Below are 55,634 nucleotides of genomic sequence, written 5' to 3' on the forward strand. Positions count from 1 at the left end.
ACTTCGACGACCCGTTCGCCCTGTTCGCTGAGGAAGGCGGCGAGTCCGGCACCGTAGCTGCTGGTTCCTTCGACGGCCCAGCACCGCTGGCCGGGGCGGCTAACCTGGATTAGGGAGGGCGGCCGTTGCCGGCTTAAAAGGTGGCGACCGGCTTCAGGCCGACGGCCGCGAACGCGATCCCCGAGACGGTCTCGCCGTTGGCGTTCTTGAACGAGTAGGGCGACATGCGCGGCGCGATCAGCTCGACCACCATGCCCTCCTCGAACTCGTCGCCCGGGTCCGCGTCCAGCGTGAAGCGAACCTCTTCGCCCTTCTCGCCCTTCGTCTTCAGGAACAGCGAGGCCACGTAGCGCCGCACGCCCTCACGGTCCGTGACAGCCACCTCGCGGCCGTTCTCGTCCTTGCGGGTCTTCGGCTCGGGTGCCTCAGCGACGCGGGCGGTGTAGTTGCTCAGGTCGCACGGGATGTTCCGCATGTCTGCCTCCGGGAGGTCGGTGAGCTGGTATCGTGTTCTATACCTAGTATGCAACTACAGACCAGGTATGGCAAGACATACCAACTATGTCACTCTAATGGAGTAAGGACGACCATCGATGACGAGCAACGAGCGAGGTCAGGGCAAGCCTGTCCCTCAGTACATGCAGATAGCGGAAGAGCTTCGGCACCAAATCCGGGAAGGAGTCCTCAAGGTCAACGGCCCCGTACCCAGCGCGGCGACGCTTTGCCGGCAGTACGACGTCAGCATGATCACCAGCAAGAAGGCACTCCAGGTCCTCCAGAGCGAAGGGCTGGTCTACAGCGTCCCGGGCAAGGGAACGTACGTGGCGGACATGGCCGTCATGATCCGAACCATGCCGTATCGGCACTTTGAGCAGGACGAGCGAACCTACGTGCGAGAGGCGGGTCGGGCAGGCCGAACCCCCACAGCGAAGCACGACACGACAGTCGAGGCCGCGTCGGACTGGGTTGCTCGACGGCTGGAGATCCCGCCGGGCTCCGACGTCACGACCACCAATTACAAGGTGTCGGCCGACGGGCAGCCGATGAGCATGTCGACGTCGTGGGAACCGCGCTCGATCACCGGGGGGACGATCATCGAGCACCCTCACGAAGGGCCGCACGGTACGCACGGACTCAACGCCCGCTTTCGCGCGATCGGCTGGACTCTGAGCCAGATCGAAGAACGGCTCCTCGTCCGTCAGCCAACGACTATCGAGGCGAGTGAGTTGGCCGTTCCGCCGGGTGTCCCCGTGATGGAGATCAGGCAGACTGTTCGAGGAACCCACGAGGGTTCCGACGACCTCGTCCCGATCGAAGCGGCGGACATCATCTTCCCGACCGATCGATACGAGTTCGTCTACCTGATGGACCGGCCGAAGTAAGGCGAGGCTCGATGGGAACGCACCACCCCGAGGAGGACGACGCACCGCGGGCGGCCGGCCCCGATGGAGCGGTTGACCACGACCGGCCGTACGGCGAGGAAACGCGCACCCTTCTCATCGACTTTGGCGAGGTCGAGCCTGCACGGCTCCACGGGTGTCCCAACTGCGGCAATCGGGATGTCTCCTACTCTGCATCCAAGTGCTATCGCTGCCAAGCCGAGTTCGCCCCTGCCTATCAACTGCCGCCTGTCACAGTCGACCACCAAGAACGCTCATCCGGCCCTCAGGAGATCTCGCCTTCGTCTGGGCATGCCTACAGGCGAATCTCTGATGCGCTTCGCCGACAGATCGCCAGCGGTGAGCTCGTGCCTGGTGACCGCATCCCTTCGCAGGAGGAGCTGTCTAGCCAGTACGGAGTTTCCCGGATGACCGTGCGTCAGGCGCTTGCAGTGCTTGAGCACGAGGGCCTAACCAAAGGTGGCAAGGGCGCGCCGGCGGTGGTCCAGGACGTTCCAGCTGGAGGGATCGAAGCTGTCGAAGCCGTGGTCGACGTAGCAGCCGTGCGCGCCGAGCTCGCCGAGCTTCACAGCGTGGTTCGCGATCTCAATCGTCGCCTTGGTGAACTCCGCAAACGTCTTGACTGACTGCCGATCGAGCGAGGCTCAGCACTCCGTGTTCAGAGTTTCCTTACTTGTTCAAGGCGGCCCCTCCGGGGCCGCTGAGCACTGTGTTTGATCCGCGGGCAAGCCCCGCCGGGGCGTGCGGGCTGGCGCCCGGTCCCCGGCGGTCGCCCGCGGAGAAGCCAGCCCAGCGACCACCCGCCGGCGGGACCGCGAACAGGTTCACTGCTCAAGAGAGGTCCTCGCCGGACAGGCAGGTCTCCGAGATGGTCGAGAAGTGCCGACACGTCGCGTTCGTGAGTGCCCTGTCGCCATCTCGCCAACCTCCCCGAGGGCTATCACGCCGCGTCAAGGGGGCAGTTCGGCCGGCACGCTCCGGACCGCATGAAAGCGCCCCCTTGACGCGGCGTGATCGGGCTACGCCAGGTCGACGAGATGGCGAAGAGGCCACCCACTGGAGGGTTAATCCTCATCAGAGGTGACTATAAACGGAGCGAGCCCTCTTCAGGATCATAAATAGGGTCACCAATAAATGCACCACCAAAAAAGCGATTATTCCACTGGGAATTCTTCCAGCGGGATTATCCTTAACGGTGGTCGCGAGCACCAAGGCGAGATACGCTGTCGCGATAATTCCCGTCAAAACCGCATATGAGACATTCGCCTCAAGTGCATCATTGAGATCCATTGCGTCTGAACTGTATTCGCCGTTATCAAGGTACCTTGACTTAATCTGAAATATTTGCACCAGAAGACCGAATAGTAACGCCGTGTAGATCGAGATGCCGCTCAGAATGCCTTCAAGTCCATTAACGCGAAACGCCGCTAGCTGTCGATATCCGGGTACGCCAGCCAGCCATGAAAAGTTGAACTCCGGGATTATGATCAGCACTAGGACTAGCAAGGGAAGGCCGTAGAACGCGAGAATATCTCTAACCCGAATCGGCTTTCTGGTCTTGCGATCATCAACCAAAGTTCGCAGGTGGTCGCCTACGATCTTTGTCACTGACCACTTAGCCGTCACGTTCTACTTCCAGCTTCACTTCCAACGCTTCGCCGCTCCACTGCCCATCCTCCCAGTCATGCGCCAAGGTCAGCCCGAGCTTACTCTTCGCCTCCGACACTTTCGCGACCATCTGGGCCCTGACCTGGGCATTCGTGGGGCGCTCGTCGTCATCCTCGGCGAGCACGTAAGACAGGATTGGGTGCTCCGCCTCTCCGAGGAGGATGCTCCGCTGCTGGCGACCGTCGTCAAGCGCCAGCTCTACCTCGTCTCCATCCGCCACGGGAATACCGATAATTTCCTGAGCAGTTATCTCACGACTGACGAGCTTTTCCCGCAGGCTACGCGGAAAACTACCCTGACCACGACGGGGTTGAATAATGGAAGTTACTCGGCCAACGGATTTAGTGACAAGCGGATCCGCAATATCCGATGAAGGACCAAAGCGCTTGATCTTCATTTCTTTCATGTCGGCCTTATCTACATATTGCGCCCACGCGTCACTGTCAACCAGCCCGTCGAAATTGACAATTAGCTTATCCTGCTCAAATCGCGAACGAAACGCCTGCTTAAACTCTCGAATTAGTGCAGTTGCCGCTCCGCGCCCACTGTACCTTTCAGCAAGAAAGATTGCCCACGTACCATCCTTAGGGGATGCGATTAAGTTCCTCGTCATTTGAACTGGAGACTCTTCCTCATCATACTGGTGAGTCGTCTGACCGCTTGTTGTATCAATTATACTGCCCGAGGATCCATATCGGCCATAGTAGGCATCGAACTCTATAGCCCTACCCTTTGGATCAATTCGAAGAATTGAAATATACTGATTGAGCTTTTCCCGACGGAGGGCATTTTTCTTTAACCCGTTTAAAAATCCATTAAACAACTCAAGGATATCAGTCTGGCGGCCATCAAAGTTGCCCAGCTTTAAAGGTTCGTCCGGCTTCCTGAGCTTGGTCACCGTTAACCTGTATGCAACGTAGGCGTGCTTTGCCATTACAGCCCAGTTCTCCCCTCGCAACTTGCTTTGTGCAGCAAACGAACGACCGATCTTACCCTTAGCGACATAAGCGCGGAAGTGCTCGCTTGAATCCAAGTCCGACAAGCGGGACAAAATAGCTGTCGGACTGCCAAATACGCCACGCGCGTCCTTGCCATGAAAACTCAAACCGCAAGGTCAGCCGACCAGGCAGGCGGGGTCGACCCAATGAGCGCCGCCCGATACCAAACTGATAGCGAAGGCCTAACCACCACCCGTTTAGACCAATGTGCATCCCAGGTCGCAGCTACGCCGGATGAGATCAAGGGGTCGGCCGGTCGAACGCGTTGGGGACACGAAGGCGAACGCCGGTCGCCACTTGGCCAGCGCACCTGCCCACGTTTTACCCTCGCCAAACGACGGCCGATGACCGCCAAGATTGCTCGGGGATCTGCGATTGCTTCTGCGAACAGACCTGGCAGTGACTCATGCTGATCACCAACAGCCAACGTCGCACACCATGATCCACAAAAGCGGGTATTGCAGGTTCGGGCGGGACCGTACACGTCATCGACCGCATGCCAGATGGCCCGATCTAGGGAGCGCTCGCTGCGGTTGGACCAAATTGCTTGAGCCATCGCCGAACTGACGCCAGGTCGGCGTACCCAGCCGCTCGAAGGGCCTCCACGATGTCTCGTCCGCTGATCAGTGCGATCGGATGCCCATCGGAGCGGACCTCGCCGTATGCCTGGTAGTGATAGTGCGAGGTGGTCACGAACACGCCGAACTGGCGATGCCGCAGCCGGGAGATCAGGCGGGACACCTCGCGGACGCCGACCGAGTTGGTGTCGCTGTAGCACTTCGCTTCCAGGGCGAACTCGATCGCGATCGGGTCGGAGGACGGGCCGATCACGTACTCGCCGATGGCGTCGCGGCCTCCGTCGCGGCTGCGCTGTGTGACTTCGCAACTGCCGGTAGCGGGTGCGATGAGTCGCCACAGTTCGACCGCGCAGTACTCGAAGTCGTGCTCGCGATCGCGGAACGTCTCGCGGATCTCGGCGAGAATTTCGAGCCCGGCCGGATCGGCCGGCATTTGCTCTGCCCGCGTCCGCACGACCGTCGTGGACGGTGCCAGCATCGGCGAGTACTTCCGCCCTTCGATCCACGCGACCCAAGGTGCTGAAACGTAGCGACTGTCGGCGGCGCGTCCATCGAGGACATCGCTGATCCACTGCCGCTCGATCCGGGAGACGTCGAGGACGGTGAACCGAGCGCGATAGTTCTGGAACCGCTGCCCGCGGGTGCTGCGCCAGATCGCCTGCAGCTCGTCGTCGGAGGATAAACCCGGTCCGCCTGGCACGAGCAGGCCGCGGAACATGATCCTTCGGCCGGGCGCGGACTTCTCGAACAGGAGGAACGGGGGAACGCGGCGGCGGGCCTCTGCTGACTCGTGGCTCCAGTCGAAGGAGTCCCGCAGCAGGACGTTGCCGCGGCGACGCGTGTCGTGGAGCTCGTGGCCAGGGCTGCGGTTGTCGCCGTAGTAGGTGAAGAGTCCGGTCTGTGGGTCCAGCGTGTCAGGCCAGTCGGGTTCGCCGCCGGTTGTGTACAGGACGCCGAGCCGCACGGTGCCCTTGGCTGGGGAACCGGCGTAGCGGAACCCGCCCTGGTTGCCCACCGGCAGCAAACGGGCAAGCGGGTCATCTGCCATAGTTCCGCTCTGGCCACCGGCGTACACCTGATCGACGATCAGGTCAGCGTCGGCAAGCTGTTCGAACGGTACGATTCCATCCCCAGTCGTCACTGTCGCAGGATAGCGATCAAGCGGGGCAGGCTCACCCAGTCGTTGTGCCTCTCCACGGGTTCCCAGGGTCAAGATCAACCCACGGTTTACCCCTGGATTTGGACGCCATTCGACCGCGGCCAACGCCCAGTGACAGCCGTTTGCTGATGCGAACAACGCAGGTAAAAGCCAGGGACGGCGGAGGACGGCCAACGTCGCCCACCGCCGTCCGAAAATCGACCCAGTGCGGGTTCGAACCCCGTCGGGGGCACTTCCGCCCCGCCTGCTCGGCCCGATCGGACCGGGTGGCCGGTTATGGACGCACGGTGACGACGGGGAAGTCCCGCGGCTTCCTCGGCGGGACTTCCCCGGTTACCGGATTCGAGGAGAACCTGGCGTTGCGGCTAGCAGGCCTTCAATGAGCTGACTCGGTTCGTTGAAGTTGTATTTCGGTCCGAGCGGGCCCTGCCATTCGACGGCGATTCGCAGCGACTGGCCCTGGTAGTCGCTGTTTTCCCAGAGGCACTAGATTTCCGTCGTCCGGTGGCGCCGTCGTTCTCCCATGCGCAGAAGCAGTCGACGTCGCAGTCGGCCCCTTCGCCATGTTCCCAATCGGGTCGGAAGACCTCAGGAATAGTGCGCGCGTGAGTGTCCACTGTGGCCACGAATGACGTCAGGCAATCGGGTCGGGGTCAGGGAAGTATGCCGCTCGCAAAGCCGGCGAAGTGGTGACCCACCCTAGGAGGTCGAAGGGCCACGGCTGGCGAACACCCGGGTAAACGTGTCCAGAAGCTTCCGTGGCCCCGAGATCTTCACCAAGCCGCACTTGATGGCCTGCACCAGCTCCAGGTAGGACGGCAGTTCCTCGGGCTGGAGGGTGATCACGAGGTCCGCGCCGGAGGGGGCGAGGCCGACGCCGGCGTCGAGTTTGCCGTTGGTGACGATGGCGTGGACGGCGAAGTCGGGGGTGTGGATTTCCCAGGCCGCGGTGACGTCGGTGGCGCCGGAGGGGTCGAAGGCGGCGCGGAGTGACGTGGCGAGGGATTCGGGCGTGACGATCTCGCCGGGGCGGGGCTCGCCGAGTTGGGTTGTGCCCCAGCGGCCGAGGGCGTGGATGGCCGGTTCGAGCTCGTGGCCGAGCGGGGTGAGGGCGTAGACGACGCCGCGGCGGGGAGCGGGCGCGATCTGGCGTTCGACGATGCCGGACTGTTCGAACTCTTTCAAGCGCGTGGCCAGCACGTTGGACGGGATGCCGGGCAGGCCGTCGAGGAGATCGGTGTAGCGGCGCGGGTGGATGGCCAGGTCGCGGATGATCAGCAACCCCCAGCGTTCGCCGACGAGCTCCAGGGCTCGCGCGAGGCCGCAGTACTGCCCGAAATCACGCCGTTTCATGTGTTAAGTGTAGCACCGTCCCGGCATGAGACTGGACTCTTCCAAAAAGACTGTACTTGTAAAAATGAAGTGATCGGATTACCGTCCTCATCGTGGCCACGAAGGGGCCACGCAACCTGAAGGGGAATCAACGATGACTGCTCTGCAGAACGCGACGGTGTGCGTGACGGGCGCGAACGGTGGGCTCGGGTCCGCGTTCGTCCAGGCCGCGCTGGATCGGGGTGCGGCCCGTGTGTATGCGGCTGCCCGCAAGGAGAAGGCGTGGGGTGACGAGCGGGTCGTGACCGTCGACCTGGATCTGACCGACCGGGGCTCGATCGCGCGGGCCGCGGCGAAGCTGGGCGACACCACGATCCTCGTCAACAACGCGGCGATCTTCCCGCACAGCGACCTGCTGACCGCCCCGATCGAGGAGATCGAGGAGGTGTTCGAGGCCAACCTGCTGGGCCCGCTCGTCCTGACCCGCGAGCTGGCGCCGGCGCTGCGCACGGCCAAGGGCGCATTGCTCAACGTGGGGTCGGTGCTGAGCTGGTTCGCCATCGGCAAGGCGCACAGCGTTTCCAAGGCCGGGCTGTGGATGGCCACCAACGCCCTGCGGCTCGAGCTTGCGCCCGCCGGCGTGCAGGTCCTCGGGGCGTTCTTCGGCCCGACCGACACTCCAATGCAGGCCGGCAACGACACCAGTGGTATGAACAAGCCGGCCGACGTCGTCAGCGCGATCTTCGACGCCCTCGAAGCCGGCGAGCACGAGGTGCTCGTCGACGACATGACGAAGAAGGTCCACGCCGGGCTCGCGGCCGACGTCACGGCGCTCTACCCGGCGCTGGCTGGTAGGTGACTATGTCCACTTCAGACAGAAGAGTGCTCGTCACGGGAGCGGCCGGTGGCACTGGAGGGGCCGCCGTCCGCGAGGCCCTGGCGCTGGGGCTGACCGTGCGGGCGATGGTGCGCACGGTCGACGACCGCGCGCGAGCGCTGGCCGAGCAGGGGGCGGAGGTCGTCGCCGGTGACTTCCAGGACATCACCACGCTGCGGCTGGCGCTCGAGGGCACGGACGCCGCGTATTTCGTCCACCCGATGCGGCCGGGCCTGATCAAGGCCACGGTCAATTTCGCTCAGGCGGTGAAGGAAACCGGCGGCCCGGCCGTCCTCAACCTCTCGCAGCGCAACACCAGCCGCGAGTCCACGGGGATCTCGACGCGGGAGACGTTCCTGTCGCAGGAGGTGTTCACCTGGTCCGGTGTGGACGTCGTCCACCTGCGCCCGACGATGTTCCTCGAATGGTTCCTCTACCCGTGGATCCTGCCGAACCTGCGCAAGGGGAAGCTGTGGATGCCCGCGGGGGCGGGCACGTCGTCGGTCGTCGGCACCGAGGACCTGGGGCGCGCGATCGCCGCGCTGCTGAAGGAGCCTGGAGTCCACATCGGTCGGACGATTCCGCTGTCCGGCCCGGCTGAGCTCGGCCAGGCGCAGATGGCGGCCGAGCTGTCCGAAGCGCTGGGCCGGGAGATCGTCTACGAGGACTGTGATCTGGACGAGTTCGTGGCCACGATAGCCGCGTTCGGCGTGCCCGGGTACCTGGTCGGGTCGATTCGCGGAATCATGATCGACTACCGCGCCGGACGGCTCGGCGGTGCCGACGACACCATCGAAAAGCTCACCGGGCGGCGGCCGATGTCCGTCGCCGAGTTCGCCCGCAAACACGCCGCCCTGCTGAACGGAGCCGAGTGATGACTGAAGTCGTGAACACTTTCGTCGAGCGAAACCGGAAGTTCGCCGAGACGCGGTTCGATCCCACGTTGATCATGCGGCCGAGCCTGCTGACGAGCGTCATCAGCTGTTTCGACCCGCGGGTCGACCCCGCTGTCGTGCTCGGCGCGGAGCCGGGGGAGATCGGGGTGCTGCGCAACGTCGGCGGACGGGTCACGCCGGACACGATCGAGCAGCTGGTGATGTTGCAGCACGTGGCCGCGGCCGCGGGGGCGGGTCCCGGTGGGTGGAACGTCGTCGTGCTGCAGCACACCGGCTGCGGCATCACCCTGATCCAGGACCGGCCCGGCCTGCTGGCTCCGTACTTCGGGTCGTCTGAGGCCGAGCTGCCCGACGTGGCGGATCCACGGGTGGCGGTGGCTCGTGACGTGGCATTGCTGAGGGCCGAGCCGCGTCTGCCCGGGTATCGGGTGTCGGGTCTTGTTTACGACGTCGGTACCGGTTTGGTGGAAACCGTCGTCGGGCCGTAGGCGACCCTCCACTGTGGACCGGCTGGTGCCGGCTCGTTGACGAACGAGGGTCCGTTGTCAACGAGCCGGCATCTCGGTCAGCAGGTTCGCCGTACTACTTCTTGGCGGCGGCGACCTTCTTGCGCGCCGGGCGCTTGCGGGCCGGCGCGGAGGGCTTGGCGGCTTCGAGCTCGGCCTGCTCGTAGGCGCTCACGACGTCGGACGGGATGCGGCCGCGCTCGGAGATCTGGTAGCCATTTTGGTTGGCCCACGCGCGGATCGTGCGCGAGCGCTCGCGGTCGGCCGGGGTGGCCGCCGTCGGCTGCCCCGCGGCGACGCGCACCTTGCGGCCGCCGGTCTTGCGGCCCACGCCGATGTAGCGCGCGAGCTCGTCCCGCAGGGCGGCGGCGTTGTCGTCGGACAGGTCGATCTCGTAGCTGACACCGTCGAGTCCGAAGGGGACTGTCTGGGTGGCCGGGCTGCCGTCGATGTCGTCCAGCATTTCGACGAGAACCTTCTGGGCCATGAGTGCTCCTTGAAATTGGCGTGCATGCTGACCGTGACCAGGCGCACGAATGTGGCGATCGATTGCGATCGTAGCATCGAATGGTCGGGGAAATGCAGGCGCCGAAACTGTGCGGAAAACTCGAGGTGCGGTCGAGGCGGTGCCGCGGGTCAGGAAACGTCGACGGAAGGTGACCAGAAGGCCTCGAACTGTTCCGTCACACCGTAGTACCGGCCGACGCGAAGCTGGGCCTGGAGCGACGGCCGGCGGTCCACTGTCGGATCGGACTCGGGGTAGCGGGTCGGCTCGAGTTCCTTCCGGTTCCTGCGAGCAAGGTGGCGCGGCGTGCCTTGGTCGGCTGCCGAGTCCTCGCCATATTGGGCGGCCTCCTGCGCGATCAACCGTCGAGTTGTGGAGAGCACGGCCGCTCACATTACTGGTACGCAAACACGTTTCCGCCGAGATTGCCGTCTCAGCCGGACATGACCAGCGCGCAAGCCATTCCGAGGCTCATGCCCGCGCGGGACAACGCGCGGGTGGGGTCCGTGTGCCACGACGGGACCGAGCGGGCGGCGTCGAGGAGGAACCACGCGGCCGCGGCGAAGGTGATGGGTGTCCACCAGCCGTGGCCCATGGCGGGCATGGTGAGCCACGGGCCGTGGTCGGCGGCGGATGTGGCATGGCGGTGAGCATGAACAGCATCGTCGCGATGGTGGCGAGGTGGTGCGGGCGCCGGGTCGAGAGGGACCAGCCGAGGATAACGAGCGGCACGGCCTGCCAGCCGGCGGCGGGGATGGGGGCGCCGACGGGAGAGGTCATGGCGATCATCGCGGTGCAGAGGACGAGGTCGGCCACGGAGTCGGCGCGGGTCGGCACCCGGAGCGGCGGAGGGGCGTTGGCGGGCAACGACGAACCGGCGGAGAGTGGTGCCTGGCCACGGTGGACATCCACTGGAGACCCACGCCACTCGGCAGCGTCCGTCGGCGAAGCGGCAACCCCACGCCAAAGGTGCGCCAGTGGCACCCACGTCAGCACGGCGAGCGCTGCCGTCAGCAGCCAGGAGACGGACGCCGGCACGAGAGGGGTTCCTTCCGCCGAAGCGAGCGAAGCGAGTACCCGGTAGACCACGCACAGTCGCGATTCGTGACAACCGACGGGAAATGCCCCCGGACGAGACAGGAATTGTCGAAAACGAAAGGGCGGCCCGGTTGCCCCTCGGGCCCGCCGGCCGTGACCTGCGTCTCAAGGGCGCGCGACGTAAGGCAGCCGACGTGAGCAGGCCACCTGGTGTTCGCGTTGGCTCAAACAGCCGTGAATAGCGTCCGGGGAGCTCGAGAATTCTCCCTGGAAACCTGAATGAGGTAGACCATGCGCGAAAACCAGGTGGGCCCGAACCGACGGTCCTTCCTGCGCAACGCGGGACTCGCCGGCGTCGGCGCCACGGCGCTGGGTGCGCTCGGCGTCGCGCCGGCCGAGGCCGACACCGCGAACGCCGCAAACAGAGGCAGCGGCAGATGGAACCCGGACGGCGAGAGCCTCCAGTTCACCGTCGCCGTGATGCCGGATACCCAGTACCTCTACTGGGGCAGCCAGAACAGCATCAACCCGGAGCCGCAGGAAGCCTCGTTCCGGTACGTGATCGAGAACAGCGGCACGCCGAACAACAACATCGTGTTCATGGCGCACCTCGGTGACGTGACGCAGGACGCCGACGTCACGTCGTTCCAGGCCGTGGACAAGACGTTCAAGATCCTCGACAAGGCGAACGTCGCCTACAGCGTGCTCGCCGGCAACCACGACGTGTCCGGTGACGACACGCGTGGCAACACGCCGTACCTGCAGGCGATGGGCCCGCAGCGGTTCACGGGCCAGAAGTCGTTCGTCGGCTCGGACGCCAGCGGCTACAACACCGCGCACACGTTCCACGCGGCCGGGCGTGACTGGCTGCTGCTGGCCATGGACTGGCGCACGTCGGCGGCCGGGTTCGCCTGGGCGAACCAGGTCATCAAGGCGCACCCGAAGATGCCGGTGATCCTCACCTGCCACGAGATCGTCGCACCGACCTACGGCGACGAGGTGTACCCGTACGAATCGGGCGACCCCGAGAACAACGCCGAGATCACCAGCTACGGCCAGACCGTGTGGGACTCGCTGATCAAGGACAACGACCAGATCTTCCTCACGCTCAACGGCCACTACTGGCCCTCGGGCCGCATCACGAAGAAGAACGCGGCCGGCAACGACGTGCACCTGCACATCACGAACTACCAGAACCGCTACATGAGCGGTGGCGGCATGCTGCGCCTGTACCACTTCGACCTCGAGCGCAACACCATCGACGTCGAGACGATCTCACCGTGGATCCTCGAGAAGGACCCGGCCAAGCGCAACCGCCTCGAGGTCATGGAGTCGCGGCTGACCACGGCCGTCGACCGGTTCTCGATGCCGTTCGACTTCGAGCAGCGCTTCTCCGGCTTCATCCCGGTGAAGACGCGCGCGGCTCGCGCCGCCAACAAGGTGCTGCTGCCCGGCACGCTCGCGTACTGGCGCTTCGACGGCAACCACGCCGCGCCCGGCAGCCCGGTCACCACGACCCAGAAGGTCAAGGACCTGTCCGGCAACGGCAACGACCTCACGCTGGCCTCGGTGCCCGGCACCGTCCCCGGCGCGCTGACCTGGTCCGACGACCACCACCCGGACCAGCCGGCCCACGCCAGCCTGCGCTTCGTCGGCGGCAAGAACCCGCTGCACGGCGCGTACCTCACCACCGCGGCGAAGGCGGCGCTGAACACCGAGCAGTTCAAGCACGGCTACACGATCGAGACGTTCGTGAAGATCCCGCGCGACTGGGACGGCGGCAACAACGGCAACATGCCGGTGCTGGTCCGCCGCGGCGCGGCCGGCGACGCGGGCAAGCACGGCAAGAACACCGACCCGAAGGAGCCGGTGGCCCAGCTCATGACCACGAACAACGGTCGTGAACTGCAGTTCAACTGCTACCCGCTCAGCCAGACTTACCCGACCACCAACTGGAGCCACGGCATGCCCGAGGACCAGTGGTGGCACCTCGCGGTGGTCAACGACGGGCACCACACCACGGCGTACATCGAGAGCGCGCCGGTGGCCGACAACCCGTCGACCGACTCGGTCGGCATCGCCTCGCTCGGCCTCACCTGGCTGCTCGGCGGCCACGAGTACGGCGGCGCGATCGACAACGTGTTCCACGGCTGGATCGGTGACGTCCGCATCGTGAACCGGGCGCTGCGCCTGGACGAGTTCCTGACCAAGTGATCCACCGGCAGCGGGTGGTCATCAGTGCCCACCCGCTGCCGTCCGCGGTCAGGAACTCCTTGCGGCGGCGAGAAAAGCTCGAATCAAAGCCTGGTCCTTCACGCCGCGGGCGGACTCGACGCCGCTGGAGACGTCCACTCCCCACGGCCGGACGGTGGCGAGGGCGTCGGCCACGTTGTCCGGGGTGAGGCCGCCGGCCAGGAGCCAGTCGCCGTCGGGCGTCTCGGCCGACCAGTCCCAGGTCTCGCCCGAACCCGCGCTGGGGGAGTCGAGCAGGAGCAGGTCCTCGCCGTATTCGCCGACGGCCGGGACCTCGCCGTTCTTCAGTGACGTGGCACGGATCAGCCGCACGGGCAGATCGCGCAACGCCGCGAAGTCGGCCGGCGAGTACCCGGAGCCGTGCAGCTGAACGGCCCGGATCCCGGTCTCGGCCACCGCGTCGCGGACCTCCGGCACCGGCACGCCCTTGAACACGCCGACCGTGAGCACCTCGCCGGGCACACCCGCCGCGAGCTGCGCGGCCTCGGCCCGGGTGACCTGCCGAGGGCTCTCGCACAGCAGGAACCCCACGGCGTCGGCTCCCGCTTCGACCGCGCACGCCACGTCGGCCGCTGTCTTCAGGCCGCAGATCTTCACGAACACGTCCCGACCCTAACCTCCGCCGGCCGGTGACGAGCGGGCATCACGCGCGCACCGGCATCACCGGACGTGACGGATCGGGCGCCCGGGCGGCGGCTCGGATGTGACTATGGGTCGACTTCCGCCCGACAAGGAGCTCGCACGATGGTCACGGGTCCGCTCGGCAAGGCCCATCCCGGTGGATACGACGAGGGCCGGCAGCTGTACGGGATGACTGCCGCCTCGATCCGCCGCTGGCGCTGGAAGCGGGCCGCCGCCGTCGCCGGGGCCGGTTCGGCCAGGTACGCGAAGATCGGCGATTCCATCAGCGCCGGCCAGGGACTCCAGCCCGCCACGCAGTCGCCGCCGGTGGTGATGGGCGGCATGCTGGCGGCTCGGGGCTTCCCGGTGCGGGGTGCGTCGGTGATCCTGAACCCGCGGACCATGACGGCGGATTCGAGACTGACGTTCACCGGGTCCTGGTCCGAGTTCGCGCCCGGTGCGCTGACGACGTTCGCCTCGTCCACGACGAGCGGCGGCTCCGTCTCCCTCACCGCCTTTGTCGCGGAGGCCGGCGACTACTTGGCTCGCGTCATCACCACGCAGGACTCGCGCGAGTGCGCGATCGCGATCGACGGTGGCGAACCCGGCCCGGTCCGGCTGAGCGGTGCGGCAGGCCTGGCGACACACCTCGTCGCGCTCCCCAAGCTGGCCGCCGGACGGCACACCGTCACGATCACCGTGGCCGGCGAGGCCGGTGAACTGCGGGTCGGCAGCATCGGGATCGAAGCGCTCGACGGCATCACGATCGGCGACTTCGGCATTTCGATGTCGACGACCACGGACTGGGTCGCCGGTGGTGAGGGGTACTCGGCGCTGAACCACGTGGTGGCCTGGTCGCCGGATCTCGCCCTGATCGCGTTGATGACGAACGACGCCAACGAGCAGACGGCGGTCGCGCCGGACCGGTACGCGGAAAACCTCGAGACGATGGTGTCCGCGCTGGAGAAAACCTGCGACGTGGTCCTCGAGGCGCAGATCCCCGGCGATCCGGCGTGGGTCGACTTGTCCCCGTATCGCGACGCCATGTACGACGTTGCGAACGCACATGGCGTGCCGGTGCTCGACCTCTTCGATCGCTGGGGCAGCTACGCGGCCGCGGCCGGCGCGAGGTTGATGAACGACGCCTTCCACCCGAACGCGGCCGGTGCGGCGGACATCGTCGCGGCGGAGTTCGGTGTGGTTTCGGCTTGAGGGACACGGGTGGGCCGGTGCCGTCGAGATCGACGGCTGCCCCGACGCGCGCGTGCGGCCGCACGCCGCGGGTCCGCAGTCGCTCGGTGACGGCGTCGCGGCGGTGGCTGAGGCGATGGGAAATCGACTGAGGATCAACGACAACCTCGGCAGGCTCGGGGCAAGTTGGATCGCGGAAACTCCGCGGTCACCCGGGAGACCGCCGGGGCCTTGCTCGCACGCAAGGACACCGCCGGCCTGCGCTGCGTACTGCTGGCCGGCAGCCGAGCTGTCGAGTTCTGGACCAGAGATGCGCTCGTGGCCGCTTTGGACTGCAACCCCGAGTGGATGACGACCGCAGGCGCGGATCGACTGATCCAGGAGCTGCACGAGCTCGCGGCCGATGACAAGGCCGGGGTCCGCGACGAGGCCCAGGGAATCCTCTCGCATCCGCGGCCGCGCAAGGAACAGGCCCGAGACTCGGACGAGCAGCTCTGATCCGACACAACACACAGCCGAGTCCTCATTGGCGGGTCCATCACTGACGGGGTCGCTGTGAGCCGGACGCCAGGGCCGACTCACTCCGGAAGCCACCTCGTTCGCGGAGTGCTCGGACAAGGAGTTCTGCAAGTGCGCCGGCCCTTTTCCTGGCCAAGAACCGCCAGACCGGCTCCCCGCAGGAGTGCCACCGCCGCCGCGGTCTTCGGGTCCGCTGGACAACGGCGAGCGGGGATGTTGTCCTGAGGCACAACGCACCGGGAGGCGGCATGACAGCAGCGCAGCTCGCGGCCGGGCTGGCCGAGGTCTCGCAGCACGTGCTCGCGTCCAGCGGCGATCCCGACGAGGTCACGCAGGCGTGCACGCAGGCGTTGCGCCCGCACCGGCTCGTGGTGCATTCGCGGCGAGCGCGGCTTTCGACCCGGTTGGAGCACCTCTCGGCGGGCCCGATCTCGCTCAACCGCCTGCGCTACGGCGCCGACGTCACGGTCGCTCCCGCCGTGCCCGAAGAGGACAACTTCCTGCTGACGCTGCCCGTCGCCGGGTCCGCGAAGTTCACTTACGGCCGCGACACGGCCGAGCTCGCGCCGGGGCGGCCCGCGATCGTCGGGCCGTACCGCGAGTTCAAGCTGGACATCGACAGCGCGTTCGACCAGCTGATCGTGCGGATGGACCGGCGCTGGGTCGAGCGCACGGCCCGCCGGATCCGCGGGGTCGCGACCGCCGGCCCGGTGGACCTCTCGCTGTCGCTGCCGGAGCAACCCGCGTTCCTGTATCGGCTGCTGGAGAGCGTGGTCAGCCTGCCGACGCTGGGGCCGAGCGTCGCGCGGCCGGAGGTGGGGCAGCAGCTGGGTGAGCTGGTGATCGAATCGTTCCTCCTCACGCAGCTGCGCGAGGAGGACGCCGAGCGCGGCCGGGTGCCGTCGGCCCAGGTCAGGCGGGCGATGGAGTACCTGCTCGACCACCTCGCCGAGCCGATCAGCCTGTCGGAAGTCGCGCGGCAGAGCGGGACGAGCCTGCGCAGCCTGCAGGCCGGGTTCCGGCGCGACCTCGACACGACGCCCGGGCAGTGGCTGCGCGGTCAGCGGCTCGAGCGGGCGCGCCGACTGCTCGCGGCCGGTGAGCGGGGGACCACGACGGTGACCGGCGTCGCGGCGGAATGCGGGTACTTCCACCTGGGCGAGTTCGCCGCGCAGTTCAAGACGCGGTTCGGAGTCACGCCGTCGGCCGTGCTGGGCCGCCGCTGAGGGTTTGCGCGAATCCGATGCCCGCGCGTCGCTTCGCCGATAGTCCTTGCCGCTCGCCGACAGCAGCATGTGCCGTACGCACTCAACGGCGAGAACGGAGCGGCGCATGCGATTCGTACTGGTGCACGGAGCGTGGCACTTCGGGGAGCTGTGGGACCCGGTCCGCAAGCACTTGGAGGACGCGGGCCACGAGGTCCACACCCCGACGGCCGGCGGCCTCGGCGAGAACGACGACAAGCACGTCGACCTGCGCGGGGCCGCAGCGCCGATCGTCGACTACATCCGGGAGCACGACCTGACCGACGTGGTGCTGGTCGGGCACAGCTGGGGCGGTTACGTGATCTCCCGCGTGGCGATCGAGCTGCCCGAACGGATGCGGCGGCTCGTCTACTTCGCCGCGTTCGTGCCGGCGCACGGCCGGGCGCTCGTCGACGAGATCCCGCCGCACCTCGTCGCCGCGCTTCAGGCGAGCTACGACGAACGCACCGACGGCGGTGTCGTGCTGCCGTTCCCCGTGTGGCGCGACGCGTTCTACGGCGACGCCTCGGCGGAGGAGGCCCGGCGCGTGTACGACGTGCTGCGCCCGCAGCCGTGGAGCGCCTTCACCGACCCGGCCGACATGACGGGCTGGGACAAGGTGCCACAGGCGTTCAGCTACCTGGCGCCGTCCGAGGACAACGACATCACGCAGGGCGAGTGGGGCCGGCACCCGCGGCTGTCCAACCGGCTCGTGATGTTCCGGCTGATCGGGATGGAGGGCAGCCACGAGGTGCTGCTGGCGAACCCCGAGCTGACGGCGCGCAAGTTCATCGAGGCGGGGCGGGACTGACCGTCCTTTGAGGAGTGAAGTGACGAGTGAGCTGATTGTGGTCGGTTCCGGTGCGACGTTCTCGATCGCGCCGGAGCGGATCGTTGTCGCGGGTTACACCGCCAAGGACGAGGCCGCTGTGGAGCACCACATCGCGGAGCTCGCGACGATCGGCGTGCCGCGGCCGGCTACCGTACCGGCGTACTACGTGCTTTCGCCTGTGCTGTTGACTACTTCGCCGGTGGTCGAGGTGGGTTCGGCGACGACGTCGGGCGAGGTCGAGCCCGTGGTGATCCGCCACGACGGGCGGTACTACCTCGGCGTCGGCTCCGATCACACGGCCCGGGAGCTCGAACGCGTCGACATCGCGCGGAGCAAGGCCGCGTGCCCGAAGCCGCTCGGCTCGCACGTGGTGGAGCTCGGGCCGGATCTGTCAGTTGTGGACTGGAATGGTCTGGTCGCAGAGTCCAGTGTGGACTCGTCGACGTATCAGAGCGGCAGCGTCGCGACCCTGCGCCACCCGTCGGACACGCTCGGCCGGATGCCGTCCGGACTGGACGACGGTGGCGACCTCGTGCTGTTCTGCGGCACGCTTTCCCTGCTCGGCGGGAAGTTCGTGTACGGCTCGCGCTGGCGCGTCGACCTGCGGCTGCCCCGCGGCGAAACCCTGACCCACGTGTACGAGACCCAGCGAAGGAGGGCTTGATGCGCACCGGATCGCAGTACCTGAGCGCCATCGATGACGGACGTCGCGTCTACCTCGACGGAAAGCGGGTGGACGGCGTGGCCCGCCATCCGGCATTCGCGCCGATCGCGAAGACGGTGTCGGAGCTGTTCGACCTCGCCGCCGACCCCGCGTCCGGCATGACGCGGCCCGGCCCGAACGGCGAGGTGGTGAACCGGCTTTTCACCGCCCCGCGCAGCCGCGAGGACCTCACCGCGTTCCGCGAGGCCGCCACCACGTGGGCGCGCCACACCCACGGCTGGGTGGGCCGCAGCCCGGACCACGTCGGCGCGTTCCTGGCCGCGTTCGCCTCGCACCCGGACGTGTTCGGCGATTACGCGGCCAACGTGACGGCGTTCCAGAAGCGCGTCGTCGAGGAGGACCTGTACCTGTCCTACGCGATCATCCCGCCGCAGGTTTCGCGCGCCACCACGGCGAGCGCGTGGGACGGCGACCTCGTGCAGGTCGGCGTCGCCGAGGAGCGCGCCGACGGCATCGTGGTGCGGGGCGCGCAGATGCTGGCCACGGGCGGGCCGGTCGCCGACGAGATCTTGGTGTCGTGCATCAAGCCGCTGACGCCGGAGGACACGGACTTCGCGCTCAGCTTCGTGCTGCCGGTGGACACTGAGGGCCTGAAGCTCTACTGCCGCCGCCCGTACGCGCCCGCCGCGACCAGCCACTACGACTACCCGCTCACCACGCGCTTCGACGAGACCGACGCCCTGCTGGTCTTCGACGACGTTTTCGTGCCGTGGGACCGCGTGTTCGTCTACCGCGACGTCGCCGGAGTGCGCAACCAGTTCTTCGCGACGGGCGCGCACGTGCTGGGCAACTGGCAGGCGCAGATCCGGTTTTCGGTGAAGCTGCAGTTCCTGGCCGGCCTGGCGCGCAAGGTCGCGGCGGTCAACGGCGTCGACAAGTTCCCCGGCGTCGTGGAGAAACTCGGCGAGCTGGCCAGTCTGGTGTCCCTTGTGGAGTCCGCCGTGCTGGCCGCCGAGTACACCGCCGAGCCCGACTCGGCCGGCCTTTGGCGCCCCGGCAGCCGCGCTCTGTACGGCGCCATGGGCCTGCAGTCGGAGCTGTACCCCCGCGTGCTGGCCATCCTCCGCGACCTCGTCGGCGGTGGTGTGCTGCAGGTCCCCTCCAGCGTCGCCGACATGACCAGCCCGGAGACGCGCGCGGACATCGACCGCTACATCTACAGCCCAGGTACGCCCGCCGCCGACCGCGTGAAACTGTTCAAACTCGCGTGGGACGCCGTCGGCAGCGAGTTCGCCGGCCGCCACCACCAGTACGAGCTGTTCTACGCCGGCGCGCCCTTCGTGGTGAAGGGCTACTCCTTCGGCAACTACGGCTTCGACGGTCCCCTGTCCGAAGTGGGCCGTTTCCTGGCCGGCTACTCCGAGGAGAGCCAGTGAGCAAACCCGAACGCGAATTCTTCCCGGTGACTGAGGTCGACTTCACAACCTGCAAGGGCGACGACCCGCTCATCACCGAACGCGTCCTGTCCACGGACGAGGTCTCTGGCGTGGCCACACGCATCATGCGGTACGCGCCGGGCGCCGACTCGTCACCGATGGGCGCCCAGGCGCACGACTTCTGGGAGGAGGTCTACATCCTGGAGGGGTCGTTCACCGACCTCACTCTGGGGGAGACCTTCAGCGCCGGGATGTACGCCTGCCGTCCGCCGGGCATGCCGCACGGCCCTTGGCGCACCGAGGAGGGTGTGCTCACCTTCGAGGTTCGTTACCGCGCATGACCACCATGCCCCCTGACTGCACGCCCGGCTCCGGCCCGGTCGACGCGTTGGCGATGCGGACGGCGATGGGCCGGTTTGCGACTGGGGTCGCGGTGGTGACTACCAGCGTCGGCGATGTTCCCCACGGGATGACGGTGAATTCGCTGACGTCGGTGTCGCTGTCCCCGCCCTTGGTTCTCGTGTGCCTGACGACCGGTGCGCGCACTACCGAGGCTGTCGTCTCGGCAGACCGCTTCGCGCTGAACGTCCTGTCAACGCGGCAGGAACAACTCGCCCTCCGCTTCGCGCGGCGCGGTGAGGACCACTTTTCGGGTTTGCCGGTGAAGACGGGATCGCATGATGTTCCGGTGATCCCGGATGCGCTGGTGCACCTGGAGTGTTCGGTTCATCGCGCGTTGACGGCTGGTGATCACGAGATTGTGATCGGTGAGGTGGTGAAGGTGTGTTCGCGGGGAGGGGAGCCGTTGGGGTTCCTCGGCGGGCGGTTCAGTGACGTGGTGGACCGGGGGCTCGAGCCGGTGCCTTGGTTCTTCTGAGGCCGGACGGGGTTGGCTGGTGGTGTCTGGCGAATTGATCTACCGTCAGTGGGTGGCGCCGTTTCCGTATCGCACCTTCACGACCTGTGGGTTGGGTGAAGCGCGCCGGTTTGCGTTGTGGGAGCAGCACAACGAGGAGACGTTGGTGCGTCTGGCCTGTCGGACGCTTTCGCAGGAGTCGTTCGCCGGCTGGGAGACCTCGCTGCGGGTCGGCGAGTTCAAAATCGCGAACATCACCGCGACGGCCCACGTCGTGGAGCGCGATCGGCGGCTGATCCGGCGCGACGAGAGCGACCGGGTGGCGCTGTACTTCACCCTGTTCGGCGAAGCGTTCTTCTACCACGGCAAGGGGATCCAGCTGCAGCAGCCGGGCATGCTGCTGGTGTGCGATCTGGACCAGCCGTTCCTGCGCGGATTCGCCAAAGGGCTGCGCGAGTACGTGCTGATGGTCCCGAAACCCACGTTCGAGGAGCTCACCGGCTGCGCCGTGCCATCGGCCCCGATGACCCGCCGGTTCTCGCTCACCGAGACCGCCGGCAGCCCGGCCGCGGAGTTCGCACGCCTCCTGCGTGACGTGCTGGCCGCGCCGGTGCAGGCCGGGCCTGGCACGGAGGCGCGCATCCGCACCTTACTGACAGACCTGGCCGAAGAGCACCGCCGCCCACTGGCGGCCGAGCACCGCCGCCGAGTGCTGGCCCACATCGATGAGCACCTGGCGGACCACGGGCTCACGACCTCGACGGTCGCGGCCGCCGTCGGGCTCAGCAATCGCCAGCTCACGCGCGTGTTCAGTGAGGGCGGTGGCGTCGGCCGGGTGATCCGGGAGCGGCGGCTGCGGTCGGCCTACGAGCAGCTCACCGCTGATCCGGCCGCGCCGATCTCGCGCGTCGCGCACGCGTGCGGGTTCGCGTCCCATGCGCACTTCTCCCGCGCGTTCCGGGAGCGCTACGGCGTGCCGCCCTCGGAGATCCGCGCCGTTTGACCGGGTCGGCCGTCTTCTTGCCCGCCTCGGCCGCGGCACCGGCGCCCACCGCGCGCCGCCGCGATGCTGGTGTTCGGTACCCGAGAGAGGACACCCCATGAGTGAAGCGGTTTCGCCCGGCCAGGCTGGGCTCGAAGAAGGCCTGGTCGAGCAGGTCGTGGCGTCGTTCGCGGACGCGCCGAGCGCGCGGTTGCGCGAGGTGATGACCTCGGTCGTGCGCCACCTGCACGCGATCGTGCGGGAGACGCGGCTGACCGAGCAGGAGTGGAATTCGGCGATCGAGTTTCTCACGCAGGCCGGCCACATCACCGACGATCGCCGCCAGGAGTTCATCATGCTCTCGGACGTGCTGGGCGTTTCGATGCAGACCGTCGCCGTGAGCAACCAGCTCTTCGGCAACGCGACCGAGGCGACCGTGTTCGGGCCGTTTTACCACGAGGGTTCGCCGGAAGTGCCCAACGGCGGCGACATCGCGGCCGGCGCGCACGGGCAGCCGTGCTGGGTCGAGGGCACGGTCACCGACACCGACGGGAAGCCGCTGCCGGGCGCGCGGCTCGAGGTGTGGGAGAACGACGAGGACGGCTATTACGACGTCCAGTACACCGACGACCGTGTGGCCGGGCGCGCCCACGTCTTCGCCGACGAGAACGGCAACTACCGCTTCTGGGCGCTCACGCCGACGCGCTACCCGCTGCCCGTGGACGGTCCCGTCGGCCGACTGCTCGAAGCCGCCGGCCGCTCGCCCTGGCGCGCCGCGCACCTGCACTTCATGGTTACCCACGAGGGCCATCGCCGGCTCGTCACGCACATCTTCGTGCAGGGCGACGACTTGTCCGACGTCGTGTTCGCGGTGCGGGAGTCGCTGGTGCTGCCGTTCGACCAGCAGTCCGTGGGTACGCCGACACCGGACGGGCGCGACCTCGGCGACGCGACTTGGAGCCGCGTGCGATTCGACGTGGTGTTGGCGCCGGAGGAGTAGGCGGGTCCGACCCGGACGGGCACGCCGCCTTCCCGAACCTCCCCGTCGCTCCGGAGATCGGGTGTGCTCGGGCCGGGCCGCTGTCACGGTCATGGGCATGCGATTGCCCTCAGCGAACCGGAAAGCCGTGTGGCGAGTGGCGCTGACCGCCGTCCTCGGCTTGACGCTCGCGGCCGGGAACGCCGGCGCGGCCACGCCCGCTCCTGGGGTGCGATCCTCGACCACGCAGCCGCCGGACGTTGCCGTGCCGCCGCCTGGTTCGGTGTACGCGTCGTGGACCCGCTCGCACGACGAGCTCGCGGCCCTGGTGCCGAGGCCGCGTCCGTCCGATGTGTCCTCGCCGCGGGCCATCGTCACGGCGTTGCACGAGTCGCTGAACGGTCCGAAGGGAACTTGGAACAGTGCTCGGCTGCGCTCACTCGTCGTGCCCAACGCGGTGTTCATGTCGCTGGGGCAAACCGAGGCCGGCGCGACGACGATCGGCAACAACTCACTCGCCGACTTCCTGAAGGCCGTGCAGGACGTGCACAGCCAGTCGGGTTGGTACGAGTACGTCACCAAGATCATCGACGTGTCGACGGTGGCCAAGAAGGGCGGCGACCTGGCGATCGTCCACTACGCCGGCACCGCGTCGACCACGCCCCACGGAAAGCCCGTGGAACTAGGTGAATCCCAGGCTTCTTTGATGTTCGACGGCGTCCGTTGGTGGGTTGTCAGCGACACTTGGTGATGAGCCAGGGAACCTCGGAGGCCTGAGTTCAGATCCCCACCCGGCGACGGTAATAGTCGTGGGCGAGCTCCCGGATCTCGGCCACGACCCGCTCATCTCCGCGGGGGTCGAGGCTGAACGCGAAGTCCCACAGCGCGCCGACCATCTCGATCGCGATCCGGCAGCTCATCGCGTCGACCGGCTCGCCTTTGAACTCCGAGGCCTTCTGCTGCCACAGCTCGGTGAGCGTCTCGCGGTAGTGGGCGTGGATGAGGACGACGTTGTCCGAGGCGTGCCGGTCGAACCACAGCTCGCGTAGGCCCGGCCATTTCGCGAAGTGCTTGCGGTACGAGGTGATGTTGGCGTCGAGCAGGTCGTGGAACGAGTCGTAGTGCTTGCCGTGCACGCGTTCGACGGCGGCGAGCAGGTCTTGCATGTACTGGGCGGCGACGGCGGCGATCACGGAGTCGACGTCGGGGAAGTAGTGGTAGATCGTGGCCGCCGAGGTGCCGGCACCGTCGGCGATGGCGCGCAGCGTGACTTCGGGGCTGTGCGGACCGTGTTGGTCGATGAGTTTCGTGGCCGCTTCGACGATCTTCGCGCGGCGAGCTCGCCCGCGTTCCTGAGGGGGCAGCTGCTGCTGCCACGGCTGCTGCCCGGCGGTCACGCGGCGAGTTTACACAGCTGGAGCGCTTGACACGGCCGCCTTCCGTGACTGAAACTCAAACCCGATTCGAGTTCGATTATGGAAGGTTCGGTGATCAGTGGACGTCTACGAAGCGCTCTACACCACGCGGGTCATGCGGCGGATGAAACCCGACCCGATCTCGCTGGAGAGCCAGTGCCGCATCCTCGACGCCGCGATCCGGGCGCCCAACGGCGGCAACGCCCAGCCGTGGCAGTTCGTGGTCGTCGACGACCCGGGCTTGAAGACCAAGCTCGCGGACGTCTACGCGCGGTGCCGCGAGCGCGAGTACGCCGACCTCGTGGCTGGTCGGCTCGGTGTACTGAAGTACGAGGAGCGCGACGCGTGGTGGGAGACCATGCGGACGCAGATCAAGCGTTCGGGTGACTACTTCGGGGAGCACTTCGCGGAAACGCCGTTGCTGGTCTTCCTCTTCACGGCCGAAGCGCACTACGGCGCCAACGTGTTCCCGGCTGTGTGGAGCGCGATGCTCGCCGCGCGCGCCGAGGGTATCGGCGGGGTGCTCAGCACGTTGCTGCGGTTCGAGGAGTCCACGGTGTACGAGCTGCTGGGCGTTCCGGCTGACGAGGGCTGGAGCCTCGGCGCGATGCTGGCGTTCGGCTACCCGCTCGGCCGTTGGGGCGTCGCGGCGAAGCGCCGCCCGGTGCACGAGGTGGCGCGGCGCAACGGCTGGGACGGGGCGTTCGGCGTGGAGGTCCCGGAACCCTTGTGGGCGCCGGAGTCCTGAGGTTTCGCGGGGGTTTTCGGTCGCCAGGGGGGCCTGGTCGTTCGGAGGCAAGCTGTGCGGTTCAGAGCTCTGGTCCTGTCCTTTTTCGCGGTTCTCGTCGACGGGTTCGACACGGCCGCGCTGTCGTTTTCCATCCCCTCGCTGGCGCACGAGTGGCACGCGACGGCCGCGGCGTTCACGCTGGCGATCGTGGCCACGAACGTCGGCACGGTCGTCGGCTACCTCGCGGCCGGCCGGCTGTGCGCCCGCTTCGGCCGGCGGGCCGTGCTGCTGACCGGCGTCGGCCTGTTCGCCGTCGGCACGGTACTGACGGCGATGGTGCTGCCGGCGCACTCCATGGCGTTGCTGGCGGTGATGCGCCTGGTGTCGGGGCTTGGCCTCGGGGCGGTGCTGCCTGCGGCGGTGTCGTTCGCGGTTGAGCATTTCGCTCCGGGGTACCGGTCGCGGGTTTCTGTCGCGGTTACGTTGGGACTTGCCGCGGGGGCCACCCTGGGTGGGTTCTTCGGCGGGAAGCTGATCGCCGGAGTGGGGCCGACGGGTGTCTTTTGGCTCGCCGGCGCGGCGACGGTGCTGGTGTTCGTCGCGATGGTCGTGGGGCTGCCGCCTGCGGTTGCTGTCGCTGTTTCTCCGCGCGGGGCTTCGGTTCTGCGGTTGTTCGGGGTGGAATTGCGTGCGAATACTGGGCTGTTGTGGGCGTACTCGTTTCTGGTGTTCGCCTCGTCGTACACGCTGATCTCCTGGGCGCCGACCCTGCTGACGAGCTACGGGTTCACCCGCACGCAAGCCCCGCTGGGCCTGGCGTTCGTGAGTTTGGGCGGCATCATCGGCGGCTTGGTGCTCATGCCGGTGGCCGCCCGGATCGGGATCATGCGCGCGCTGGTGGTGCTTCCTGCTCTCGGTGTGGCTTTCATGATCGTCGCGGGTGTGGCACATCTATCGGGTGTGGCGCTCTTGCTTGTGCTCACCGCCGCCGGCGTCGGGATCATCGCGGGGCACATCGGACAGACGGCGCTCGCTGTTGCGCTGTATGACCTCGACGCTCGAACTACTGGCGTTGGATGGTCCGCGGCGTTGGGCCGTCTTGGCTCGGTCGCGGGCCCGGCGGGCGCCGGGTTGTTGCTGGCGTTGGCCTTGCCGGCCGGCTCGATTCTGCTACTGGCGACAATTCCCGCTTTGGTGGCGATCGGGTGCGCGTTTGTGCTGTGGAGACGGAATCGGGATTCGCAGGTGGTAAGGGCGGCGGCAGAGTCGAGCGTTTGATCGACGTGGCAGGCCGGTTTTTGACTTTTCTGAACCATCTGCCTGCTGCTAGCCGATGCCATCTACTCAGCAGCCGGCGGGTGGCAAAAACCCTCGCTTCTCTCAACTTTTCCCCCGACCTTTCCCCGGCCGACCCCCGATAAAAGGTAAGGACACGGTTCGGGGTTGCTTGTCAAGGTACTCTTTCCAGCCTTGGCAAGTGACCCCGAACCGTAGTGACAGGAAACCTCGACTTCACGCGCGCCTGGCTCGACCTGGTCCGGCATGCCCACCGCCAAGCCCGGGAGTCCGCACATCGGGTACCGCCCCGCGAAGACCTGCTCGCGTCGATCAGCTGGATCGCCCAGTCCGATCTGGCATCGCGGCGGTGATCCACTCCACCGTGTCCTCTAGCGTCATTTCCTCCCCCAGAACAATCTCGCCCTGCACACCCAACCGATCATCCGGCAGATACCACTCCAGCATCTCCTCCGGAGTGAACTCGGCAACCTGAGGTCGAGTCGCATGTCGGCGGACGGTCTCCGGAAACGGCACGTAACCCGCACCGAGCGCATGCCGGCACATCACATCGATGAGCCCGATGTTCACCCCGCCAGGCACATCACGCTCCCGCAAGACATGGCGGCGGACGACGTCCTGCTGGATCAGTGCGGTGCCGCGGCCCCAGCGGGAGCGCAGGGTGAGGGCGGTGGTGGTCTTGCCCGCGCCGGAGGGGCCGCGGAGGAGGACGAGGCGAGGGGAACCCACGACGCGAGTATGACCGTTCAGACATGGCGCGGGCTCGGATCGGCATTGGACGGGTATGGCTCGGCCCGCGACTATGGGTTGACCATCACCGCTGGTCAGAGGCGGTGAAATCGAGGAGGACGTCCGTGGGAACTCCACGCAGCACCTACGCCCCCACCGATCCGCACGCGTTGAAGTTCCGGCGGGCGTTGCGGCACTTCCCGAGTGGCGTGTCGGTGGTGACGGTCGTCGACGGGGACGGCGGGGTGCACGGGATGACGGCGAGTTCGTTCGCGTCGGTGTCGCTGGATCCGCCGTTGTGCGCGGTGAGTGTGAACAAGCCGGGGCGGATGCACCAGCTGCTGCATGGCACGGATGGGCACTTCGGGCTGAGCATCCTGGGCCAGGACCAAGGGGCGATCGCCGATTTCTACGCGCGCCAGCCGTGGAGTGTGGCGGTGGACGTGGAGATGGATCTGCGTCACGGGTGCCCGACGGTGGGTGGTGCGCTGGCGTGGTTCGTGTGCCGGAAGTGGGCCGTGTACGACGGTGGCGACCACACGATTTTCGTCGGCGAGTCGCTGGACTACGGGTCGACGGCGCGGGAGGACCTGCAGCCGCTCGTCTGGCACAAGTCGGCCTACCACGACCTCGGTGACCAGCTCGAACGTCCCCGGGTCACGAAGCAGGGCTGAACCGGCGCGTCACCTGCACGGCCTCGGCCACGAGCTTGTCGATCAGCGCGCTCGCCGACGGGGTGGGTTTGCTGGACGCGGGCATGGTGATGCCGACGCTGTGGCCGATCGGCTCGAGCGACAACGGCAGGCGCGCGATCCCCGGGTCCTCCTCGGTGATCAGGCGCGGCAGCGCGGCCACGACGTCGGTGTCGCGCAGCAGTTGGCGCACGGTGAGGAACGAAGTCGCCTCCACACGGTTGGCGGGCAGGAGCACGTCGTTGTTGTGGAACAGCTCCTCGAGCTCACGCCGCAGCGCCGTCTCCGGGCCGGGCAGGATCCACGGGTATTCGGCGACCGTGGCGAGGTCCACGGTCTTCGCGCCGGCCAGCGGGTGCGAGGCGCGGACCACGAGGACCACGGACTCGTCGTAGAGCTTGCGGCGGAGGAACCCCTCGTCGGAGATCTGCGTGAGCCGCCCGACGATCAGGTCGAGCCGGCCCGCGCTCAGCTCCACCAGCAGCGACTCAGGGGTCCCATCGCGCACGGCCACGGTCAGGTTCGGCCGTTCCGCCTTCAACGCGGCGATGGCCCGCGGGAGCAAGACGTTCGAGCCGAACAGATGCGTCCCCACCACCACGGTGCCGCGTTCGGCGCCCGCCAGCTCCACGACGTGGCGGGCGGCCTGGCGGGCCTGGGCGAGGATCGCGCGCGCGTGCTCGGTGAAGGCCTCGCCGTAGACAGTCGGCGTGAGGCCGCGCGGGCCGCGCTGGAACAGCTCGACCTCCAGGATTTCCTCGAGCTCCCGTAGCCCGCGCGTCGCCACGGGCTGGGTCACGTGCAGCTCGGCGGCCGCGCCGACGATCGTGCCGCGCCGCGCGATGGCGTCGAGCAGCACCAGGTGGCGGAACTTCATCCGGCCGTCGAGCAGTCGCGGCAGCTCACGAGAGGTCATACCGAGCCACTATAGCCATATGCACATATCAACTTAAGACTTTGGCATTTGTCAGGCATAGCTGGAGGTAGCGACGATGAGCAGGGACCACAGCCACGCGGGAAGGCGGACATGACGGTGCTCAAGAGCTTCGTGGACGGGCGGTTCGCCGACAGCGGCGGCGAGCTGTTCGACAAGGTCAGCCCGGTCGACGGGACCCTGGTCGCCCAGGTCGAGGAGGCCGACCAGGCGGTGGTCGACCGCGCAGTGCGCGCCGCCCGGGCCGCCCTCGACGGCGCGTGGGGCCGCACCTCCGACGCCGAGCGCGCGCGGGTGCTCAGGAAGATCGCCGACCGCATCGACGAGCGGTTCGACGACCTGCTCGCGGCCGAGGTCGCCGACACCGGCAAACCGCTCGACCTGGCCCGCCGCCTCGACGTCTCGCGCGCCGCCGCCAACTTCCGGGCCGCCGCCGACACGATCGTGTCGGCCGGGCTCGACTCGTTCCTCACCGAAGGCCCGGCCGGGCGTGCGCTGAACTATGCGCTGCGCAAGCCGCTGGGCGTGGTCGCGGTCATCGTGCCGTGGAACCTGCCGCTGTTGCTGCTGACCTGGAAGGTCGCGCCGGCGCTGGCCGCGGGCAACGCCGTGGTGGTGAAGCCGTCGGAGGAGACGCCCTCGAGCGCGACGCTGCTGGCCGAGCTCATCACCGAGGCCGGCGCGCCCGACGGCGTGTTCAACGTCGTCCACGGTTTCGGCCCCGGTTCGGCGGGCGAGTTCCTCACGAGCCACCCGGGCATCGACGGCGTCACTTTCACCGGCGAATCCCGCACGGGCTCGGCGATCATGCAGGCGGTGGCGCCGCGCGTGCTGCCGGTGTCGTTCGAGCTCGGTGGCAAGAACGCGGCCGTGGTGTTCGACGACGCGGACCTCGGCAAGACCGTCGACGGCCTCGCCCGCTCGACGTTCACCAACACCGGCCAGATCTGCCTGTGCACCGAGCGGATCTACGTGCAGCGCGGCATCTTCGACGAGGTCGCCGCCGGGCTCGCCGAACGCGCCGAAGCCCTGCGCTTCGGCCGCCCGGACGATCCGAACACCACCACAGGACCGTTGATCTCGCGCCAGCACCGCGAGAAAGTCCTCTCCTACTACGAGATCGCCGAGCAGGAGGGCGCGAAACTCCTGGCCGGCGGCGGGATCCCGGACCTCGGCCCCGATCTCGAAGGTGGTGCGTGGGTGCGTCCCGCGGTGTGGACCGGGCTCGGCAACACCCACCGCGTGCTGCGCGAGGAGATCTTCGGCCCGGTCGCGGCCCTCGTGCCGTTCGACACCGAGGACGAGGCGATCCGCCTGGCCAACGACAGCGACTACGGGCTCGCCGCCGCCGTGTGGACCACGGACCTCGAACGCGCCCACCGCGTCGCGGGCGCCATGCGCGTCGGCATGTCGTGGGTCAACACGTGGTACCTGCGCGACCTGCGATCGCCCTTCGGCGGCAACGGGCTTTCGGGCATCGGCCGCGAAGGCGGTGTGCACTCGCTGCACTTCTACACCCAGCCGACCAACGTGTGCGTGGCGCTGTGAACGCCCGGGTCGACGCGGCGATCGACACCGCGGTCTCCCGCCTGCAGCGGGCCGAGCGTGACCGCACGCCCGTGCAGCCGGTGCGCGAATTCCTCGGCGAAGACGACGTCGACGCCGCCTACGAGGTGCAGCGCCGCATCATCTCGGACAAGGTCGCGAGCGGCGCGCGGGTGGTCGGGCGCAAGATCGGGCTGACGTCGGAGGCGGTGCAGCGCCAGCTCGGCGTCGACCGGCCCGACTTCGGCGTGCTGCTCGACGACATGGTGTTCGGCGACCGCGCGGAGATTCCGCTCGACCGCTTCTGCCAGCCGCGCGTCGAAGGCGAGGTCGCGTTCGTCCTCGGCGCCGACCTGCCGAATGGCGCCACGGTGGTCGATGTCCTGCGCGCCACCGACTTCGTGCTGCCCGCGATCGAGATCGTCGACTCGCGCGTGGCCGACTGGAACATCCGGATCACGGACACCGTCGCCGACAACGCGTCCAGCGGCGCTCTGGTGCTGGGCACGCGGCCGGTGAAACTGTCCGAAGTGGACCTCGCCGGGCTTGGCATGGTGCTGGAACACGCCGGCGAGCCGATCTCGACCGGCGTCGGCGCGGCCTGCCTGGGCTCGCCCGCCGTCGCTGTCGCGTGGCTGGCGCAGGAAGTCGCTCGCCGCAGCGAGCCGCTGAGAGCGGGGGAAGTGGTGCTGGCCGGCGCGTGGGGACCGATGGTGCCCGCGACGGCGCCCGGGAGCTACGTGGCCCGGTTCGAAGACATCGGAGAGGTCCGCGTCGGGTTCACCGCCGGGCCGGACGGAGGGAAACGCGCATGAGCACCCCGGTGGCGATCATCGGGTCGGGCAACATCGGCACCGACCTGATGTTCAAGGTGAAACGGCTTTCGAGTGAGCTTGAAGTCGCGGCGATGGTCGGCATCGACGCCGCCTCCGACGGGCTCGCGCGGGCGCGCCGCCTCGGAGTCGCGACGTCGCACGAAGGTGTGGCCGGGCTCGTCGCCCTGCCCGAGTTCGCCGACATCCGGCTGGTCTTCGACGCGACCTCGGCCGGCGCGCACCGGCACAACAACGCGGTCCTGAGCGCCCACGGCAAGCAGCTGGTGGACCTCACGCCTGCGGCCGTCGGGCCGTACGTGGTGCCGACCGTGAACCTCGACGAGCACCTCGGCGCACCCAACGTCAACATGGTCACCTGCGGCGGCCAGGCGACGACGCCGGTCGTGGCCGCGGTTTCGGCCGTGGCGCCGGTGGCGTACGCGGAGATCGTGGCGACGATCGCCGCCAAGTCCGCCGGTCCGGGCACGCGGGCGAACATCGACGAGTTCACCGAGACGACCGCGCGGGCGCTGGAAACCGTCGGCGGCGCCGGGCGCGGCAAGGCGATCATCGTGCTCAACCCGGCCGACCCGCCGATCACCATGCGGGACACGGTGTTCTGCCTGGTTGAAGAATCCGAAATGGACGAAGCCGCCGTCAGCGCGTCCGTCGAGGCGATGGTCGCGCGCGTGCAGGACTACGTGCCGGGTTACCGGCTCAAGCAGCGGGTGCAGTTCGACCGGGTCGACGAGCCGTTCCTGCCCGCGCTCGGGCGCCCGTTCTGCGGGGTGAAGGTGGCGGTGTTCCTGGAGGTCTCCGGCGCCGGGCACTACCTGCCGGAATACGCCGGGAACCTCGACATCATGACCTCGGCCGCGCTGCGGACCGCGGAACGGCTCGTGCAGGTCGCCGCGGAAGGAGCCCTTCGATGACCGGCAAGATCTACGTGCAGGACGTGACGCTGCGCGACGGCATGCACGCCATCGCCCACCGCTACAGCGTCGAGCAGGTGCGCACGATCGCCGCCGCGCTGGACGCGTCGGGCGTGGCGGCCATCGAAGTCGCGCACGGCGACGGCCTGGCCGGGTCGAGCGTGAACTACGGCCACGGCGCGGCCACCGACGCGGGCTGGATCGCCGCGGCCGCCGACGTGGTGAAGAACGCGAAGCTCACCACGCTGCTGCTCCCGGGCGTCGGCACGATCGAAGACCTGCGGGCCGCGCGCGACCTCGGCGTCGGCAGCGTCCGCATCGCCACGCACTGCACCGAGGCCGACATCGCGATCCAGCACATCGGCTGGGCCCGCGACAACGGCATGGACGTCGCCGGGTTCCTGATGCTCAGCCACATGAACTCGCCCGAGGACCTCGCCAAGCAGGCGAAGATCATGGAAGAAGCGGGCGCCCACTGCGTCTACGTCACCGACTCCGGCGGCCGCCTGACCATGCGGGACGTCGCCGAGCGGATCGACGCGTACCGCGAAGTCCTCGACCCGGAAACGCAGATCGGCATCCACGCGCACGAAAACCTGTCGTTGTCGGTGGCCAACAGCGTCACCGCCGTCGAGCACGGTGCCTACCGCGTCGACGCTTCGCTGGCCGGCCAGGGGGCGGGCGCGGGGAACACGCCGATCGAGGCCTTCATCGCCGTCGCCGACCTGCTCGGCTGGGACCACGGCTGTGACCTGTTCGGCCTGCAGGACGCGGCGGAGGACCTCGTCCGTCCACTTCAGACTCGACCGGTGCGCGTGGACCGCGAGACGTTGACACTGGGCTACGCCGGCGTCTACTCCAGCTTCCTCCTCCACGCCGAACGCGTCGCCGGCCGCTACGACCTCGACGTCCGCGCGATCCTCCTCGAAGCCGGCAAGCGGGGCCTCGTCGGCGGCCAGGAGGACATGCTGGTCGACGTCGCGCTCGACCTCGTGGCCACCCGAGAGGCGGCCCCGGCATGATCGAGGACTTCGCGGCGCGGCTCGACGAAGCCGCCACCACCCGCAAGCCATGTGCACAGCTGTCCACGGACCACGAACTGTCGTTGGACGACGCCTACGCCGTCCAACGAGAGCTGGTCGAACGCCGCATCTCCCGAGGTGAGCGCCACTTCGGCGTCAAGCTCGGCTTCACCAGCAAGGCGAAGGCCGCGCAGATGGGCGTCGACGACGTGATCATCGGCCGCCTCACCTCGGGCATGGTCCTTGCCGACGGCGACGAGCTCGATCTGAACACTCTCATCCACCCTCGCGCCGAGCCCGAGGTCGCGTTCCGGCTCAGCCGCGACGTCGAGCCTGGCGAAGTGCCGGGCCCCGACCTCGTGGACGCCGTCGCCCCCGCGATCGAGGTGATCGACTCCCGCTACCGAGACTTCAAGTTCTCCCTTGCCGATGTGGTCGCCGACAACACCTCGGCCGCCGCCGTCGTGCTCGGCCGGTGGCAGCCGCTCGAAGCCGGCCTCGACAACCGCGGCGTGGTGTTCGAAGTGGACGGACGCATCGCCGGCGCCGGCTCGACCGCCGCCATCCTCGGCGACCCGCTGCGTGCCATTCCCGCCGCCGTCCGCATGGCCCAGCGCTACGGCCTCCCGCTCACCGCGGGCACGGTGCTGCTCGCCGGCGCGGCCACCCCGGCGGTGGCTCTCGAAGCCGGCACCCACGTCAGCGCCACCGTCTCCGGCCTCGGCCGGGCCCGCTTCTCCGTCGCAGAACAGGGAGAACCCCGATGACCGAAGCCAAAACGCTTGCGGACAAGGCCAAACCCCGCGGCCGCTTCCCCCACGTGAAACGCGCGGGCGACTTCGTGTTCGTCTCCGGCACGAGCAGCCGCCTGCCGGACAACACGTTCGCCGGCGCCGAGGCCGACGAGTTCGGCACCACGACGCTCGACATCCGCGTGCAGACCGCCGCCGTGCTCGACAACATCGCCGACATCCTGGGCTCCGTCGGCGCGAGCCTCGCCGACGTCGTGCAGGTCACCAGCTACCTGGTCAGCATGAACGACTTCGGTGGCTACAACGAGGTCTACGGCCGCTACTTCGACGAGAACGGCCCGACGCGCACCACCGTCGCCGTGCACCAGTTGCCGCACCCGCACCTGCTCATCGAGATCCAGGCCGTCGCCCACGTGCCGAACGAACGCACCGAAAGGAACTGATCACCGTGACCGACATCAATCCCGTCTTCAACTTCGCCACGTGGGTCTCCGAACACCAGCACCTGCTCAAGCCGCCGGTCAACAACAAGCAGATGTGGGAACGCACGGGTGACTTCATCGTGCAGGTCGTCGGCGGGCCGAACCAGCGCACCGACTTCCACGTCGACCCGTACGAGGAGTGGTTCTACCAGGTCAAGGGCGACATGCACGTCAACGTCATGACCGACAAGGGCCAGCAGACGGTCCACGTGCGCGAGGGCGACATGTGGCTGCTGCCCGGCAACGTGCCACATTCGCCGCAGCGCCCCGAAGCCGGCTCGATCGGTGTCGTGATCGAGCGCGTCCGCGAAGAGGGCACGCTGGAGAAGTTCCAGTGGTACTGCCTCGACTGCGAGCACCTCGTGCACGAGGTCGAACTGCAGGTGCGTGACATCGTGGAGGACCTGCCGCCGGTGTTCGAGCAGTTCTACGACGACGAGTCCCTGCGCAAGTGCGCCAACTGCGGCACGGTGCACCCCGGAAGGTCCGCGCTCTGATGCCACAGGTGATCGACGTCCACACGCACTACGTCCCGCGCGGCTGGCCGCAGCTGGGCGCAGACGGCACGGGTCAGGAGAGCACTCTGCCGTGGCTGCGCGTCGAGAACGAGCGCGAGGCGACCATCATGGTCGGCTCACGCGAGTTCCGGCGTATCCTCGCCAACTGCTGGGACGCCGGCGAGCGGCTGCGCGAGATGGGTGAGGACCAGGTCGACGTGCAGGTCGTCTCGCCGACACCGGTGTTCTTCTCCTACGACCGCACGCCCGCCGAGGCCGTGCGGATCGCGAAGGTCTTCAACGACCTCGCGCTGGAGATCTGCGAGCCGGCCTCCGGACGGCTGCTGCCGTTCTGCCAGGTTCCGTTGCAGGACCCGGATCTCGCGTGCGAGGAGCTCGACCGCTGCCTCGCCGCCGGTCACCGTGGCGTCGAGATCGGCAACCACGTGGGGGATCGCGACCTCGACGACGCCGGCATCGTGATGTTCTTGCAGCACTGCGCGGCCAAGGGCGTGCCGGTGTTCGTGCACCCGTGGGACATGCCGAGCTCGCCGCGGCTGGGCCGCTGGATGTCGCAGTGGCTCACGGGCATGCCCGCGGAGACGCACCTTTCGCTGCTGGCCATGATCCTCGGCGGCGTGTTCGACCAGGTGCCCGAGACGCTCAAGATCTGCTTCGCGCACGGCGGTGGCTCGTTCGCGTTCTGGCTCGGCCGGCTCGAAAACGCCTGGCACGAGCGCCACGACGTGATCGGCGGCTCGGCCAACCCGCCGTCGAGCTACCTCGGCCGGTTCTCCGTGGACAGCGTGGTGTTCGACCCGTCGGCGCTGCGGCTGCTGGTCGACGTCCTCGGCGTCGAGAACATCCTGCTCGGCAGTGACTACCCGTACCCGCTGGGCGAACGGCCGGTGGGCCAGGTGGTGCGAAAGGCACAGTTCCTGTCCGAAGCCGAACGCGACCTTTTGCTCGGCGGCAACGCCGCCCGGTTCCTGTCCCTGCCCGAGGAGGTCACGAGATGACCGCGTACAACTCCTACCTCAGAGCCGACGTGCTGCACACGCTGCAGGAGCCGGTGACCGACCTGGAGGGCGAGCGCTCGTTCCTCGTGGTGTGCCAGGTGCAGGAGCTCTACTTCGGCCTGATCACCACCGAGCTGCGCTTCGCCGCGCAGCACTTCCGCGCCGGCGAGACGCCGTCGGCCGCGGCTGCCCTGCGCCGGGCGGCGGACCACTTCGTGGGGCTCAACGCGTCGTGGAAATCGCTGGAGTGGATGACGGTCGGCGACTTCCTGCCGATCAAGAACGGCCTCGGCTCCGTCCACGGCAAGTCTTCGTCGCTGCAGTCGTGGAAGTACCGCGAGCTGGTGTTCCTGCTCGGCATCCGCCCGCACGCGCTGGCCGACCCGGTGTCGTCGATGCCGGACGAGCACTCGTCACTGCTGACGACCCTGCGCGAGCCGAGCGTCTACGACGAGGCGCTCGCGCTGCTGAACCGGCGTGGACTGTCCATTCCGGACTCGGTTGTGAAGCGTGACCCGCAGGAGGAACACGAGTCGCACCCCGACGCGGTGCGCGCGTGGACCACGGTCTTCTACGGCGGCGACCCCGCGCTGGTGGACCTGCGGTTCTGCGGTGAGGCTCTGATGAAGATCGCGGAGGGCTACGCCGAGTACAAGCACCTGCACCTCGTGGCCACGCGCCGGTCGTTCGGCCACCGGCCCGGCTACTACGGCTCCAGCGGCCTCGACTGGCTGGCGCAGACGGCGATCGAGGTGCCGTTCCCCGAGTTGTGGTCCATGGACCCGGAAGATTCCTGACTGGAGAAAACCCTTGTCGGACTTGACGATCCTCGCGCTGTCGGGAAGCCTGCGCAAGGATTCCCTCAACACGCGCCTGCTCACGGCGGTCACGCAGCTCGCGCCGCCCGAGCTCACCTTCGACGTCTTCGGTGACCTGGCGGCGATCCCGCCGTTCAACGAGGACGACGAACACCCGGCCCCGCCCGCCGTCGCGCAGCTGCGACGCCGGATCCGCGCGGCCGACGGGGTGCTCATCGCCACCCCTGAGTACAACGCGGCCATGCCCGGTGTGCTCAAGAACGGGCTGGACTGGCTTTCCCGCCCCGTGGACGAAGGTCCGGTTCTGGAACGCAAGCACGTCGCGATCATCGGCGCTTCGCAAGGGCCGCTGGGCACCATTCGCGCGCAGCTGAACCTGCGCTCGGTGCTGCACAAGATGAACGCCGACGTGGTGGGCCAGCCCGAGTTCGTGTTGCCCCACGCCCACCAGGCCCTCGCCGACGGCGAGCTGCCGGCGGGTTCGCCGTCGACGGCGATCCTCACCGCCGTGGTCGATGGCCTGGTCGACCTGATCGAACACCGGCGCGCCCTGGCGTCACTCGGTCGGTGAAGCGCTTTCCCCGCCCCGCGAACAACCCCGTCCCCCGAACAACCCCCGTCCCCTGAACAACGGAGTTCCCCCATGACCCAGTTGTCCCCGCCGCCCCGGCAGATGAGAAAGAACATCCTCGTCAGCGTCGCCGGTTCGGCCATCGAGTGGTACGACTTCTTCATCTACGCGTCGGCTTCGGCGCTGGTGCTGAACAAACTGTTCTTTCCGTCGGTCGATTCCGTCGCGGGCACGCTGCTCGCGTTCAGCACGTTCGCCGTGGGGTTCCTGATCCGGCCGGTCGGGGCGGCCGTGTTCGGGCACTTCGGTGACAAGTTCGGCCGCAAGCCGGCGCTGGTCACCGCCATGATGATCATGGGTGCGGCCACGACGGCGATCGGCTTGCTGCCGTCGTACGCCACGCTCGGCGTGGCTGCGCCGATCCTGCTCGTGGTGCTGCGCCTTGTCCAGGGCCTGGCGCTGGGCGGGCAGTGGGGTGGTGCGGTGCTGCTGGTGACGGAGAGCGCGCCCGAGGGCAAACGCGGCTTCTACGGCAGCTTCGCGCAGCTCGGGGTGCCGATCGCGTTGATCTTCTCCAACGTGATGTTCCTGATCCTCTCGGCCGCGCTGTCGCAGGACGCGTTCCTGGCGTGGGGCTGGCGGATCCCGTTCCTGCTCAGCATCCTGCTCATCGCCGTGGGGCTCTACGCGCAGTCGCGGGCGTCGGAAACCCACGCGGCGCCTTCCGAGGAGCCGGCACGGCGGCGTGCTCCGCTGATGGAACTGTTGCGCTCGCACCCGAAGCAGATCCTGCTCGCCGCCGGCGCGACCGTGATCAACGGCGGCGCCTACTACCTGCTCACCGTCTACATCCTGTCGTACGCAACGCAGGCGCTCGGTCTTCCGCGCGGCACGATCCTGGTTGCCGTGCTGATCTCCGCCGTCGCCTCGGGGCTCACGATCCCGGCAGCCGCCGCATTGTCCGACCGCATCGGCCGCCGCAAGGTGTTCCTGAGCGGTGCCGTGGGGCTGGCGGTGTGGGGCTTCCCGATGTTCTGGCTCGTGAACACCGGCTCACCGGTTCTGATCACCGTGGCGCTCGTCATCGCGCAGGTCATCTTCAGCCTCACCTACGGCCCGTGTCCGGCCTTGTTCTCCGAGATGTTCGGCGCGAGTGTCCGCTACTCGGGTGTCTCGGTGGGCTACCAGATCGGCGCGGTCGCCGGCGGTGCACTGGCGCCCATCATCGCGACGTCGTTGTTCGCCGAGTTCCAGACGGCCAACGCGATCGCGTTGTACCTGGCGCTGATGGCCGCGGTGTCGTTCGTTGCGGTGTTCCTGGTGACGGAATCCGTCCGTCGCAAGAAGACCGTCGCTACTCCGCTCGCCGCCCCGGTGGACTGACGAGCTGCCGGCGGGCGGCGCGCGCCGCGCCGCCCGCCGGGTCTCAGCTCAAGCGCACCAGGGCGCTGCCCTCGGCGGTCTGCTCGCCGAGCTGGTTGCGCGCGGACAACGCGATCAGTACGTCCCCGTTGTCCCGCACCTCGGTCACCTTGCCACCACACCAGACTGTGTCGCCGAAGATGTCGGGGCGGCGCAGGCGCACGGAGAACTCCCGCAGCGATCCGGCGTCACCCATCCAGTTCAGCACCGGGTGCGCCATCCAGCCGCACTTCTGCGGGCCGTTGTTGTACGCGCCGGGCATGCCGATCTCCTTGGCCACCTCGGGGTCCTGGTGCCCGAGGCTGGGCAGTACGCGCTCGCTGAAGTAGGTGGGGTCGTAGTTGTTCGGCAGCCGCTCCGGCTCCTCCACGGCCCAGGTGCGGTACAGCCAGGACATCTCGGCCGCCTTGTACCCGGGCGAGCCGATGCAGCCGGCGTAGTAGGCCGTCATGGTGATCTGGTCGATCGGCCCCTTCACGACCTCGGGGACCACGTCGCCGACCCGGACTTCGGCCGGGTTGCGTGGCGCCGCGCCCCGGCGTTCCTCCGTGGTCGCCCAGCGGCGGATCTCCTCCAGCTCCTCGTCGCGGTAGACGTGCTTGTCGCGGGCCTGATACGACAGGCCACCGGACGCCGACGCGCGAGGCACGCGGAACGTGCTGGCCAGCGCCTCGGCGAGCAGCACCCCGTCGCTCTCGCGGCGGTACTCGGTGTGCACGCGCTGGATGGCGAACCGGTCGGAGTGGCGGCCACTGTGCACGGTCACCTTGCCGAGCCGGGCCTGGGGCAGGATCCGGTCTCCGCGGCGGATCGTCTCGTGGAACACCCACTCCGTGCCCGCGTAGATCGGCTGCACGCCGGGAAAACCGAGGCCGACGGCGCCGTCGTAGCTGGAGTACAGGAACGTCGGCGGGGCGATCACGTCGCCGTGCGCGCTCGCGGCCGCGTACTGCTCGTCGTGGAACAGCGGGTTGGGGTCGCCGAGGCCCCAGGCGTAGTGGCGGATGGTGTCCAGCGTCGCCTCGTTGTTCCACGGTTCGACGCGGATCTCCTGACCTTCGAGCGCTGCCGCCTCCGACAGCATCTCGTCGGTGATCTCGGTGCTGAACTCAAGACGCGTGGTGGCCATTGGTGCTCGCCCCCTCTTCCTCGAAGTCGTTTTCCCAGGCCGCCCACAGCTTGTAGCCGACCTTGCCCCAGCCCGACACACCCAGCACGAGGAACGCGATCTGCAGCGACTCCCGCAGCTGCTCGGCCGTGAGCCCGGCGCGTTTGGCCGCGCGCAGGTGGTTGATCGCACCGCCGGTATTGCTCACGGCCAGGTCGAACATGACCAGCAGCAGCTCCTTCATCGCGAGCGAGAGCCCGTCGGCGTGCTGGGTGTAGATCCGCTCGCGGATGTCGGTGTAGTCGCCGGCGAACCCCTCGTCCATCGCGAACATCGTCGAGATGGCGGGCGGGATGTTGCCCAGCGACTCCTGGTAGTGCTGCAACCTGTCTTGTGCGGTCATGCTCTTCCCTTCACCCTTCATTTCCGTCCGATCGCGTCGATCGCGCGGACCCCGTCCGCCAGCACGAGCACGGGGTTGAGCTCCACAAAGGACACCGGCTGGTCGGCCAGCGCCGTGAACAAGGTGGTGATCGCGGTGTTGAGCGCCTCGACGTCACTCGCCGCCTGGCCGCGGTAGCCGGACAGGAGCACGCCGAGCCGGGACTCGCGCAGCGTCGCCAGCCGTTGCCCGGCGGGCCAGCCGTGCCAGAGCACGACTTGGTCGTCGAGCAGCTCGGCGTTGACGCCACCCGGCCGGAGCACGGCGGACAGGCCGTACTCCGGGTCGCGCACCACGGCCACCAGCACTTCCTGCCCCGCCCCGACGCCTTGCTGCACCACGACGTCGTCGCCGTGTTCGGCGCACACCTTCGCGACCCGCTCGTACGCCGCCGTCAGGTCGTCCTCGCCGCGCACGACCGCGACGGCGCCGAGCTCGGACCGGTGCGCGATCGTCTGCCCGGCCGCCTTGACCGCGACCGGGTAGCCCCAGCGTCTTGCCGCCTCCGCCGCGGCCTCCCGGTCGGGGGCGGAAACCCAAGGGGCCCAGGGGAAGTCCGCGGGCAGCAAGGTGGCGATGTCCGGCAGGCCGAGGTACCCCGTGAGGTCTTCGGCGGGTTCAGTCGCGGCTTGCGCACCCGCGTCACCCGCGTCACTCGCCAGCAGGCCCAGCGCTTGCACCGCCCGTTCCGGCGTCGGGACCACGGCCACCCGCGCCGAGGCGAGCCGTGCGAGGAGGGTTTCCGGGATCGGGTCATCCTCGCTGAGGTGGCTGAGCACGACCGGACTCGCGGTGGGGGACCGGGCGGTGAGGACCTCGGTCAGCACCTCACGATCGTGCGCAAGGCTCGATTCGACGGCCACGACGACGTCCGATTCCGGCGCTTCGGACAACGTGGCCACCGTCCGCGCGAACGTCTCGGTCTCGCCGAGGAACGGCACGTCCATGGGGTTGTGCAGCTCGACCCGATCGGCCAGCACTTCCCGCAACTGCCGCCGCGTCGCCTTACCCAACGCCGGCAGCGACAACGCCGGCGCCTGCTGCACGCGGTCGGCCAGCACCACCGCCCCCGCTCCCGACACCGACGCGGCGGCGATCCGCGGCCGCGCGGGCAGCTCGCCGACCACCTGCGCGGTCACCAGGCAGTCGGCCAGCTCGGCGATCCCCGGAACCCGCACGAAACCGGCCTGCTTCAGCACCGCGTGGGAGATGTCGCTGGACCCCACCACCCGCCCGGTGTGCGCGCCCGCGGCGAGCTGCCCGAGATCGCTGTCGGCGATCTTGACCAGGAACACCCGTTTACCGGTGCGCGCGATGGCTTCCGTGACCGCCGGCAGCCAGTCGAGGTCGGTGATGGCTTCGAGGAACAGCCCGACCGTGCGCACGTCGTCGCGGGCCAGGACGCCGACGAGCAGTTCGAGGGCGCCGACATCGAACTCGTCCCCGGTGCTGAACCAGTGCGCGATGCCACCGCCACGGCGCAGGATCGACATGAGCAGCCCGTTGCCGCTCGCACCGCTCTGCGTGATCATCGCGACCGAACCCGCGCGCGCCGGGCCGCGGCCCAGCACGCTCGAGAAGTTCAGGTGCGCGCCGGAAACCACGCTCATCGTGCCCACGCAGTTGGGGCCGATCACGCGCAGCCGCCGGTCGGGCGAGGCCAGGAACCGGTTGAGCTCCTGGCGCGGCGCGCTGTCCGGGCGCTCGAAGCCGCTGCCGATCACGACCGCGACTCGCACACCGCGGCTGTCGAGGTCGTGCAGCGCGCTCGGCACCTGCTCGGCCGGCAGGTTGACGATGGCGGCCTCGGCCGCGTCGACGGGGAGGTCGAGCACGGCCGGCACGGCCGGGTAACCGCCGACGACGGAGTGACGGGGGTTGACGACGAACACGTCACCCGTGAACCCGTAGCGGCTGAGGTAGGCCAGCGGCCGGCCCGCGGGCTTGGCCGGGTCGGCCGACGCGCCGACGACGACCACACTGCGGGGCGCGGTGACGAAGTCGACCAGCGCGCTCCCCGTGGCGAGCTCCGCCATCACGCGGCCCCGGTCACGGTGCCGGTCCACGCGTGCCGCAGCACGCCCAGCACCGCACCGGCGTCGGGAACTCGCTTGGGGTTGAAGAACAAACCACGGTCCTGCATGACTTCCCCGGCCACCCGCTCCAGATCGGGCTCGGCGAGGCCGGTGTCCGCCAGTGTCCGCGGCACACCCGCGCGCCGCTGCACGGTCGCCGCGAGCACGGCCGCGCTGCCCGTCTCCCCGAGCCCTTCGCCGAGCGCCCGGGCCAGGATCGCCTGCTTGGCCTCGGTGTGGTCGTGGTTGTACTCCAGGACGTACGGCAGCATCACGGAGTTCGCGACCCCGTGCGGCACGCCGTACGCGGCGCCGAGCACGTGGCAGACGGCGTGGTGCAGGCCGACCCGCGCGTTGCTGATGACCAGGCCGCCGATGGCCGCGGCAGTGAGCGCATCCTCCAGCAGGTCGACGGGCAGTGGTCCGGTCGCGCCGCCGATCCGGGGCAACGTCTCGGCGAAGCGCCGCGCGCCTTCGGCCGCCAGCGCGTCCGTGAACGGCGACGCGGACTTGGAGTACAGGGCCTCGGCGCAGTGCGCGAGCCCGTTCATGCCGGTGGTCAGGAGCAGCTCGGCCGGTACGTCGGTGAACAGTTCGGGGTCGTACACCACCACGCGCGAGGCGACCTTCTGGTCCCAGAACACGCGCTTGATGCCGCGAGCGTCCGTCGCGCCGCCGCCGGGCGTGACTTCCGCGCCCGACAACGTCGTCGGGATGGTGAGCACGGGGATCTTCGGCTGGTTGAGCTGCACGTGCTTCAACACGTCGGGTGGGGTGAACGTGCTGCACTTGGCCTCGAGCGGAAACCCTTCGGCCAGCAGGATGGAAAGCGCTTTCGCGGTGTCACTCACGCTGCCGCCGCCCACGGCCACCAGCGCGTCGGGCGGGTCGTCGCGCAGCTGCCGCGCCATCGCCTCGGTGTCGGTGATCGGCGCGTGCGGCGCGATCTTGCCGAACTCGTGCCGGACGTCGAAGCCACGCAACGCTTCGCGCGTCGCCTGTCCGGCGGCCGACGCGAGTGAACGCGGGCTGCCGACGAGGCACACCGAACGGGCGGACAGAGCGGCGAGCTCGTCCGGCACCGTCGCGATCGTGCCGGCCCCCACGGTGAGCACCTGCCTTGCCTGGTCGTAACGGAACACGCGGTTCAGCTCCTTTCCCCGGGCCGGTCGGTCCGGAAACGCGCCAATGCGGCTTCGTCGATCTCGAACCCGAAGCCGGGTTCGGCAGGCACCCGCAGCACGCCCTCCCGGATTTCGGGCGGGGTGACCACGAGGTCGCCGTCGAGGTTGAGCAGGTAGGCCAGCTCCGCCGGGTGCTGCGCGGTCACGGGGCTGGCGGCGGCGAACGCGGCGCTGGTGTAGGTGCCGATCGCCGAATCGCCCTGGCTGCCCACGATCGCCTGCGCGCCGACGGCCGCGCAGAACTCGCGGATCCGCGTCGAGGCGCGAATTCCCGTGCGGGCCAGCTTGATGCTGATCATTGTGCAGCGCCGGGCCAGGATCTCGGTGGCGACCTCCCGCGGCGTCGTGCAGCTCTCGTCGCCGAGCACGGGCACGGTCGACTTGGCGACCACGTCGGCGCGGCCGAGCACGTCCTCGGCCGGGCACGGCTCTTCGATCCACGCGAGCCTGTGGTCCTTTGTGGACTCCAGGAAGGTCATCGCGTCGGCCGCGGAGTAGCCGTGGTTGGCGTCGACGTAGATCAACGCGTCGGGGTGCTCTTGGCGCAGCTGCGCAACCAGCCGCACGTCGCGGTCGAGGTCCAGACCGACTTTGACCTTGTAGCTGGTGATGCCGTGCTCCGCGCGCAGTGCCGCGGTCTCGGCCACGACCTCGTCGATCGTGCCCGCGCCGAGGATGGCCGTGCAGCGGACCTCCCGCGCATAGCCGCCGAGCAGCTCGTGGCACGGGACGCCGAGCGTTTTGCCCAGCGCGTCGAACATCGCCAGCTCCACCGCGCCGCGGGCGGTCGGGTTGCCGGCGAGGTGGCGCAGCCGGTGGCCGAGCTCTTCGGTGCCGAGCAGGTCGAGCGACTGCGCGGCCGGGGCGATGACCGTGTCGATCACGTGCGCGATCGACACGGTGGTCTCGCCGTAGATCATCGGCCGGGGGATGGCCTCGGCCAGGCCGACCACACCGTCGGCCGTGTGCACGCGCACGAGCAGGTGCTCGGCGTGGGTCAGCCGGCCCGTCGCGAACTTCACCTCGTGTTTCAGGGGAATCCGGAACGGGATGACGTCGATCGAGGAGATCTTGCTGGTTGTCACCTGTCGCACACCTCCGAGGGAGTTTTCACAGGAACGCGTTCTCGATGACCGAGCGGGTGAGCACCGCGGCGGCCGGGCCCCGCTCGACCTCGCGGCCGAGGTTGAGCACCAGCACGTCGTCGCACAGCTCCCGCACGACGGTGAGGCTCTGCTCGGCGATGACCACGGCCATGTCACCTGTGCGCGCGAGCCGGGTCAGTGACTCGACGAGCCCGCTGACCGCGATCGGGGACAGGCCGAGGGAGGGTTCGTCGAGCAGCAGCACCCTCGGCTGGGACACCACCGCCCGCGCGACGGCCAGCGACTGCTGCTGGCCACCGGAGAGCCGGCCGGCCGCGCGGCGGCGCAGGTCGCGCAGCACGGGGAAGAGCTCGTACGCGAACTCGGTCCGCTCCGCGCGCTTCGCCCGGCCCCGCACCCGCAGGCAGCCTGCGTGCAGGTGCTCTTCCACGGTCAGGTCGCCGAAGAGCTCACGCGACTCGGGGACGAACGCGAGTCCGCGGCGGGCGCGGTCCCACGCCGGCACGCCGGTGAGGTCCTCGTCGCCGAGTCGGATGGTCCCGGCGTGCGGCGTGACGACGCCGGACAAGGCCTTGAGCAGCGTGCTCTTGCCCGCGCCGTTGGCGCCGACGATGCCGAGATACCCACCCGCGGCGACGTCGAAGCAGAGGTCGTGCACGACCGGGATCCGCCCGTACCCGGCGTGGATCCCCTGCGCGGAGAACGTCATCGCAGTGCTCCTTCGGCTCCGGGGCCGATGTAGGCGGCCAGCACGTCCGGGCGCCGCAGCACCTCTTCCGGGCCACCGTCGGCGAGGATCTCGCCCTCGGCCAGCACCACCGTGCGGTCGGCGACCCGCCGGACGAACCCCATGTCGTGCTCGACGAAGATCACCGTCGCGCCCGAGGACCGGACGTAGTCGAGCACGCGGTCGGCCACCATTTCCTTGTCCTCCACGGGCATTCCCGCGCTGATCTCGTCGAGCAGGAGGAGCTCCGGCCGGCTCATCAGCGCGCGGCCGAGGTCCACCAGCCGCCGTTCGGGCGCCGAGAGCAAGTCGACGTTCACCGCGGCCTGGTGCTCGATCTTCAGCTGCGCCAGCACTTCGTGGGCCCGATCGACAAGATGCTTCTCGTCGGTCAGGAAGCCGCGGCCGCGGAGCACAGCGCCGAGGAACCGGCTGGGTTTTTGCTGACCCGCGAACGCCCCCGTGGCCAGCTGGTCGAGCACCGGCAGGCCGGCCACGAGCCGAGAGTCCTGGAACGTGCGTCCGATGCCGAGCCCGGCCCGCCGCCACGCACCCACGCGGGTCAAGTCGGCAGAGCCCCGCGTGGTCTGCAAGGTGATCGCGCCGCCGGTCACGGGGACCAGGCCGCTGATCGCGTTGAACAGTGTGGTCTTGCCTGCGCCGTTGGGCCCGACCAGGCCGGTGACCGAGCCGCGCTCCACGGAGAAGCTCACGCCGCCCACCGCGACCAGCCCGCCGAAGCGGACGAGTACGGAGTCGAGGTCGAGGATCGCGTCAGCCACGGCTGCCGCCAGACGAACGCAGGTTCACCAGCGAGCGCAGCCCACCGGGCCGCAGCACGAGGATCACGAACAGCAGGCCCGCGTTGAGGTAGCTGCCGAAACTGCCGCTGCTGGGCAGGAACTGCTGCACCACCACCATGATCAGCACACCCGTGACCGTGCCCCACACGCTCCCGACGCCGCCGATCACGATCATCGTGAGCAGCAGCAACGTCAGCTCGAGCGTGAAGTTCGTCGGCGTGATGAACGTGAGGACCGCGCCCAGCAGCACGCCGCCGAGCCCGCCGAGCAGGCTGCTGAACGCGAACGCCAGCATCCGCGTCAGGGGCACATTCACGCCCATCGTCGCGGCGGCCTTCTCGTCGGTGCGCACGAGGGCGAATGCGCGGCCGATCTTCGAGCGCGTCATGCGCTGCACCACGATCAGTGCGACCGCCGCGAACACCACGGCGACGAGGTAGGCCTGATCACCGCCGAGGTCGACGAGGATCCCGTTGTCGCCTTGCGTGGGTGGCCACAGCTGGATCGCGAGCAGCGCGGCCTGGGAGAACGCGAGAGTGAGCAGCGCCAGGTACAGATCACGGGTGCGGATGATGGCGACTCCGATGATCGTGCCCGCCACGGTCGCGGCCACGGCGCCGATGATCAGCCCGCCCACGGGGCCGAAGCGAGGCTCGGAAACCGCGTACCCGTAGGCGCCCAGGGCCATGAACGCGTTCTGGCAGAAGGCGAACTGCCCCGCCTGCCCGAGCACGACCGTGTACCCGAGCGCAGACACCAGGTACGCGGCGAACAGGCCCACCACGGTCTGGATGTACCCGCCGCCGACGTCGGCCCACACGGCGACGACCACCGCGACAAGCACGACCCCGGCTGTGGTCCACAGCGAACCGACGTAGCGCTTCTCGCCGGCCGGCGACGTCACCGTGCTGGGTGTCGGAACTCGCAACCGGCCGAGCCACTTCTCCACCGGCAGCGCGGAATCGCGGACGGCGGCCCGCACTCGGCGGGGGACGTTGACAGTGGTCATGCGCGTGCTCCGAACAGTCCGGTGGGCCGCGTCAGCAGGATCACGAGCATCACGCCGAGCGACACGAAGGCGCTGTAGCTCGCCCCGATCGACCCCGACACGACCGACTGCACGACCCCGATCAGCACCCCGCCGACGGCGGCGCCCGGCAGGCTGCCGAACCCACCGAGGACCACGGCGGCGAAGCTGTCGAACGTGTACTGCTGCCCGAGGTCCGGGGACAGCAGGTAGGTCGGGAAGATCAGCGCGCCGCTCAGCGCTGCGAGGCCGCCGCCGACGCACCACGCCAGCGTGGAGACCCGCGCCGGGTTCACGCCGACGACCGTGGCGCCGAGACGGTTGCTCGCGACCAGCCGCATCCGCAGGCCGGCCGACGTGCCGCGCAGCACCAGCGTGAGCCCGGCGACGAGCACGAGGCTCACCACCATGAGCACCACGTCGCTCGCCGACCAGCCGAGCCCCGGCACGATCGGCGAGCGGCCCGCGTACGGCGTCATCGTCTTGGCCTCGGCCCCGAACGACGACAGGAACAACCCGCCGGCGACCTCGGTGACCGCGATCAGCACGATGATCTGGGCGAGCAGGCTCGCGCCGCGCAAGGGGCGCAACGCGATCTGGTCGACGACCACACCCGAGGCGACGCCCGCGGCGACGGCGCCGAGCATGACCACCCACGCGGGGAACCCGTGCGAGCCGAGTTCCCACGCGACGTAGCCGCCGAGCATCATCTGGCTGCTGTTGGCGAAGTTGACCACACCGGTGGCGCGGTAGACGAGCGTGAAACCGAGTGAGACGAGGGCTAGGGCGAATCCGTTGACGATTCCGGTGCCGAAAGTGGCGGTGGTGACCATCGATCAGTCCTCACTGGGGCCAGGTCAGTTCGCGGTGAGCTGGTTCTGGGTCGTGTCGCTGCCGAAGAACGAGACCTTGCCGCCGGAGATGCCGTAGAAGTTGGTGCAGGAGTTGCCCTTGTGCGAGGTCGTGGAGAACGCGATGGGGCACGGCAGCTCGGGCGTCTTGAACGGCTGCATCGTCTCCAGGCCGGTGACCAGGCCTTCGGGGGTGGTGTCCTTGGCGTTGCGCAGCCCGGCGATGAACGCCTTGGCCGCCGCGTAGGCCTGCACCGTCCACACGATCGGCTCGGTGGTCGGGTGCTCGGCCTTCCACGCCTTCATGAAGTCGGCCGTGCACGGGTCCCCGACGGGACACGCCAGCGGGGTCAGCGCGTAGTAACGCACCTTCGGGTCCGATTTCGCGAGCTGGTCGAGCGAGGTGTTGGACCCGGCGAACGTGACCAGTGGCAGGTAGGTGGCCTGGTGGATCTCGGCGTTGATCACCGCGGCCATCGGCGGCGCGGTGATACCGAGCAGCACGGCGTCGACTCCGGCGTCTTTCAGGCCCTGCACCTGGCTGGTGGCGTCCGTGGCGTTGGCGGCGATCTTCTGCGTGGAGTCGACGGTGAGGCCGTACTTGGCGAGCGCGTCCTTGGCGCCGGACAGCGCGGCGTCGCCGTACGCGTCGGACTCCACCATCATGCCGATCTTCTTGGCGCCCATGGAATGCACGAGCTTCGCGATGCCCGTGGCGACGTCGTTGGAGGAGAACGCCGGGGCGAACGTGTACTTGTTGAGTGGCGAGGTGAGCTGCGGGTTGATGCTGCCCGGTGTGTAGAACGGGGTTTTCGTGCTGCTCGCGACCTGCATGGTCGACAACGCGGTGGGCGTGAAGGCGGGCCCGTAGAGCACGGAGACCTTGTCCTGCGTGATGTACTTGCGCGCCACCGTGACGGCGGTCGCCGGGTCGCTCGCGTCGTCGGCGTAGAGCAGTTCGACGGAGTGGCCGTTGACGCCGTTCTTGGTCAGGTCGGCGAAGGCGAGCTTGGCGGAGTCCTGGTAGACCGCGTCGAACGCGGCGTCGGCCCCGGTGAGACCGAATTGCACGCCGATCTTGATGCTGTCGCTGCTCGATCCGCTCGAGCCGCATGCCGTGAGCACCGAGGCGGCGGCAGCGACGGCGGCCACCAGCGCGAGTTTTCGGTGCCGCCTGGGAAAAGTCATCATCATTCCTCCGCGTCATTGGTTCGGATGATTCGAGACGACGACGCCGGCGGCGGGGACCAGATCCGCAGGAGGCGCACTGTGAGTGCAGATTTTTACTGTCAACTCAGTCCAGTGTCAAGGCTCTCGCCGTTGATCTTTGCGCCGGTCAGTGGCATACATCCTGCTCACCTGGGATGCAACGGACGTTGCGGGATTGACATCGGGGCCGATTTCGATCTTGGTTGGGGATGGTTGATGTTTTACTGGTTGAACTGAGGGTAAAACTTGTAGAGTGGCGTTTCACCGTCCGATCGAGTTCCGCCAACCCGACCCCCGCCGGCGCAGGAGCGACACATGGCCTCACCCCCCGAGCAGTCCGACGAGCCGCGCAGCACTTCGGAGGGCGTGCACATCGGCTCGAAGCTGCGCGAATGGCGCCACGAGAGCCGGACGACGCTCACGGAGGTGTCCGAGGCGGTCGGGCTTTCCGTCGGCTACATCAGCCAGGTCGAGCGCGGTCGCGCGAACCCGTCGCTGGAAGCGTTGAAGCGGCTGGCCGACGTGCTCGGCCACACCGTCGGCGAGCTGTTCAGCAACGAGGCGCCGCCCGCGAACCCGTTGCGGTACTCGGTTTCCAAGAGCGGGCAGCGCAAACGCATCCAGTACCCGGGCTCCGGGATCATGAACGAGCTGCTCAGCCCCGACCTGCAACACCAGATGGAAGTGGTGTGGGTCGAGGCGCCCGTGGGCGCGACCAGCGGCGGGCACCCGCATTCGCACGTCGGCGAGGAGTGCGGCATCGTGCTGTCCGGCGTGATGATCTTCTGGATCGGCGACGACGAGGTGAAACTCGAAGCGGGCGACGCGATCTACCTCGACTCGACGGTGCCGCATCGGTGGCATGTCGGGGAAGGCGAACCGCTCAAGGCGGTCTGGCTGATCACGCCGCCCACGTTCTAGGCGGGGGCTGCTGGAGTTCTGGCTGGTGCAGGGCTGAGCTCGGTGCGGAGGTCGTACCGGTCTCGGTGTCGGGTGTCTACTGTGGACTTGGTTGCGTGGTTGTCCACAACTCGAGCCCGCTGTGGACAACTGAGCAGATCGGCGGGTTTTGGCGGTGTGGTCCGATAGAATGGGACTAGGGCCGCCCCCGGGAGGGTGGGGGTTTGTCGTCGCGGGGTTGGCGGCTGGCGCTGGGTGGTGCGGGGAGCGGCAGGGCGGTGCTCAGAGCCGGATTCCCGCCCACTGTGCGAATCCGGCGAGTGAATCCGTTGTGCGCCGCTCGGCGGCCACGAGTGCGCGCACGGTCTCCGCGACCGACGGGTGGCGGCGGGTGGCGTTGGGTGCGACTGTGCGGGCGGCGTTCAGCTCGGCGAGTGTCTTCTCTCGGTCGCCGTTCAGCATCCAGGCGCGGGCCATGTCGATGTGGTGGTGCCCGACGCGCTCGGGCCGCCGCGAATCGACCACGGCCACCGTCGCGGCGCGGCGTACGGCCTCGCGGGCGTTGTAGTTCTCCACGGGAACGGCGCACCAGTGCACCACGATGTTGGTCGTGCTGGCATCCACGTTGTAGTACGGCGTCTCGGGCGGCGCGAACTCCTCGGCGAACGCGCGAGCCTCCGACAGGTATTCGTCGGCCTCGTTCGGGTCACCGGCTCGCGCGGCGAGGACGGCAGAGCGCAAGTCGAGCTGGATCGCGACCGCCCGGTCGTCGGCGCCGTCCTCGACGTATCGCCGTGCCCGGTCGAGCAGCCGTAGTCCGGTGCGGTAGTCGCCGTGCTGGAGGTAGCGCGTGCTCCGGTGATAGGCGCTGATGGCGACGCGCAACGGGTCTCCGGTGTTCGGCGCGAGCTGGATGTGGCGCTCGGACGCGATGGCCGCGAGGTCGGCTTGCCGGAAGCGCCCGGCCACCGTGGCCGCCATGCGGTAGGCGTCGTGCAGCGCCGCGCGCGCCAGTTCACCGGCGTGGTCCTGCTCTTCGGCGAGCACGTAGAGGTGGTGAAGCAGGTGCGGCAGCTCCGCGAGTACCTCCGCGTTGCGCAAGGACTGGACCCGAGTCGCCATCGACGCCAAGCGCACCGTGACGGCGCCGAGAGGAATCGGATCACCCTCGGGCCGAGGGTCGTCGTAGGCGTCGAGCGCACCACGCAACTCGGCGACGCCCGCTGATTCCTGGCTCGGCTCTTCGAGCACCTCGTTTTCGCGGGTGCCGTAGAGAGTCGACACCTTGATCCCGAGCACTCGCGCGGCGCCGGCCACAAACGCCGCACTCGGCGGCTTGCTGCCCTGCTCCACCTTCTTGACCAGCGACTGCGAAAAGTTGGTGCGCTGAGCCAACTGCAGCTGGCTCAGGCCCGTTAACTTGCGGGCTGCCTTCAGCCGATCGGCGACGCTGTCGCCCGGAAGCGCGGGCACGTGCATTCGCGGTGCTCCTGCCGTCGGCCGGTGTCCCTTCGGTGTCCCTCCAGCCTACCAATCACTTTTAGCCTAAGGACTGTCACTATCGGCAACAAATCGGACGGAGGCGCGCGCGATGACCGCCCTGATCCAACGATCCGCGCTCGACCAGCTTGACGCCGTCGCCGCGCGACTGGACGAGGTCCGCGTCGCCGAAGGATGGACGCTGCGCGGGCCGGGCGCGTCCTCGGCATGGCCGCCGGAAACATCCTGGGCCTGCGGGTCCGGGCAGGCACCAGCACCACGCTGCCGCTGCTGGATGCTTACGCAGGTCTGCTCGGCTACGATCTGCACGTGCTGCTCGTCGAGGACGATCCCGGCGTCCGGCGGCCCGGCTGGCGGGAGCGCATGCCCCACGGCGACGTCACCGGCGACGACCTTGCCATGTCCGAGCCGTGGCACCTGCAGCGCCACCTGCACACCCTCCGTCGGCAAGCGGGTCTGACTCGCGGCGAGGTCGCCGAAGCTCTGGGCATCGCGGTTCTCGCGTTGTGGCGCTTGGAAACCAACCCCGTCGCGATCGACGCGGCGATGATGAACGTGCTGATGTACGCGCGTTTCTTCGGTTACACCGTGCGTTTGCACCTCGTCGAGCCGTTGGAGATGTCAGCCGTGGGCAAGTGGATAGGCGACGACGGAGGTGTGGTCTACGACGGAAAACCCGTAACCGGTGACGATGAAGACCACCCCGACGTCGAATGAACTCCCGGCTGCCGCGTGCTGACCCCGACCAGTCGCGGCGGCCGGGTTCCAGCCGCTCACCCGTCAGTGCCTGCCCCCGTCGATCGGCGCCCGGAAACGGTGAAGGGGGCGTTCGCGAGGAACGCCCCCTTCATCAAGTCAGCGCAACTCAGTCCGTGCCGGACTCCATCGCGGCACTGTCCAGAAGTTCGACGTCGTCGGTCTTGCCGCGGGAGGCGATGGCCTGGGCGCCGCCCTCGGGCATGGCGCCGATGAGGCCGGTGGAGGCGGCCTGGGCGGCGCCGATGAGGGCCGGGTGGGAGCCGCTGCCGACCATGCCGAGGCCCGCGTACTGCTCGAGCTTCGCGCGGGAGTCGGCGATGTCGAGGTTGCGCATGGTCAGCTGGCCGATGCGGTCGACCGGGCCGAACGCGCTGTCCTCGGTGCGTTCCATCGACAGCTTGTCCGGGTGGTAGCTGAAGGCCGGCCCGGACGTGTCGAGGATCGAGTAGTCCTCGCCGCGCCGCAGGCGCAGCGTGACCTCGCCCGTGATGGCGGTGCCGACCCAGCGCTGCAGCGACTCGCGCAGCATCATGGCCTGCGGGTCGAGCCAGCGGCCCTCGTACATGAGGCGGCCGAGGCGGCGGCCTTCGTTGTGGTAGCTGGCGACGGTGTCCTCGTTGTGGACCGCGTTGACGAGCCGCTCGTACGCCGCGTGCAGCAGCGCCATGCCCGGGGCCTCGTAGATGCCGCGGCTCTTGGCCTCGATGATGCGGTTCTCGATCTGGTCGGACATGCCGAGCCCGTGGCGGCCGCCGATCGCGTTGGCCTCCAGCACGAGGTCGACGGACGTCGCGAACTGCTTGCCGTTGATCGACACCGGCCGGCCGAGCTCGAAGCCGATGGTGACGTCCTCGGGCTCGATCTCGACGCTCGCGTCCCAGAACCGCACGCCCATGATCGGCTCGACGATCTCGATGCCGGTGTCGAGGTGCTCCAGCGACTTGGCCTCGTGGGTGGCGCCCCAGATGTTGGCGTCGGTGGAGTAGGCCTTCTCGGTGCTGTCGCGGTAGGGCAGCCCGTGGGCCACCAGCCACTCCGACATCTCCTTGCGGCCGCCGAGCTCCGTCACGAAGTCCGCGTCGAGCCACGGCTTGTAGATGCGCAGGGCGGGGTTGGCCAGCAGGCCGTAGCGGTAGAACCGCTCGATGTCGTTGCCCTTGTAGGTGGAGCCGTCGCCCCAGATCTGGACGTCGTCTTCGAGCATCGCGCGCACCAGCAGCGTGCCGGTGACCGCCCGGCCGAGCGGCGTGGTGTTGAAGTAGCTGCGGCCGCCGGAACGGATGTGGAACGCGCCGCACGTCAGCGCCGCGAGCCCCTCCTCGACCAGCGCCTCCTTGCAGTCGACCAGCCGCCCGAGCTCCGCGCCGTACGACGTCGCACGCCCCGGCACCGACTCGATGTCGGGCTCGTCGTACTGCCCGATGTCGGCCGTGTAGGTGCACGGCACGGCGCCTTTGTCACGCATCCACGCCACCGCAACGGACGTGTCGAGGCCACCGGAGAACGCGATGCCGACCCGCTCGCCGACGGGAAGGGAAGTGAGCACCTTGGACATGGGTATGATTATGCATCAGTATGTATGACTGTGCATAGTCGGGGCGGGAAGTCGTGACGCAGATCGCTCCGGAGAGCCTCGCGGACCTGGCCCGACACAGAAGACGGGTGCCATCCCCACGAAGAGGATGACATCCGCGGTTGTGGCGAACTCGCAGACATCACGCTGGCGGTTCGCTCGGGCTGAAGGTGCACTCAGGCGAGTGGACTGATCGGCAAGTCGACTCCGCGCCGGGGTTGCGCCGGGTCGGCGGAAGATCGAGGCTCCGCCTGTCCTCAGCAGGCGCCGCTCTTGATGAGAGTCGGTCCTGGTGCGGAATCGGCTCATCGGCGTTGGACGGGGCCGATCCGGCCAGGCGTGGCAACCGGCGCTGCGGGTTGCCCGGAAGCGAAGACGGGTGCCACCCCCACGAAGAGGATGGCACCCGTCCTTCAGCACAAACCCTCAGGCCTCACCCACGCGGATCGAACGGAATCCCTGCCGGCAGCGAGGCCGCCAGCAAGTCGTTGTACCGCGCGTCGTTGATCTTGATCGTCGCCGAGCCGAAGTCGGCGGACATGAGCTTGTCGCGCAGGGCCGTGGAGGGGTAGCCGTCGTAGCCGACGAGCGGGGGGTAGCGCCAGTTGTGGTAGTGGTTCTCCGGCGGTTCGTCGTTGTCGTTGGCCAGGCGGAAGAAGTGCGTGCCCAGGCCGTCCTTGTGGTAGACGACCTTCGGGTGCGAGCCGTCGAAGCGGACCTGGGAGCGCGGGTACGTGACCTGGCTGCTGTGCTGCGTGGTGGTCACGAACTCGACCTGGTTGCTCGCCTGGTTGATCCAGGAGATCACGTGCTCCCAGTCGTGGCGGTGGCCGCCGAGACCGCTGCCGGCGACGGCCTGGTCCTTCTCGAAGTAGCTGGCGTAGACCACTGCGCACCAGCCGTTGTTGCACTTCGAGCGGGAGTAGGTCTGGGAGTTGTCGAGGTCGGACTGGTCGTGGCAGCTTCCGTTGACCGCGCCGGTGGTGTTGAGGCCCGGGGCGAGCGTGCCGTCCGGGCCGATGGCCGGCGTGGCGTAGCAGCCGTCGCCGTCGTAGTCGTACGCGGGCGAGAACGACTGGTCGTAGCCGCCGGCGTTCTGGGGGAGGTTGTGCGGGGGATCGGCGTACGCCGCGGCCGCCGGGATCACCAGCGCCAGCACGGTGGCGCCGAGGACCGCACCGAGCCGTTTGAAGGTTCGCATAAAGGTCGACCTTCCGAATGGGGACAGGGCGTTGATCATGCTGGCGCACCCGGCCCCCGGGGAGAAGGAGTTGGACCCGAAAAGCCCGCGACGAAGGTGGGTCGCGGGCCTTTCGGGCCGGTGAACACTCACTCCGCGCGCAGAGATTCCACCTTGGTGACCTGGCGCAGCAGCGGAATCGTGCACGCGGTGACCATGAAGACCGCCGCCACGGCCGCGCCGGCCATGCTCGCGATCAGCCCGACGTCGAGCTTCAGCGGGATGTCCGCGGCCCGCAGGATCGGCAGCGTGAGCCCGGTACCCGACAGAACCGCCAGCACCACGCCGATCAGCACCGGCAGCGCGGTCTGCGCGAACGAGCTGCGGGCCAGCACGCTCAGTGGAACACCTGAAGCTGCCAACGCGGCCAATGCCCGGCGCCGCTCGGTGATCTGCTCAACCGCCAGCATCAGCAGGCTCAGCGCCGCGACCGCGAGCACGAACAGCGACGCCGTGAGCAGTACCGCGCGGATCGTGGCCAGGACCCCGGCCGGTGCGCTCGGCCGCTCGTCCGTGTCCACCACGACGTGCCAGGTCAGATTCGAGACGGCGGCCGCCACGAGGTCGGCCACGGCCGCGGGTGTCCCCTGGCCCGTCACGTACACCCTGGGCAGCCCGGTCGGCTGCGGAAGACCGGCGACCGCTCCTTCGGTGACCAGCAGTGTGTCCTCCAGGCCCCGCGCCGCCGAAGTCGCCGGTACCCGCACCACATCTGCCGGGGCCGTCCACATCGGACCTCCGGAGACCGAGGAGGACGTCGTGAGCCGCACCGGTCCGGTCGGCACCCGCGTGTCGCCGATCGCGAACACGCTTCCGTCCACACAGGACGTTAGCTGCGCCCGCATCGCCAGTGCGGCACACGAACCGACCTCCATGCCGGTCCACTGGTCGCCGGAAACCGCCGACACGCTCCGGATCGTGCCCA

At 68.4% G+C, this 55,634-nt stretch carries 60 protein-coding genes and 1 pseudogene (1 of these 61 running past the window's edge); 33 read left to right on the plus strand and 28 right to left on the minus strand.

Going from position 1 to position 55,634, the window contains the following annotated elements; all coding sequences use genetic code 11:
- Positions 1-133: 133 nt before the first annotated feature.
- On the minus strand, positions 134-475 hold the full coding sequence (locus tag AB0383_RS29110; RefSeq protein WP_366189046.1) for a hypothetical protein: 342 nt from the start codon (positions 473-475) through the stop codon (positions 134-136).
- A 118-nt stretch (positions 476-593) separates the two neighbouring features.
- Here AB0383_RS29110 and AB0383_RS29115 point away from each other — a divergent pair, with 118 nt between their 5' ends.
- Positions 594-1,382, plus strand: coding sequence for a GntR family transcriptional regulator (locus tag AB0383_RS29115; protein ID WP_366189047.1), 789 nt, complete (start codon positions 594-596; stop codon positions 1,380-1,382).
- A gap of 11 nt (positions 1,383-1,393) precedes the next feature.
- On the plus strand, positions 1,394-2,026 hold the full coding sequence (locus AB0383_RS29120) for a winged helix-turn-helix domain-containing protein (RefSeq protein WP_366189048.1): 633 nt from the start codon (positions 1,394-1,396) through the stop codon (positions 2,024-2,026).
- Between the two features lie 448 nt (positions 2,027-2,474).
- On the opposite strand, the gene AB0383_RS29125 is transcribed toward AB0383_RS29120, so the two are convergent.
- The 5 genes from AB0383_RS29125 to AB0383_RS29145 form a co-directional block, all read right to left on the minus strand.
- Complete coding sequence (locus AB0383_RS29125; RefSeq protein WP_366189049.1) at positions 2,475-3,026, minus strand: hypothetical protein; 552 nt, start codon at positions 3,024-3,026, stop codon at positions 2,475-2,477.
- The gene (locus AB0383_RS29130; protein WP_366189050.1) at positions 3,016-4,110 is read right to left on the minus strand and encodes a hypothetical protein; all 1,095 of its coding nucleotides are present in this window, start codon (positions 4,108-4,110) and stop codon (positions 3,016-3,018) included. Before AB0383_RS29130 ends, AB0383_RS29125 begins: the two co-directional genes overlap by 11 nt.
- Before the next feature lie 469 nt (positions 4,111-4,579).
- Positions 4,580-5,785 carry a restriction endonuclease gene (locus tag AB0383_RS29135; RefSeq protein WP_366189051.1) on the minus strand — a complete coding sequence of 402 codons (1,206 nt, stop codon included), beginning with the start codon at positions 5,783-5,785 and terminating at the stop codon, positions 4,580-4,582.
- Positions 5,786-6,168: 383 nt separating this feature from the next.
- Positions 6,169-6,429 (minus strand): peptidase inhibitor family I36 protein, encoded by a 261-nt coding sequence (locus tag AB0383_RS29140; RefSeq protein ID WP_366189052.1) that lies wholly within the window; start codon positions 6,427-6,429, stop codon positions 6,169-6,171.
- Positions 6,430-6,502: 73 nt separating this feature from the next.
- The gene (locus tag AB0383_RS29145) at positions 6,503-7,156 is read right to left on the minus strand and encodes a helix-turn-helix domain-containing protein (protein ID WP_366189053.1); all 654 of its coding nucleotides are present in this window, start codon (positions 7,154-7,156) and stop codon (positions 6,503-6,505) included.
- Between the two features lie 133 nt (positions 7,157-7,289).
- On the opposite strand from AB0383_RS29145, the gene AB0383_RS29150 reads away from it, so the two are divergent.
- From AB0383_RS29150 to AB0383_RS29160, 3 genes are read left to right on the plus strand one after another with little or no spacing between them, the layout of a single operon-like run.
- Positions 7,290-7,994 (plus strand): SDR family oxidoreductase, encoded by a 705-nt coding sequence (locus AB0383_RS29150; RefSeq protein WP_364172532.1) that lies wholly within the window; start codon positions 7,290-7,292, stop codon positions 7,992-7,994.
- A gap of 2 nt (positions 7,995-7,996) precedes the next feature.
- The gene (locus tag AB0383_RS29155) at positions 7,997-8,887 is read left to right on the plus strand and encodes an NmrA family NAD(P)-binding protein (RefSeq protein ID WP_366189054.1); all 891 of its coding nucleotides are present in this window, start codon (positions 7,997-7,999) and stop codon (positions 8,885-8,887) included.
- Positions 8,887-9,396 (plus strand): carbonic anhydrase, encoded by a 510-nt coding sequence (locus AB0383_RS29160; RefSeq protein ID WP_364172528.1) that lies wholly within the window; start codon positions 8,887-8,889, stop codon positions 9,394-9,396. Before AB0383_RS29155 ends, AB0383_RS29160 begins: the two co-directional genes overlap by 1 nt.
- A 94-nt stretch (positions 9,397-9,490) precedes the next feature.
- Here the strand turns inward: AB0383_RS29160 and AB0383_RS29165 are convergent, their stop codons facing one another.
- From AB0383_RS29165 to AB0383_RS29180, 4 genes and pseudogenes are all read right to left on the minus strand, one after another.
- Entirely contained in the window at positions 9,491-9,901 is a 411-nt protein-coding gene (locus tag AB0383_RS29165) for an Lsr2 family protein (RefSeq protein ID WP_366189055.1), read from the minus strand.
- A gap of 149 nt (positions 9,902-10,050) precedes the next feature.
- Complete coding sequence (locus AB0383_RS29170) at positions 10,051-10,281, minus strand: hypothetical protein (RefSeq protein WP_364172525.1); 231 nt, start codon at positions 10,279-10,281, stop codon at positions 10,051-10,053.
- A 71-nt stretch (positions 10,282-10,352) separates the two neighbouring features.
- Positions 10,353-10,514 (minus strand): hypothetical protein, encoded by a 162-nt coding sequence (locus tag AB0383_RS29175; protein ID WP_366189138.1) that lies wholly within the window; start codon positions 10,512-10,514, stop codon positions 10,353-10,355.
- Between the two features lie 65 nt (positions 10,515-10,579).
- A pseudogene (locus AB0383_RS29180) lies at positions 10,580-10,708 on the minus strand (DUF5134 domain-containing protein); the annotation flags it as partial.
- A gap of 540 nt (positions 10,709-11,248) precedes the next feature.
- Between AB0383_RS29180 and AB0383_RS29185 the strand changes: the two are divergent.
- Entirely contained in the window at positions 11,249-13,171 is a 1,923-nt protein-coding gene (locus tag AB0383_RS29185) for a LamG-like jellyroll fold domain-containing protein (RefSeq protein ID WP_364172519.1), read from the plus strand.
- A gap of 48 nt (positions 13,172-13,219) precedes the next feature.
- Here the strand turns inward: AB0383_RS29185 and AB0383_RS29190 are convergent, their stop codons facing one another.
- The gene (locus AB0383_RS29190) at positions 13,220-13,813 is read right to left on the minus strand and encodes a phosphoribosylanthranilate isomerase (protein WP_366189056.1); all 594 of its coding nucleotides are present in this window, start codon (positions 13,811-13,813) and stop codon (positions 13,220-13,222) included.
- A 141-nt stretch (positions 13,814-13,954) separates the two neighbouring features.
- Between AB0383_RS29190 and AB0383_RS29195 the strand changes: the two genes are divergently transcribed.
- From AB0383_RS29195 to AB0383_RS29245, 11 genes are all read left to right on the plus strand, one after another.
- Positions 13,955-15,043, plus strand: coding sequence for an SGNH/GDSL hydrolase family protein (locus tag AB0383_RS29195; RefSeq protein ID WP_366189057.1), 1,089 nt, complete (start codon positions 13,955-13,957; stop codon positions 15,041-15,043).
- 210 nt (positions 15,044-15,253) lie between these two features.
- A complete protein-coding gene (locus AB0383_RS29200; RefSeq protein WP_366189058.1) occupies positions 15,254-15,520 on the plus strand; it encodes a hypothetical protein in 267 nt (88 codons plus the stop codon).
- A 269-nt stretch (positions 15,521-15,789) separates the two neighbouring features.
- A complete protein-coding gene (locus AB0383_RS29205) occupies positions 15,790-16,767 on the plus strand; it encodes an AraC family transcriptional regulator (protein WP_364172508.1) in 978 nt (325 codons plus the stop codon).
- Between the two features lie 106 nt (positions 16,768-16,873).
- Entirely contained in the window at positions 16,874-17,596 is a 723-nt protein-coding gene (locus AB0383_RS29210) for an alpha/beta fold hydrolase (protein WP_366189059.1), read from the plus strand.
- A 19-nt stretch (positions 17,597-17,615) separates the two neighbouring features.
- The gene (locus AB0383_RS29215; protein WP_364172502.1) at positions 17,616-18,281 is read left to right on the plus strand and encodes a DUF2848 family protein; all 666 of its coding nucleotides are present in this window, start codon (positions 17,616-17,618) and stop codon (positions 18,279-18,281) included.
- Positions 18,281-19,717 carry a 4-hydroxyphenylacetate 3-hydroxylase N-terminal domain-containing protein gene (locus AB0383_RS29220; protein WP_364172500.1) on the plus strand — a complete coding sequence of 479 codons (1,437 nt, stop codon included), beginning with the start codon at positions 18,281-18,283 and terminating at the stop codon, positions 19,715-19,717. The genes AB0383_RS29215 and AB0383_RS29220 overlap by 1 nt, the downstream gene beginning before the upstream one ends.
- Positions 19,714-20,058 carry a cupin domain-containing protein gene (locus AB0383_RS29225; RefSeq protein WP_366189060.1) on the plus strand — a complete coding sequence of 115 codons (345 nt, stop codon included), beginning with the start codon at positions 19,714-19,716 and terminating at the stop codon, positions 20,056-20,058. Before AB0383_RS29220 ends, AB0383_RS29225 begins: the two co-directional genes overlap by 4 nt.
- Positions 20,055-20,594: a flavin reductase family protein gene (locus tag AB0383_RS29230; RefSeq protein WP_366189061.1), complete on the plus strand. Its 540-nt coding sequence runs from the start codon at positions 20,055-20,057 to the stop codon at positions 20,592-20,594. Before AB0383_RS29225 ends, AB0383_RS29230 begins: the two co-directional genes overlap by 4 nt.
- Before the next feature lie 52 nt (positions 20,595-20,646).
- Positions 20,647-21,576 (plus strand): helix-turn-helix domain-containing protein, encoded by a 930-nt coding sequence (locus tag AB0383_RS29235; protein WP_366189062.1) that lies wholly within the window; start codon positions 20,647-20,649, stop codon positions 21,574-21,576.
- Between the two features lie 97 nt (positions 21,577-21,673).
- Positions 21,674-22,555: a dioxygenase gene (locus AB0383_RS29240; protein ID WP_366189063.1), complete on the plus strand. Its 882-nt coding sequence runs from the start codon at positions 21,674-21,676 to the stop codon at positions 22,553-22,555.
- A 97-nt stretch (positions 22,556-22,652) separates the two neighbouring features.
- Positions 22,653-23,285, plus strand: coding sequence for a hypothetical protein (locus AB0383_RS29245; protein ID WP_366189064.1), 633 nt, complete (start codon positions 22,653-22,655; stop codon positions 23,283-23,285).
- A gap of 28 nt (positions 23,286-23,313) precedes the next feature.
- Here AB0383_RS29245 and AB0383_RS29250 read toward each other — a convergent pair whose 3' ends face one another.
- Positions 23,314-23,931, minus strand: coding sequence for a TetR/AcrR family transcriptional regulator (locus tag AB0383_RS29250; protein ID WP_364172482.1), 618 nt, complete (start codon positions 23,929-23,931; stop codon positions 23,314-23,316).
- Between the two features lie 97 nt (positions 23,932-24,028).
- On the opposite strand from AB0383_RS29250, the gene AB0383_RS29255 reads away from it, so the two are divergent.
- Complete coding sequence (locus AB0383_RS29255; protein WP_366189065.1) at positions 24,029-24,697, plus strand: nitroreductase family protein; 669 nt, start codon at positions 24,029-24,031, stop codon at positions 24,695-24,697.
- 54 nt (positions 24,698-24,751) lie between these two features.
- Entirely contained in the window at positions 24,752-25,957 is a 1,206-nt protein-coding gene (locus AB0383_RS29260; RefSeq protein WP_366189066.1) for an MFS transporter, read from the plus strand.
- A 330-nt stretch (positions 25,958-26,287) separates the two neighbouring features.
- Here the strand turns inward: AB0383_RS29260 and AB0383_RS29265 are convergent, their stop codons facing one another.
- Positions 26,288-26,704, minus strand: coding sequence for a kinase (locus tag AB0383_RS29265; RefSeq protein ID WP_366189067.1), 417 nt, complete (start codon positions 26,702-26,704; stop codon positions 26,288-26,290).
- Between the two features lie 125 nt (positions 26,705-26,829).
- Between AB0383_RS29265 and AB0383_RS29270 the strand changes: the two genes are divergently transcribed.
- A complete protein-coding gene (locus tag AB0383_RS29270; protein ID WP_364172471.1) occupies positions 26,830-27,378 on the plus strand; it encodes a flavin reductase family protein in 549 nt (182 codons plus the stop codon).
- Here the strand turns inward: AB0383_RS29270 and AB0383_RS29275 are convergent.
- Positions 27,362-28,312, minus strand: coding sequence for a LysR substrate-binding domain-containing protein (locus tag AB0383_RS29275; RefSeq protein ID WP_364172468.1), 951 nt, complete (start codon positions 28,310-28,312; stop codon positions 27,362-27,364). The two genes, AB0383_RS29270 and AB0383_RS29275, sit on opposite strands and share 17 nt — an antisense overlap.
- A gap of 111 nt (positions 28,313-28,423) precedes the next feature.
- Here AB0383_RS29275 and AB0383_RS29280 point away from each other — a divergent pair, with 111 nt between their 5' ends.
- From AB0383_RS29280 to AB0383_RS29330, 11 genes are all read left to right on the plus strand, one after another.
- Positions 28,424-29,878: a 2-hydroxymuconic semialdehyde dehydrogenase gene (locus AB0383_RS29280; protein WP_366189068.1), complete on the plus strand. Its 1,455-nt coding sequence runs from the start codon at positions 28,424-28,426 to the stop codon at positions 29,876-29,878.
- Positions 29,875-30,690, plus strand: a complete 816-nt coding sequence (locus AB0383_RS29285; RefSeq protein ID WP_366189069.1) for a fumarylacetoacetate hydrolase family protein — start codon at positions 29,875-29,877, stop codon at positions 30,688-30,690. Before AB0383_RS29280 ends, AB0383_RS29285 begins: the two co-directional genes overlap by 4 nt.
- Positions 30,687-31,622, plus strand: coding sequence for an acetaldehyde dehydrogenase (acetylating) (locus tag AB0383_RS29290; RefSeq protein WP_366189070.1), 936 nt, complete (start codon positions 30,687-30,689; stop codon positions 31,620-31,622). The genes AB0383_RS29285 and AB0383_RS29290 overlap by 4 nt, the downstream gene beginning before the upstream one ends.
- Positions 31,619-32,644, plus strand: a complete 1,026-nt coding sequence (gene dmpG, locus AB0383_RS29295) for a 4-hydroxy-2-oxovalerate aldolase (protein ID WP_364172456.1) — start codon at positions 31,619-31,621, stop codon at positions 32,642-32,644. The genes AB0383_RS29290 and dmpG overlap by 4 nt, the downstream gene beginning before the upstream one ends.
- A complete protein-coding gene (locus AB0383_RS29300; RefSeq protein ID WP_366189071.1) occupies positions 32,641-33,411 on the plus strand; it encodes a fumarylacetoacetate hydrolase family protein in 771 nt (256 codons plus the stop codon). The genes dmpG and AB0383_RS29300 overlap by 4 nt, the downstream gene beginning before the upstream one ends.
- Positions 33,408-33,839, plus strand: coding sequence for a RidA family protein (locus tag AB0383_RS29305; protein ID WP_364172451.1), 432 nt, complete (start codon positions 33,408-33,410; stop codon positions 33,837-33,839). The genes AB0383_RS29300 and AB0383_RS29305 overlap by 4 nt, the downstream gene beginning before the upstream one ends.
- A gap of 5 nt (positions 33,840-33,844) precedes the next feature.
- The gene (locus AB0383_RS29310; RefSeq protein ID WP_364172448.1) at positions 33,845-34,375 is read left to right on the plus strand and encodes a 3-hydroxyanthranilate 3,4-dioxygenase; all 531 of its coding nucleotides are present in this window, start codon (positions 33,845-33,847) and stop codon (positions 34,373-34,375) included.
- Complete coding sequence (locus tag AB0383_RS29315; RefSeq protein ID WP_364172445.1) at positions 34,375-35,394, plus strand: amidohydrolase family protein; 1,020 nt, start codon at positions 34,375-34,377, stop codon at positions 35,392-35,394. The genes AB0383_RS29310 and AB0383_RS29315 overlap by 1 nt, the downstream gene beginning before the upstream one ends.
- On the plus strand, positions 35,391-36,191 hold the full coding sequence (locus AB0383_RS29320) for a tryptophan 2,3-dioxygenase family protein (protein ID WP_366189072.1): 801 nt from the start codon (positions 35,391-35,393) through the stop codon (positions 36,189-36,191). Before AB0383_RS29315 ends, AB0383_RS29320 begins: the two co-directional genes overlap by 4 nt.
- Positions 36,192-36,204: 13 nt before the next feature.
- Entirely contained in the window at positions 36,205-36,783 is a 579-nt protein-coding gene (locus AB0383_RS29325) for an NAD(P)H-dependent oxidoreductase (protein WP_366189073.1), read from the plus strand.
- A gap of 72 nt (positions 36,784-36,855) precedes the next feature.
- A complete protein-coding gene (locus AB0383_RS29330) occupies positions 36,856-38,166 on the plus strand; it encodes an MFS transporter (protein WP_366189074.1) in 1,311 nt (436 codons plus the stop codon).
- 43 nt (positions 38,167-38,209) lie between these two features.
- Here the strand turns inward: AB0383_RS29330 and AB0383_RS29335 are convergent, their stop codons facing one another.
- From AB0383_RS29335 to AB0383_RS29380, 10 genes are read right to left on the minus strand one after another with little or no spacing between them, the layout of a single operon-like run.
- The gene (locus AB0383_RS29335; protein ID WP_366189075.1) at positions 38,210-39,334 is read right to left on the minus strand and encodes a MaoC family dehydratase N-terminal domain-containing protein; all 1,125 of its coding nucleotides are present in this window, start codon (positions 39,332-39,334) and stop codon (positions 38,210-38,212) included.
- Positions 39,315-39,716 carry a carboxymuconolactone decarboxylase family protein gene (locus AB0383_RS29340; RefSeq protein WP_366189076.1) on the minus strand — a complete coding sequence of 134 codons (402 nt, stop codon included), beginning with the start codon at positions 39,714-39,716 and terminating at the stop codon, positions 39,315-39,317. The genes AB0383_RS29335 and AB0383_RS29340 overlap by 20 nt, the downstream gene beginning before the upstream one ends.
- A gap of 17 nt (positions 39,717-39,733) precedes the next feature.
- On the minus strand, positions 39,734-41,821 hold the full coding sequence (locus tag AB0383_RS29345) for an acetate--CoA ligase family protein (RefSeq protein ID WP_366189077.1): 2,088 nt from the start codon (positions 41,819-41,821) through the stop codon (positions 39,734-39,736).
- A complete protein-coding gene (locus AB0383_RS29350; RefSeq protein ID WP_366189078.1) occupies positions 41,791-42,972 on the minus strand; it encodes an iron-containing alcohol dehydrogenase in 1,182 nt (393 codons plus the stop codon). The genes AB0383_RS29345 and AB0383_RS29350 overlap by 31 nt, the downstream gene beginning before the upstream one ends.
- Positions 42,973-42,977: 5 nt before the next feature.
- Complete coding sequence (locus tag AB0383_RS29355; RefSeq protein WP_366189079.1) at positions 42,978-44,099, minus strand: enolase C-terminal domain-like protein; 1,122 nt, start codon at positions 44,097-44,099, stop codon at positions 42,978-42,980.
- Positions 44,100-44,124: 25 nt separating this feature from the next.
- Positions 44,125-44,829, minus strand: coding sequence for an ABC transporter ATP-binding protein (locus AB0383_RS29360; RefSeq protein WP_366189080.1), 705 nt, complete (start codon positions 44,827-44,829; stop codon positions 44,125-44,127).
- Positions 44,826-45,629, minus strand: coding sequence for an ATP-binding cassette domain-containing protein (locus tag AB0383_RS29365; RefSeq protein ID WP_366189081.1), 804 nt, complete (start codon positions 45,627-45,629; stop codon positions 44,826-44,828). Before AB0383_RS29365 ends, AB0383_RS29360 begins: the two co-directional genes overlap by 4 nt.
- On the minus strand, positions 45,622-46,659 hold the full coding sequence (locus AB0383_RS29370) for a branched-chain amino acid ABC transporter permease (RefSeq protein WP_366189082.1): 1,038 nt from the start codon (positions 46,657-46,659) through the stop codon (positions 45,622-45,624). The genes AB0383_RS29365 and AB0383_RS29370 overlap by 8 nt, the downstream gene beginning before the upstream one ends.
- The gene (locus tag AB0383_RS29375; protein WP_366189083.1) at positions 46,656-47,510 is read right to left on the minus strand and encodes a branched-chain amino acid ABC transporter permease; all 855 of its coding nucleotides are present in this window, start codon (positions 47,508-47,510) and stop codon (positions 46,656-46,658) included. Before AB0383_RS29375 ends, AB0383_RS29370 begins: the two co-directional genes overlap by 4 nt.
- A 24-nt stretch (positions 47,511-47,534) precedes the next feature.
- Positions 47,535-48,716 carry an ABC transporter substrate-binding protein gene (locus AB0383_RS29380; protein WP_366189084.1) on the minus strand — a complete coding sequence of 394 codons (1,182 nt, stop codon included), beginning with the start codon at positions 48,714-48,716 and terminating at the stop codon, positions 47,535-47,537.
- Positions 48,717-49,052: 336 nt separating this feature from the next.
- Here AB0383_RS29380 and AB0383_RS29385 point away from each other — a divergent pair, with 336 nt between their 5' ends.
- A complete protein-coding gene (locus AB0383_RS29385) occupies positions 49,053-49,658 on the plus strand; it encodes an XRE family transcriptional regulator (RefSeq protein ID WP_220244204.1) in 606 nt (201 codons plus the stop codon).
- A gap of 261 nt (positions 49,659-49,919) precedes the next feature.
- Here the strand turns inward: AB0383_RS29385 and AB0383_RS29390 are convergent, their stop codons facing one another.
- Positions 49,920-51,116 carry a helix-turn-helix transcriptional regulator gene (locus AB0383_RS29390; RefSeq protein WP_364172409.1) on the minus strand — a complete coding sequence of 399 codons (1,197 nt, stop codon included), beginning with the start codon at positions 51,114-51,116 and terminating at the stop codon, positions 49,920-49,922.
- 195 nt (positions 51,117-51,311) lie between these two features.
- Between AB0383_RS29390 and AB0383_RS29395 the strand changes: the two genes are divergently transcribed.
- Entirely contained in the window at positions 51,312-51,854 is a 543-nt protein-coding gene (locus tag AB0383_RS29395; protein WP_366189085.1) for a helix-turn-helix transcriptional regulator, read from the plus strand.
- Between the two features lie 148 nt (positions 51,855-52,002).
- Here the strand turns inward: AB0383_RS29395 and argG are convergent, their stop codons facing one another.
- From argG to AB0383_RS29410, 3 genes are all read right to left on the minus strand, one after another.
- Entirely contained in the window at positions 52,003-53,451 is a 1,449-nt protein-coding gene (gene argG / locus AB0383_RS29400; protein ID WP_220244201.1) for an argininosuccinate synthase, read from the minus strand.
- A 451-nt stretch (positions 53,452-53,902) separates the two neighbouring features.
- Positions 53,903-54,670: an NPP1 family protein gene (locus tag AB0383_RS29405; RefSeq protein ID WP_364172403.1), complete on the minus strand. Its 768-nt coding sequence runs from the start codon at positions 54,668-54,670 to the stop codon at positions 53,903-53,905.
- A gap of 128 nt (positions 54,671-54,798) precedes the next feature.
- Positions 54,799-55,634, minus strand: partial view of an FtsX-like permease family protein gene (locus AB0383_RS29410; protein WP_366189086.1) — the final stretch only. The gene runs 1,438 nt beyond the window's last position; only the last 836 of its 2,274 coding nucleotides appear in the window; its start codon lies off the right edge, out of view — the gene reads right to left on this strand; it ends in the stop codon at positions 54,799-54,801.

The organism is Amycolatopsis sp. NPDC051373 (assembly GCF_040689465.1).
Taxonomy (GTDB): Bacteria; Actinomycetota; Actinomycetes; order Mycobacteriales; family Pseudonocardiaceae; genus Amycolatopsis.

Coding starts and splice junctions, on each gene's coding strand:
- AB0383_RS29395 (WP_366189085.1), top strand. CDS start 51,312: ATGGACGCTGCGCGGGCCGGGCGCGTCCTCGGCATGGCCGCCGGAAAC.
- AB0383_RS29290 (WP_366189070.1), top strand. CDS start 30,687: ATGAGCACCCCGGTGGCGATCATCGGGTCGGGCAACATCGGCACCGAC.
- AB0383_RS29375 (WP_366189083.1), bottom strand. CDS start 47,510: ATGGTCACCACCGCCACTTTCGGCACCGGAATCGTCAACGGATTCGCC.
- AB0383_RS29210 (WP_366189059.1), top strand. CDS start 16,874: ATGCGATTCGTACTGGTGCACGGAGCGTGGCACTTCGGGGAGCTGTGG.
- AB0383_RS29245 (WP_366189064.1), top strand. CDS start 22,653: ATGCGATTGCCCTCAGCGAACCGGAAAGCCGTGTGGCGAGTGGCGCTG.
- AB0383_RS29340 (WP_366189076.1), bottom strand. CDS start 39,716: ATGACCGCACAAGACAGGTTGCAGCACTACCAGGAGTCGCTGGGCAAC.
- AB0383_RS29155 (WP_366189054.1), top strand. CDS start 7,997: ATGTCCACTTCAGACAGAAGAGTGCTCGTCACGGGAGCGGCCGGTGGC.
- AB0383_RS29220 (WP_364172500.1), top strand. CDS start 18,281: ATGCGCACCGGATCGCAGTACCTGAGCGCCATCGATGACGGACGTCGC.
- AB0383_RS29405 (WP_364172403.1), bottom strand. CDS start 54,670: ATGCGAACCTTCAAACGGCTCGGTGCGGTCCTCGGCGCCACCGTGCTG.
- AB0383_RS29300 (WP_366189071.1), top strand. CDS start 32,641: ATGATCGAGGACTTCGCGGCGCGGCTCGACGAAGCCGCCACCACCCGC.
- dmpG (WP_364172456.1), top strand. CDS start 31,619: ATGACCGGCAAGATCTACGTGCAGGACGTGACGCTGCGCGACGGCATG.
- AB0383_RS29380 (WP_366189084.1), bottom strand. CDS start 48,716: ATGACTTTTCCCAGGCGGCACCGAAAACTCGCGCTGGTGGCCGCCGTC.
- AB0383_RS29275 (WP_364172468.1), bottom strand. CDS start 28,312: ATGACCTCTCGTGAGCTGCCGCGACTGCTCGACGGCCGGATGAAGTTC.
- AB0383_RS29240 (WP_366189063.1), top strand. CDS start 21,674: ATGAGTGAAGCGGTTTCGCCCGGCCAGGCTGGGCTCGAAGAAGGCCTG.
- AB0383_RS29335 (WP_366189075.1), bottom strand. CDS start 39,334: ATGGCCACCACGCGTCTTGAGTTCAGCACCGAGATCACCGACGAGATG.
- AB0383_RS29280 (WP_366189068.1), top strand. CDS start 28,424: ATGACGGTGCTCAAGAGCTTCGTGGACGGGCGGTTCGCCGACAGCGGC.
- AB0383_RS29115 (WP_366189047.1), top strand. CDS start 594: ATGACGAGCAACGAGCGAGGTCAGGGCAAGCCTGTCCCTCAGTACATG.
- AB0383_RS29175 (WP_366189138.1), bottom strand. CDS start 10,514: ATGGGCCACGGCTGGTGGACACCCATCACCTTCGCCGCGGCCGCGTGG.
- AB0383_RS29110 (WP_366189046.1), bottom strand. CDS start 475: ATGCGGAACATCCCGTGCGACCTGAGCAACTACACCGCCCGCGTCGCT.
- AB0383_RS29160 (WP_364172528.1), top strand. CDS start 8,887: ATGACTGAAGTCGTGAACACTTTCGTCGAGCGAAACCGGAAGTTCGCC.
- AB0383_RS29320 (WP_366189072.1), top strand. CDS start 35,391: ATGACCGCGTACAACTCCTACCTCAGAGCCGACGTGCTGCACACGCTG.
- AB0383_RS29230 (WP_366189061.1), top strand. CDS start 20,055: ATGACCACCATGCCCCCTGACTGCACGCCCGGCTCCGGCCCGGTCGAC.
- AB0383_RS29145 (WP_366189053.1), bottom strand. CDS start 7,156: ATGAAACGGCGTGATTTCGGGCAGTACTGCGGCCTCGCGCGAGCCCTG.
- AB0383_RS29390 (WP_364172409.1), bottom strand. CDS start 51,116: ATGCACGTGCCCGCGCTTCCGGGCGACAGCGTCGCCGATCGGCTGAAG.
- AB0383_RS29150 (WP_364172532.1), top strand. CDS start 7,290: ATGACTGCTCTGCAGAACGCGACGGTGTGCGTGACGGGCGCGAACGGT.
- AB0383_RS29205 (WP_364172508.1), top strand. CDS start 15,790: ATGACAGCAGCGCAGCTCGCGGCCGGGCTGGCCGAGGTCTCGCAGCAC.
- argG (WP_220244201.1), bottom strand. CDS start 53,451: ATGTCCAAGGTGCTCACTTCCCTTCCCGTCGGCGAGCGGGTCGGCATC.
- AB0383_RS29165 (WP_366189055.1), bottom strand. CDS start 9,901: ATGGCCCAGAAGGTTCTCGTCGAAATGCTGGACGACATCGACGGCAGC.
- AB0383_RS29185 (WP_364172519.1), top strand. CDS start 11,249: ATGCGCGAAAACCAGGTGGGCCCGAACCGACGGTCCTTCCTGCGCAAC.
- AB0383_RS29385 (WP_220244204.1), top strand. CDS start 49,053: ATGGCCTCACCCCCCGAGCAGTCCGACGAGCCGCGCAGCACTTCGGAG.
- AB0383_RS29195 (WP_366189057.1), top strand. CDS start 13,955: ATGGTCACGGGTCCGCTCGGCAAGGCCCATCCCGGTGGATACGACGAG.
- AB0383_RS29330 (WP_366189074.1), top strand. CDS start 36,856: ATGACCCAGTTGTCCCCGCCGCCCCGGCAGATGAGAAAGAACATCCTC.
- AB0383_RS29120 (WP_366189048.1), top strand. CDS start 1,394: ATGGGAACGCACCACCCCGAGGAGGACGACGCACCGCGGGCGGCCGGC.
- AB0383_RS29360 (WP_366189080.1), bottom strand. CDS start 44,829: ATGACGTTCTCCGCGCAGGGGATCCACGCCGGGTACGGGCGGATCCCG.
- AB0383_RS29370 (WP_366189082.1), bottom strand. CDS start 46,659: ATGACCACTGTCAACGTCCCCCGCCGAGTGCGGGCCGCCGTCCGCGAT.
- AB0383_RS29305 (WP_364172451.1), top strand. CDS start 33,408: ATGACCGAAGCCAAAACGCTTGCGGACAAGGCCAAACCCCGCGGCCGC.
- AB0383_RS29315 (WP_364172445.1), top strand. CDS start 34,375: ATGCCACAGGTGATCGACGTCCACACGCACTACGTCCCGCGCGGCTGG.